The 57,671-nt window shown below is 42.2% G+C and carries 40 protein-coding genes (1 of these 40 only partly in view); 15 read left to right on the top strand and 25 right to left on the bottom strand.

From position 1 onward, the window contains the following. The 7 genes from HUZ36_RS06195 to HUZ36_RS06160 form a co-directional block, all read right to left on the bottom strand. On the bottom strand, positions 1-795 hold the 5' portion of the coding sequence (locus tag HUZ36_RS06195; protein ID WP_176032367.1) for a PhzF family phenazine biosynthesis protein. 3 nt of this gene lie to the left of the window's left edge; the window shows 795 of its 798 coding nt (coding positions 1-795); it begins with the start codon at positions 793-795; its stop codon lies off the left edge, out of view. Between the two features lie 786 nt (positions 796-1,581). Beyond that, complete coding sequence (locus tag HUZ36_RS06185) at positions 1,582-1,872, bottom strand: PilZ domain-containing protein (RefSeq protein WP_128732724.1); 291 nt, start codon at positions 1,870-1,872, stop codon at positions 1,582-1,584. An 8-nt stretch (positions 1,873-1,880) separates the two neighbouring features. Then, positions 1,881-2,264: a response regulator gene (locus tag HUZ36_RS06180; RefSeq protein ID WP_125253912.1), complete on the bottom strand. Its 384-nt coding sequence runs from the start codon at positions 2,262-2,264 to the stop codon at positions 1,881-1,883. An 81-nt stretch (positions 2,265-2,345) separates the two neighbouring features. Then, positions 2,346-6,239: an ATP-dependent RNA helicase HrpA gene (hrpA, locus tag HUZ36_RS06175; RefSeq protein ID WP_176032366.1), complete on the bottom strand. Its 3,894-nt coding sequence runs from the start codon at positions 6,237-6,239 to the stop codon at positions 2,346-2,348. A 119-nt stretch (positions 6,240-6,358) separates the two neighbouring features. Then, a complete protein-coding gene (locus HUZ36_RS06170) occupies positions 6,359-6,787 on the bottom strand; it encodes a CBS domain-containing protein (RefSeq protein ID WP_125253897.1) in 429 nt (142 codons plus the stop codon). Positions 6,788-6,865: 78 nt separating this feature from the next. Then, positions 6,866-7,894, bottom strand: a complete 1,029-nt coding sequence (locus HUZ36_RS06165; RefSeq protein ID WP_176032365.1) for an isoaspartyl peptidase/L-asparaginase family protein — start codon at positions 7,892-7,894, stop codon at positions 6,866-6,868. Between the two features lie 350 nt (positions 7,895-8,244). Next, positions 8,245-8,955, bottom strand: a complete 711-nt coding sequence (locus tag HUZ36_RS06160; protein ID WP_125253895.1) for a SapC family protein — start codon at positions 8,953-8,955, stop codon at positions 8,245-8,247. Positions 8,956-9,630: 675 nt separating this feature from the next. Here HUZ36_RS06160 and HUZ36_RS06155 point away from each other — a divergent pair. The 6 genes from HUZ36_RS06155 to HUZ36_RS06130 are packed head-to-tail and all read left to right on the top strand — an operon-like array spanning position 9,631 to position 24,909. After that, positions 9,631-10,551: a glycosyltransferase gene (locus HUZ36_RS06155; RefSeq protein WP_176032364.1), complete on the top strand. Its 921-nt coding sequence runs from the start codon at positions 9,631-9,633 to the stop codon at positions 10,549-10,551. 27 nt (positions 10,552-10,578) lie between these two features. Then, positions 10,579-16,680: a type I polyketide synthase gene (locus HUZ36_RS06150; RefSeq protein WP_176032363.1), complete on the top strand. Its 6,102-nt coding sequence runs from the start codon at positions 10,579-10,581 to the stop codon at positions 16,678-16,680. Next, entirely contained in the window at positions 16,680-21,359 is a 4,680-nt protein-coding gene (locus HUZ36_RS06145) for a non-ribosomal peptide synthetase (RefSeq protein ID WP_176032362.1), read from the top strand. Before HUZ36_RS06150 ends, HUZ36_RS06145 begins: the two co-directional genes overlap by 1 nt. A 2-nt stretch (positions 21,360-21,361) precedes the next feature. Continuing rightward, positions 21,362-22,960 (top strand): hypothetical protein, encoded by a 1,599-nt coding sequence (locus tag HUZ36_RS06140; protein ID WP_176032361.1) that lies wholly within the window; start codon positions 21,362-21,364, stop codon positions 22,958-22,960. A 1-nt stretch (position 22,961) separates the two neighbouring features. Then, positions 22,962-24,272: an MFS transporter gene (locus HUZ36_RS06135; RefSeq protein ID WP_176032360.1), complete on the top strand. Its 1,311-nt coding sequence runs from the start codon at positions 22,962-22,964 to the stop codon at positions 24,270-24,272. Next, complete coding sequence (locus HUZ36_RS06130) at positions 24,265-24,909, top strand: acyltransferase (protein ID WP_128732714.1); 645 nt, start codon at positions 24,265-24,267, stop codon at positions 24,907-24,909. The genes HUZ36_RS06135 and HUZ36_RS06130 overlap by 8 nt, the downstream gene beginning before the upstream one ends. Before the next feature lie 3 nt (positions 24,910-24,912). Here the strand turns inward: HUZ36_RS06130 and HUZ36_RS06125 are convergent, their stop codons facing one another. The 5 genes from HUZ36_RS06125 to pgi form a co-directional block, all read right to left on the bottom strand. Beyond that, positions 24,913-26,448 (bottom strand): tryptophan halogenase family protein, encoded by a 1,536-nt coding sequence (locus HUZ36_RS06125; protein ID WP_176032359.1) that lies wholly within the window; start codon positions 26,446-26,448, stop codon positions 24,913-24,915. Between the two features lie 314 nt (positions 26,449-26,762). Further along, complete coding sequence (locus tag HUZ36_RS06120; protein ID WP_176032358.1) at positions 26,763-29,363, bottom strand: TonB-dependent receptor; 2,601 nt, start codon at positions 29,361-29,363, stop codon at positions 26,763-26,765. 774 nt (positions 29,364-30,137) lie between these two features. Continuing rightward, on the bottom strand, positions 30,138-30,848 hold the full coding sequence (pgl, locus tag HUZ36_RS06115) for a 6-phosphogluconolactonase (protein WP_147389112.1): 711 nt from the start codon (positions 30,846-30,848) through the stop codon (positions 30,138-30,140). Further along, complete coding sequence (gene zwf / locus HUZ36_RS06110) at positions 30,848-32,317, bottom strand: glucose-6-phosphate dehydrogenase (RefSeq protein WP_147389111.1); 1,470 nt, start codon at positions 32,315-32,317, stop codon at positions 30,848-30,850. Before zwf ends, pgl begins: the two co-directional genes overlap by 1 nt. Positions 32,318-32,690: 373 nt before the next feature. Then, positions 32,691-34,337 carry a glucose-6-phosphate isomerase gene (pgi, locus tag HUZ36_RS06105; protein WP_176032357.1) on the bottom strand — a complete coding sequence of 549 codons (1,647 nt, stop codon included), beginning with the start codon at positions 34,335-34,337 and terminating at the stop codon, positions 32,691-32,693. A gap of 373 nt (positions 34,338-34,710) precedes the next feature. Here pgi and HUZ36_RS06100 point away from each other — a divergent pair, with 373 nt between their 5' ends. Then, a complete protein-coding gene (locus tag HUZ36_RS06100) occupies positions 34,711-35,748 on the top strand; it encodes a LacI family DNA-binding transcriptional regulator (RefSeq protein WP_128729923.1) in 1,038 nt (345 codons plus the stop codon). 172 nt (positions 35,749-35,920) lie between these two features. Here HUZ36_RS06100 and HUZ36_RS06095 read toward each other — a convergent pair whose 3' ends face one another. Beyond that, positions 35,921-36,994 carry an AI-2E family transporter gene (locus tag HUZ36_RS06095; protein ID WP_128729924.1) on the bottom strand — a complete coding sequence of 358 codons (1,074 nt, stop codon included), beginning with the start codon at positions 36,992-36,994 and terminating at the stop codon, positions 35,921-35,923. Between the two features lie 309 nt (positions 36,995-37,303). Here HUZ36_RS06095 and HUZ36_RS06090 point away from each other — a divergent pair, with 309 nt between their 5' ends. The 5 genes from HUZ36_RS06090 (at position 37,304) to HUZ36_RS06070 (ending at position 40,894) form a co-directional block, all read left to right on the top strand. Then, on the top strand, positions 37,304-37,969 hold the full coding sequence (locus HUZ36_RS06090; protein ID WP_128729926.1) for a hypothetical protein: 666 nt from the start codon (positions 37,304-37,306) through the stop codon (positions 37,967-37,969). Between the two features lies 1 nt (position 37,970). After that, positions 37,971-39,422, top strand: a complete 1,452-nt coding sequence (locus HUZ36_RS06085) for a beta-barrel assembly-enhancing protease (RefSeq protein WP_128729927.1) — start codon at positions 37,971-37,973, stop codon at positions 39,420-39,422. A gap of 136 nt (positions 39,423-39,558) precedes the next feature. Then, positions 39,559-39,906: an arsenate reductase (glutaredoxin) gene (gene arsC / locus HUZ36_RS06080; RefSeq protein WP_147389106.1), complete on the top strand. Its 348-nt coding sequence runs from the start codon at positions 39,559-39,561 to the stop codon at positions 39,904-39,906. Further along, positions 39,906-40,457, top strand: coding sequence for an NAD(P)H:quinone oxidoreductase (wrbA, locus tag HUZ36_RS06075; protein ID WP_176032356.1), 552 nt, complete (start codon positions 39,906-39,908; stop codon positions 40,455-40,457). Before arsC ends, wrbA begins: the two co-directional genes overlap by 1 nt. Next, on the top strand, positions 40,454-40,894 hold the full coding sequence (locus HUZ36_RS06070) for a DUF2069 domain-containing protein (protein WP_147389104.1): 441 nt from the start codon (positions 40,454-40,456) through the stop codon (positions 40,892-40,894). The genes wrbA and HUZ36_RS06070 overlap by 4 nt, the downstream gene beginning before the upstream one ends. Before the next feature lie 115 nt (positions 40,895-41,009). On the opposite strand, the gene HUZ36_RS06065 is transcribed toward HUZ36_RS06070, so the two are convergent. Further along, positions 41,010-42,344, bottom strand: coding sequence for an ankyrin repeat domain-containing protein (locus HUZ36_RS06065; protein ID WP_176032355.1), 1,335 nt, complete (start codon positions 42,342-42,344; stop codon positions 41,010-41,012). 144 nt (positions 42,345-42,488) lie between these two features. Here HUZ36_RS06065 and HUZ36_RS06060 point away from each other — a divergent pair, with 144 nt between their 5' ends. Next, the gene (locus tag HUZ36_RS06060; RefSeq protein WP_176032354.1) at positions 42,489-42,692 is read left to right on the top strand and encodes a DUF2897 family protein; all 204 of its coding nucleotides are present in this window, start codon (positions 42,489-42,491) and stop codon (positions 42,690-42,692) included. A gap of 108 nt (positions 42,693-42,800) precedes the next feature. Here the strand turns inward: HUZ36_RS06060 and HUZ36_RS06055 are convergent, their stop codons facing one another. Continuing rightward, a complete protein-coding gene (locus HUZ36_RS06055) occupies positions 42,801-43,958 on the bottom strand; it encodes an endonuclease/exonuclease/phosphatase family protein (RefSeq protein WP_176032353.1) in 1,158 nt (385 codons plus the stop codon). 165 nt (positions 43,959-44,123) lie between these two features. Between HUZ36_RS06055 and HUZ36_RS06050 the strand changes: the two genes are divergently transcribed. After that, positions 44,124-46,169, top strand: a complete 2,046-nt coding sequence (locus HUZ36_RS06050; RefSeq protein ID WP_176032352.1) for a response regulator — start codon at positions 44,124-44,126, stop codon at positions 46,167-46,169. A gap of 29 nt (positions 46,170-46,198) precedes the next feature. On the opposite strand, the gene HUZ36_RS06045 is transcribed toward HUZ36_RS06050, so the two are convergent. From HUZ36_RS06045 to HUZ36_RS06030, 4 genes are all read right to left on the bottom strand, one after another. Next, complete coding sequence (locus tag HUZ36_RS06045; protein ID WP_176032351.1) at positions 46,199-47,188, bottom strand: ATP-grasp domain-containing protein; 990 nt, start codon at positions 47,186-47,188, stop codon at positions 46,199-46,201. Between the two features lie 163 nt (positions 47,189-47,351). After that, positions 47,352-48,641 (bottom strand): Glu/Leu/Phe/Val family dehydrogenase, encoded by a 1,290-nt coding sequence (locus tag HUZ36_RS06040; protein WP_176032350.1) that lies wholly within the window; start codon positions 48,639-48,641, stop codon positions 47,352-47,354. A 78-nt stretch (positions 48,642-48,719) separates the two neighbouring features. After that, positions 48,720-50,693 (bottom strand): UvrD-helicase domain-containing protein, encoded by a 1,974-nt coding sequence (locus HUZ36_RS06035; RefSeq protein ID WP_176032349.1) that lies wholly within the window; start codon positions 50,691-50,693, stop codon positions 48,720-48,722. 561 nt (positions 50,694-51,254) lie between these two features. Beyond that, positions 51,255-51,710, bottom strand: coding sequence for an HPP family protein (locus HUZ36_RS06030; protein ID WP_147389096.1), 456 nt, complete (start codon positions 51,708-51,710; stop codon positions 51,255-51,257). A gap of 110 nt (positions 51,711-51,820) precedes the next feature. Here HUZ36_RS06030 and HUZ36_RS06025 point away from each other — a divergent pair, with 110 nt between their 5' ends. Continuing rightward, entirely contained in the window at positions 51,821-52,357 is a 537-nt protein-coding gene (locus HUZ36_RS06025) for a TetR/AcrR family transcriptional regulator (protein ID WP_176032348.1), read from the top strand. Between the two features lie 32 nt (positions 52,358-52,389). Here HUZ36_RS06025 and HUZ36_RS06020 read toward each other — a convergent pair whose 3' ends face one another. From HUZ36_RS06020 to cyoA, 6 genes are all read right to left on the bottom strand, one after another. Beyond that, positions 52,390-52,629, bottom strand: coding sequence for a hypothetical protein (locus tag HUZ36_RS06020; RefSeq protein ID WP_125253825.1), 240 nt, complete (start codon positions 52,627-52,629; stop codon positions 52,390-52,392). Between the two features lie 133 nt (positions 52,630-52,762). Continuing rightward, a complete protein-coding gene (gene cyoE / locus HUZ36_RS06015) occupies positions 52,763-53,641 on the bottom strand; it encodes a heme o synthase (protein WP_176032347.1) in 879 nt (292 codons plus the stop codon). 13 nt (positions 53,642-53,654) lie between these two features. Next, positions 53,655-54,014 (bottom strand): cytochrome o ubiquinol oxidase subunit IV, encoded by a 360-nt coding sequence (gene cyoD / locus HUZ36_RS06010; RefSeq protein WP_128732182.1) that lies wholly within the window; start codon positions 54,012-54,014, stop codon positions 53,655-53,657. Beyond that, complete coding sequence (cyoC, locus tag HUZ36_RS06005) at positions 54,014-54,634, bottom strand: cytochrome o ubiquinol oxidase subunit III (protein ID WP_128732181.1); 621 nt, start codon at positions 54,632-54,634, stop codon at positions 54,014-54,016. The genes cyoD and cyoC overlap by 1 nt, the downstream gene beginning before the upstream one ends. 3 nt (positions 54,635-54,637) lie before the next feature. Continuing rightward, a complete protein-coding gene (cyoB, locus tag HUZ36_RS06000) occupies positions 54,638-56,620 on the bottom strand; it encodes a cytochrome o ubiquinol oxidase subunit I (protein ID WP_176032346.1) in 1,983 nt (660 codons plus the stop codon). Between the two features lie 2 nt (positions 56,621-56,622). Beyond that, positions 56,623-57,483, bottom strand: a complete 861-nt coding sequence (gene cyoA / locus HUZ36_RS05995) for a ubiquinol oxidase subunit II (RefSeq protein WP_373865576.1) — start codon at positions 57,481-57,483, stop codon at positions 56,623-56,625. Between the last annotated feature and the right edge of the window lie 188 nt (positions 57,484-57,671).

Below are 57,671 nucleotides of genomic sequence, written 5' to 3'. Positions count from 1 at the left end.
CTCGTCATCAATGTCAAACATGCCTTTGGCATATAGTACACCAAACCCAGACACAATCACATTCGCGCCCGTTACCTCACAAAATAACTCTCCACCACGTTTAGAGAGTTGATGCGCATGAAGATTATATTTTCCGAGTACATCTGCCCAATATGGTGCAAGGCCCGCGTGAATTGAACCCGTAACGGGGTCTTCATCACCACCATTGGCGGGCCAAAAATAACGAGATACAAAGTCAACACTATCGCCTTTTGCAGTAACAACAACATCATGTGGTGCAAGCAGTTTCAACGCTTCACTGTCATATTTACAATCACGTACCTGCTGCTCGTTATCTGCAATAACGAAGTAAGCTTGGCGATTTTTGAGTACTTGAGTGGGTGTTATGCTAATTCCTTTGAGTAGCGCATCTGGTACATCCGCTACAATTGGTGCTAGATTCGGAAATTTCATCACAATTCTACCGTCAGCGGATTGTTGGATGACAAGTGTTCCAACCTCCTGAGTATGAAAGAGTATTTCACCAGAGTTTCCTCTACAGTTAAATAATACATAAGCCGCAGCTAAAGTAGCGTGTCCACAGAAATCAATTTCAGTAATGGGTGAAAACCACCTGATCTCATAATTACTTTTATCTAAAGCCTTAACAAACGCGGTTTCAGACAAGTTATTTTCAGTGGCTATTTGCTGCATCAACTTATCACTAAACCACCGCTCAACCTCTACCACTGCGGCGTTGTTACCTCCAAACCGCTTACGAGTGAAAGCGTCTACCACAAAATACTCGAACCGCATCTGTTACTCCTTTTAGAAATATCTGAAAGTAGGATATAATTTACTCCCATTGGGGACGAATACATAATTAAATGCACTGCTGTTCAGGGATCTATATCAATTAGCTTAATAGAGTTGTCTATGTTGAGGTACAAAAACCTTCGTCTAAAACATCGCTTTTGGATGCCCTCATCATCAAGATATTTATATGCTTTGAATCAAATTTACGCCCTAAGATTGATCATGTATTAAGTCGAAACGGTATAACTAGCCTATCGCAAATCAATACGTGCAGTGCCATAACCGTCTGCTAAAAAGACACTAATACCAACCTATAGTCGAGGCTTATATGTTTACAGATGCTGTTTTATCTATCTTATGTTTATACTCTCTAGCTATGTTGATCACGAGCTTATTAATGATAGCAACAACACCCAAAGACAATGAAGAAAAGCGCAAACAATCAATCACTGAATACACCATGTTCGCACTGGCATCCATCGCCACTTTCTTTGTGTCGTTTTATACCCTGTAGATATAGGTTTTATATACCAGCTCACCGTTGGCAATAAAGTTATTTAGAAAAAATGGGGTTATGCTGGTGGTACCAGTGCTGTTTTAGGTATCAGCTTCGATACCTCTACATCTTTTAAGTCAAGTACATACTCGCCAGTAGAGGCTTTATTGGCGAGTATATTGCGAATATTGACACTGTGGTGATGTGATCAGTGAGGTATAAAACCAAACGCGCTTGATTGCATAACATCAGGTTGATAACGATAAGACACTCTCAATATAGGGCTTGGACTAATTAAATTTGGTGATCTCTAAACCTGCAATCCATTGACCGTCTTGTTCTTGACTGCAACGTATCACGGTAGCATGGGCACTCAAAGGCTGGATCATATCACCACTTGAATCAATAAAAATATCAACAACAGTATTTGCTTCTACAGGGTCTGATATTGTTACAGAAAGGCCAGTAGCACTAAGATCATGACACACTCCTTCGTGTGTTTTTCCGGACTCTAGCTCTCTTAATTGTGCCACCGCATCCACAGACATACGCATAAAGCGACGTTTATCTTCATTGATCATGTGTGCTCCTACACCATTGATTTTATTTTTTCTAATAACGACTGCATCGAAAATGGCTTAACTACGTACGCATCACAGCCGGCATCAAAACCTGCTTTTTGTTCTTTTTCAGATTCTAAGCCTGACACCATCAACACTGGAATGTTCTTCGTCTCTGGCGTGTTTTTCAGCATCCGACATGTATCATAGCCATCAAGCCCAGGCATACATACATCTAATAAAATTGCATCGGGAGGATCTGCAATTGCATTAGATAAACAGCTGGTACCTGAATTGGCATAACTAAGCTCAAACACCCCAGACAATGCGACCTCGAGCATTTCATAATTAAAATACTCGTCGTCAACCACTAACAGGTGCGGCGTATTTTTCCTTTTCTCTCGTGTGGACATAACCAATGCCGCTTCCTTCTCACAATCCAAAACTTTACTTCCTCATATAATAAAGTAACTGTCGTACTCTAAAATGCAAGTTTATATTTCACACTCTTTTATTGCGTTAAGAACACGTTTAGCCGAAATAGGATAAGCGGTTCCTAATGTTTGAGCAAACAAAGACACGCGAAGTTCCTGTTGCATCCAAAAAATATCTTTAAGCGATGGTGGTATCGGGAATCCTGATGGGACTTTTGCTAACTTATCTTGATAAGCCGCCGCTACCTTTTCCAATTCTAGTACACATAACCTATCTCTATTTGGATCTACAGCAAGCTTTTCAAGTCTTTTTTCTATGGCTTTCATATAGCGTAAAATGTCTGCGATTTTTTGTGCCCCGTGTGCTGTTACAAAGCCCTTAAAAACAAGATCAGATAGCTGCGATTTAATATCACCATGCGCAGTGATCATGGTTAAATCAACACGTCCTTTCATGCGTTTATTGATACTATGAGCCACGCTGAGCAGTGATTCAACTTGTTTTGCTATCTCAACAACCGTATCACCTAATTCAGCTCGAATGTATTCTTTAGCCTGTTCAAATGCGTTGTCATCCCGCACCTCACCAAATTCGAGCAACAGCTTATCCACTCCAGCAGCAGTACAGTCGTCTATTAAGTCTTGCACTTTACCAAAAGGATTAAAATATAAGCCAAGCTTTGCCCTATTAGGTAAATGTTGCTGTAAGTACTTCACGGGTGAAGGTACATTAAGCAAGATAAGTCGCCGTACACCAGCCTGATGTGCCGCTTGTGCTTTTGTTTCATTATCAAAAAGTTCTATTGCTGCGCTTTGCTTTTTATCAACCAACGCGGGATATGCTTTAATCTCATAGTTCCCTTGTTTTTTGGTGTACTGCTCTGGCAACTCTCCAAAATTCCACTGCTGAATATCGGTTTGCTCAATCCCCTGTTCGGCGACTTGAGAGAGCGTTTGTGTCACTTGCCCCTGCAACTTGGCCTTAAGCGAACTTAAATCAAAACCGTGAGCGATTACTTTTCCGTGTTCATTCACTACTTGAAACTGCATTTTTAAATGTGGTTCAAGCGAACTTGTATCCCAGTCGGTCAGCGCAACTTTCACTCCAGTCATTTTAAGTAGACGATTTGCAACCGCTTCCAAAAATGGACCTTGCATTACCTCCACAGAGGCAAGCACGGCATCAGCATAGTTTGGCGCGGGAACAAAGTTCCGTCGTAAGGCTTTTGGTAAAGATTTAATCAATCCACATACCAGTTCATGCCTAAGTGCAGGAATATGCCAATCAAAACCCTCATCGTTAATTTGGTTTAGTAACGCCAGTGGTATATTAACCACCACGCCATCAAGCGCTTGGCCAGGATCAAAGTGATAACTTAGCGGCAATATCAAGTTATCTTGTTGCCAAGTATCGGGGTAATCTGTGGCATTAATATGATCCGCACCATGCTTCATTAGCAGTTCTCGGGTCATGTGTAAAAAGCGCTTGTCTTTTTGCTTTTTAACTCGCCACCATTTGTTAAATGCAGCGCGGTTATTCACATCCTGTGGAATTCGGTCATGGTAGAATGCCACTACATCTTCTTCGTCAACCAAAATATCGCGACGCCTAGCTTTGTCTTCAAGTGCTTGCACTTCATCAACTAACTTTTGGTTTGCAGTTAAAAAGCCTTCACTTTGCCCAAGTTGCCCATTGGCTAGGGCTTCTCGAATGAAAATTTCACGGCTAACTACAGGGTCTATCTCGCTATATACTGTGCGCTTACGACCTACGATAATCAAACCGTAGAGAGTTTGTTGTTCAAATGCGATTACTGCACCGGCCTTTTTTTCCCAATGCGGTTCACTATAACTGCGATTAACCAAATGCTTGGCTAAAGGCGCTATCCAGTTCACATCGATTTTTGCATTGACCCGTGCATACAGTTTACTGGTCTCTACCAGCTCTGCCGACATCAACCATTTTGGACTTTTTTTGAATAAACTTGAGCCCGGGAAAATATGAAACTGACTATTGCGCGCCCCTTTAAAGACCTGCTTTTGTTTTTCGTCTTTTACCCCTATATGGCTCAACATACCACTGAGTAAGGCTTGGTGAATAGCTTCATCTGCTGCGGGTGTATTATTGACTTTAAAACTCAGCTCTTCACACACCGTTGTGAGCTGATACACAATGTCTTGCCATTCGCGCACTCGCATATAGGCTAAAAAATCTTTTTGACATTGCTTTCTAAACTGATTTCGGGTTAGCGCTTGTTGCTGGGCTTCAATATAGTTCCAAAGATTAAGATAGGCGACAAAATCAGAGTGCTCGCTCTCAAAACGACTATGCTTTTCGTCTGCTACTGCACGCTTATCCTGCGGCCGCTCACGGGGGTCTTGAATGGACAAAGCCGCAGTGATTACAATAGCCTCCCAAAGTGCGCCATTTTGCGCACCAGACATGACCATTTTGGCAAGTCTGGGGTCTATTGGAAGGCGACTTAGCTTACGCCCAGAATCAGTGAGTTGAGCTTTTTCTCTACGTTTTGCAGGTACAATCGCTTCAAGTTCCTCGAGTAGCGACATACCATCTTTTATATTTCGGCTGTCAGGCGCTTGAACAAATGGAAATTGACTAATATCACCAAGTCCAAGTGCAAGCATTTGCAGGATAACTGACGCAAGATTTGTTCTTAAGATTTCAGGGTCAGTAAACTCTGGGCGGCCAAGAAAATCTTGTTCACTATACAAACGAATACAAATACCTGATGCCACCCGCCCACAGCGACCTTTTCGCTGATTGGCACTGGCTTGAGATACAGCCTCAATCGGTAGGCGCTGAACTTTGGTGCGATAACTATAGCGGCTGATCCGCGCAGTACCAGGATCGATAACATAACGTATACCAGGTACAGTCAAAGACGTTTCTGCCACATTTGTCGATAATACGATACGGCGCTGGCTGTGCGGTGCAAAAATACGATTTTGTTCAGCGTTTGAAAGGCGCGCATAGAGGGGTAATACTTCGACTCCTTTTAAATTACGCTTTGCCAAGGCATCAGCGGTATCACGTATTTCACGTTCCCCGTTCATAAATACCAGAATATCACCTGGCCCTTCTGCACACAGCTCATCAACTGCGTCAAAGATCCCTTGTAGCTGATCGTTCTCTGCTTCGCTATTTTGTGGGTCAATATCTTCGACTGGGCGATATCTTACTTCCACCGGATAGGTTCGACCTGAGACTTCAATAATCGGCGCGTCATTAAAATGTTTGGAGAAACGCTCAGGGTCAATCGTTGCAGAAGTAATAATTACTTTTAAATCTGGGCGTTTAGGCAGGAGCTGTTTTAGATAACCTAAAATAAAGTCAATATTAAGGCTACGCTCGTGCGCTTCATCTATGATGATGGTGTCGTATTGATTTAGGAATCTATCTTGCTGAATTTCAGACAGTAAAATACCATCAGTCATTAATTTTACGTAGGTGTTATCGGAAACTTGATCTGAAAACCGAATTTTAAACCCTACTTCTTGCCCCATTTCACAACCAATCTCCTCTGCAATACGAGTCGATACACTTCTAGCGGCAAGCCTTCTAGGCTGAGTGTGGCCAATGTAACCATCCACACCGCGCCCAAGTTCCAAACAAATTTTTGGTAACTGAGTGGTTTTACCAGATCCGGTTTCACCAGCGACAATCACCACTTGGTGACTAGCAATCGCTGCTTTTATATCTTCTTTCTTTTGACTTACTGGTAACTGTTCAGGGTACTCTACTGCCGGGATATTTGCGCTTCTCGTTACCTTTAGTTGCTGGCTTTTTGCAATTGCTGCTGCGATTTTTGCAATAACCTGCTTTTGTTTTTCTTGATCGGTAATTTTTTTTGCACCATGAAGGCGCTTTTTGAGGACGAAGTGATCCTTTTTAAGACATGAATTTAGCTCTTTAAACAGCGAGTCAACCTGCACTACACGACACCTTGTGATTACATAAAACGCCGTGTAGTTTAGCAAATCAAGTAGGACGAACCCAACTAAATTTCATCAGTACGTCTTATTTTGCGCTAATAAATGTATTACTAAAGACGTTATACGTATCGTTGCCCAGACATATAGGTATCATGTAAGTGTTTATCTATTGCGAGTAATACATTCGCCCGGCTGATCACGCCCAGTAAGCGCTTATCTTCGTCAACAACAGGGTAGATTTTGGGCTTATTACAACTCATCATATCTGCGATTTGCACGATACTATCTTCACAATTTACACATAACGGGTCTTTTGTCATCACATCAGACACAACACTATGAGACTCATTTTGATACGTTGCCTCTAACATTTTTTTAAGGCAATCCTGTTCAGACAAAAAGCCGATGACTCGTCGACTTTCATCGATGACAGGGCCACCAGATTGTCCACTTTGAAGCAGTTTTTCAACTGCAGCCTCTATGCGCATATCTTGATTAAATGTTACAGGTCGATGATTTAAGTAGTCTGCGACTTTTATTGATTGCATTGCCCATCTCCATTAAAACGCCAGCTATCATAGTAATAGTAGTTGGCGTTTTAAGAAGTTGCTTAATCTAATATTGTTTTAGTCGCGATAAATACCTACGTACGTTTCGGTGCTTGAGGATTTACTTGCTCGATACATTCCTACTGTATTAAACGGCATGCTGATATTGCCATTGGGATCTACAATTATCACACCGCCGGTGCCACCAACAGGGTAAAGCGTGTCAAAAATAACCTCTTTGCCTGCTTTTTCTATCGACTTACCCTGATAAGCAACGCGAGCGCAAATATCGGCCGCAACATTATACCGAATAAAATACTCGCCATGGCCCGTTGCAGACACTGCACAGGAGCGGTTATCTGCAAATGTGCCTGCACCAATCACGGGTGAGTCACCTATTCGTCCAAAGCGTTTCGCCGTCATCCCACCTGTCGACGTTCCTGCAGCTAAATTCCCATGCTTATCAAGCGCCACTGCACCGACAGTCCCCATCTTGTATTCGCTCTCTAATTGCTGATGTGCTGCTTGATAGTCTTTCGTGGCGGCTTCTTTCATCTGTAATCGCTTTTTCGCCTTTAAGAGCGACTGGTAACGAGCATCAGTGTCAAAGTAACTATTTTCCACTAACTCAAAATCGCGTCTCTTAGCAAAATCTTCTGCACCATCACCACTTAGCATGACATGTACAGAGTGCTGCATGACTTCTTTTGCCAGATTGATGGGGTTTTTAATGTGCTTTACGCCAGCCACTGCGCCTGCTTGACGGTTACGACCATCCATAATTGATGCGTCTAATTCATGACCTTCATCGTAGGTGTATACGGCACCTTTCCCCGCATTAAAAAATGCAGAGTCTTCAAGAATATTAATGGCTGCCGTTACTGCATCAAGACTTTCTCCACCTTGTGCCAGTACCTTATAGCCAGCCTCAACGGCTTCTTTTAATTTAGCTTTGTATTGTTTTTCTTTTTCCGGCGTGAAGTTACTACGCTCAATTGTGCCCGCCCCGCCATGAATAGCGATTGCAAATGGCTTTGATTGCGCCTCAGCCATCACACCTGTTGTCGTCAACGCTAGCATGAATGCAAACAAAGAAGTTTTATTCATTTTTTTACCTTGGTTCTTTATTGTGCCAACAGCATGTGATGAACTATAGAAGGATGCAAGTATTCACGTTGAAATGTTTGTGCATTATTAAGTTAAAGGTGATTTTTTATAACAATTATCTTAATTAAGTGGTCTATTTTGAGGCGAGAAAATTTTGTCGATAACCCCGCTTTTGCGTCCTGCTCCTGCCGAGGTGCCTATGCCCTGTAAGCAAGGAAAAAGATCAATTCGATTAGTTTTATCGCTTGGAGCATCAAGACTTACAAAGAGCAAAGGTGTGACTGTTAGAGCATAAAAAAAGCGCTTCCTCTGGAAGCGCTTCTATCGAATCATTCTATATCTAAAAGCGTTTAGCTAGCTTCGCGCTGTGCTTTAATACGAGCTAGACGCGCCACTTGATGCGTAGAAGTCAAAAATGCGAAGATCGGAGCTAAATAGCCACGTTTACGTAGCTCTAGGAAATCTTCGTCACCTAACTCATTTAACTTGCGCTCATCTACAAGATAGATACCGTTGATGTCTTTCTTCTCACCACGGATCTCTACAGTTAACGTTTGTTGAACTAAAAGCTCTTTGTCAGCAAGATACTGAGTGAATGCTTCAGTTACACGAGCAAACTCAACGTAGCTTACTAACGCTTCTTTACGACGTGCTAAATACTCAGTCTCTTTACCGTCTTCAAAAAGCGCATTGCCTTCTTCTTCACCAACTAACGGGCTTGCTTCATCAATCACAATACCAAACTGATCTTGCTCTGGGTGCTTAACTAAACCAAACGGGTAACGAGCTGCTGCCATTGGTACAAAGCTACCAGTCCACTTGTCGCCTTCAACAAATAGATTTTCGTTTGGCTGAAGACCAAACATAGCAACCGCTTGAAATTGACCAGTTTCTGAATTTTTAACAAAAGCCATTGGGAATTCAGTCGCTACACGTGCAAATTCGTGTGCAACCACTGGCATTAAGTGCTGAGTTTTAAGGAATTCAACATTCACGCCGTTTTTAACTTTAATGTTAGCGTGCTTCTCGTTGTGTAAAGGCTGCACTTGTTGCTCTGCCATAATACTGCTCCATTATTTTACGTATTTGTTACTTTATTTATTGCCCCTAAGGCTAGCGGTTTTCGGGGCAAATTGGAAGTTAAATATTTATTTAACCTGAGCCTTGAATAAGGAGTGAGCTAACGTTGGGATTGTTAAGACTCGCTATATTTAGCTCTCTACCTAATTAAAAAGTTGTATTGTTGCGACCGTCATCTTCTTTTTCTACTAAATATGCAACTTGTTTATTAAGACCATAAAAGGTATCGACTCGAAGTTAAGAATTGGTTGTAAACTCATATTGGTAAGCATCAATACAGGCAATAAAAGAACTCGCTATTAAACGCAAATACGATGTTAATACACGCATACAGGTGCTACCCATAAAGCTCTTCACATTACAGTGTCCCTGCTGGTGTTGAAAATGATTAACAACATAACACGAATAAATCACCTTCCCAATTTAAAAAACATTAACCACATACATATCGAACCTCATTGATGAACAATATTCAACCAAAAAAGACGAACAAAAAAACAACAACCTTAATAATCATTAGGTTACTAAATACACATAAAATAACAACTTGAAAAAACCGAATAACATATTGACACCAATAATTCACATATTAAAAATAACGTATCCAATTTCGGTGCTAACTTTTGCGACGATTGCAAATTCAAAGGAATATAAAAATGAAAGATTGGAGACCAGGGATCAGCGTTATTATTCCCACTTATAACCGCAGCCAATTATTACAACTCACATTACAGAGTTTAGAAAGACAAACTCTTAGTAACGTTTTCTTTGAAGTTATCGTGGTAGATGACGGCTCGAACGATAATACAAAAGACATTGTTGACTCATACACAGATAAGCTACCGATACATTACTACTTTCAAAGTGATCAAGGATTTAGGGTTGCTCGAGCACGAAATATCGGCATATTAGCGGCGCAATTTGAGCATGTATTATTTTTGGACTCAGGTGTCATTGCAGAAGCATCATGTTTAGCCCAACATTTGAAGCAATACCAGTCGAGTAACATTGATGTATTAATTGGACTGTGCTTTGGGTTTGAAGAACTCGAAGAGTCCAGTATACGGGCTTTTAAGCATCGCTTATCCAATAATAATATTTTTGCTGATCACACTTTTTTAGACCAATTTCAAGATTGTCGCGCCCCTTACTTACACACTCATGGGTTGTCACTACAGTATATCGCTGAACCTTGGCTTATCTTTTGGACTTGTCACGCGTCGTGCAAAACACAAGCGCTTTTTGACATCGAAGGCTTTGATGAATATTTCACAAGCTGGGGGGGTGAAGATGTTGAATTAGCACTTAGGCTCCACGGTATAGGTGCTAAATTTGAGCTCATCACTGATGCAAAAGCAATTCATTACCCACACCCTAAAGTAAAAGCTGATACCTATAAAAGTGCAAAAAAAAATATCAACTATATTCACGACAAACACTGTTCGGTTGCAACGTACCTACTACAACAAGGAATGAGTTGGCAAGACATACTAACCGCCCACACTCGCCCCAATGATGCGCTGAAGGGTATTTTATTCAGCCAAGCCCATGCCACATCATTTAGCCAAGCCATGTAAACACCACCGTATTTTGGAGTAATAACAATGAACAACAATCAAGCTGCAACTATGCCAAGCAATGACATCGCTGTCATCGGTGTTTCATGCCGGCTCCCCGGAGACAACAATGCACCTTCTGACTTTCATCAGTTTTTATTGGCTGGCGGTAATGGCATCACCGAAATACCAAAAGAGCGCTGGGATATTAGTGCCTATTATGACAGCGATCGTGAAAAGTCAGGGAAAATGTATGTAAAAAATGGTGGATTCTTATCTGGTTTATCATTATTCGACGCCCCATTTTTTGGCATTTCACCAAAAGAAGCCCCATATATTGACCCTCAACAACGCTGGGTACTTGAAGCAACTTACGAAGCGCTAGAAAACGCAGGGCTAGACATCGAACAATTAAAAGGCAGTGACACCAGCGTATTCATGGGGCAATTTATGCACGACTTTGAGCAACTGCAAACTGCAAGCTGCGCACATGATTACGTTTCAAGTCACTCAGCAACGGGCTCATCGATGACGCTGACGGCAAACCGAGTGTCTTATTGTTTTGATTTCCATGGTACTAGCTTAACTCTCGATACCGCCTGCTCCTCATCACTCGTAGCGCTTGATTTAGCATGTAAGGCAATCCTAAACGGAGATAGCCGTATAGCACTTGCCGGTGGCGTCAATCTGCTGCTTAGACCTGAAATGACAATGTCCATTTGCAAAGCTTCTATGCTTTCACCTGATGGCTTATGTAAAAGTTTTTCGAGTGACGCGAATGGCTATGTTCGAAGTGAAGGCGTTGCAGTCGTGGTATTAAAAAAACTCGCGGATGCAATCAATGATCATGATCCAATCCTAGCTGTTATTAAGGCAAGTGGCACGAATCAAGACGGGCAAACAAATGGGATCACAGTACCAAATGGTCTAGCGCAGCAGCGTTTGTTATCAAAAACATTAGAATTTGCAGGTTTGAGTGGCCAGGATATTGATTATGCCGAAGCACATGGCACTGGCACAGCTGTGGGTGATCCTATCGAGGTCAATGCTTTGGGTAGTGTTTTGGGCATTCGAGATAACAAGTTAATGCCATGCCTAATAGGTTCAGTTAAAAGTAATATCGGCCATACAGAGCCCACCGCAGGATTAGCTGGCTTAATTAAAACAATTAATGCAATGAATAGCGGTGTAATCCCAAAAACACTGCACTGTCACACCATAAATCCAGACATCAATGAGGCACAGTTAAATATAAAAGTAGTCACGGAAAATACGCCTTGGCCTGATAGAGCCGACGATACACCTCGGCGTGCAATTGTGAATTCATTTGGATTTGGTGGAACAAATGCAAATGTAGTGGTAGAGCAAGCAACTCTAACCCATACCTCAAACCCCGATCATGCAGGTGTGCTACAACTTTTTGTTAGTGCAAAGTCGGCAGCGGCATTGACAGCGCAAGTCTCAGCGTATTTAGACTATTTAGCGCCTTTAGCAACCCATGAGCTCCCCGACTTCTGCCGTAACTCGGTACTATTGCGCACCGCTTTTAAAAACAGAGTGGTATTCACAGCCAAAGATAAGCAGACTTTGATGGCACAACTTGAAGACTTCATTTTCGAGCGCCCCAATAAAGTCTTTCAAAGTGCAACTTCTCAGCAGAGCGCATCATCTCCTACTGCTTTGGTTTTTTCCGGTATGGGAACTACTTGGCAAACGATGGGCAAAGCCCTGTATTGCAGCAGCAAAATATTTAAACAAGAGATAGATAAAGTTGATAGCGCATTGCAGCACTATGTGTCGTGGTCATTGATCGATAAAATGCACAATGGCGGTGACGAGATCCATGAAACCCAGTATGCACAACCTGCAATATTTGCCTGTCAAATCGCTTTGTTTCAATTGTTAACTTCATACGGTATCAAAGCCGATGCCATCGTTGGCCATAGCGCCGGTGAAGTTGCCGCAAGCTATTGCGCTGGAGTGTACAGCTTCGAAGACGCTATTCGCATCATCTACCATCGTAGTCGGCTACAGCAAACGACCACAGGTGAGGGAAAGATGCTGGCAGTTGGGATTTCGCAAGCACAAGCACAAACGCTTTGTAACGAATATCCAAACAAAGTCTCTATCGCAGCTATCAATAGTAGCACCGCCGTCACACTTGCTGGTGATACCGACACACTTAGTGAAATTGCAGCACAGTTAGATGCCGAGGGCGAGTTTGCAAAGTTTCTCAATGTTGACGTGCCCTATCATAGCCCTGTTATGGATAAGCTAGAGCAACCGTTGTTAGATGCTTTAGCCCTTCTGTCTCCATCTGAGCCGAGCATTGCACTGTATTCCACAGTGACAGGCTCACTTACCCAACAGCAAGATTGGCACGCTGAGTACTGGCCGAAGAACGTCCGCGAACCTGTTTATTTTGAAAAAGCGATAAATACACTGCTTGATAACGGAGTAAGAAACTTTATTGAAATAAGCCCTCACGCCGTGCTCTGTAACGTGATCAAGCAAGTTGCTTCAGACCTTTCTGTGTTCACCACACCGCTTATCCTTCGAAATGAAGACGATGAAGTCCAGTTTGCAGCCGCATTAGGCGCATTAGCGGTATCTGGTTTGTTAGCTCCTAAGCTGGCACTCAACGCAATAAACTGCTTTCCAAATCACACTATCAAGCTTCCTAATTATCAATGGCAGCACCAATCATACTGGCTTGAACATCCTGATGTTCAACTCGCACGGGTTGAAAACAAACAAAAACGCGATGCTTTTTCTGACTTCTGTTTACCCACACTGGGTCAACAGTTACTCAGTCATCAACCCATTTTCCAAATCAAAGTTAACGTGAAAAAACAGCCATATTGGTCAGGTCACCAAGTTGGTACTGAGGTGATTTATCCTGGTGCAGCCTATGTTGAAGCGGCACTACAATTTGCCCGCACGCAACAGCCAGAGCCACATGCTCAGTTCACGCTCTGCGACATTGAATTTAATCGGCCTCTGTATCTTGGCGATGAAGATATTACCATAGAGACTCGCTACCATACTCAAAACGGGACAATTTCATTGTCTAGTTTAGAGGCTGATACTTGGCATCAACAATCCCGCTTTACCTTAGATACGCATGAAAGAGGCTGCCATCAAGGTGACACTTTAAGCGACACTATACAACAATTTCCACAAGCTATAAGTAAGGCCGACTTCTACGCCCATTGCCACCAGCTTGATATGAATTACCAAGCGCAATTTCAAAGTGTACTACAGTGCTGGAAGTCATCATCACAAGTCATCGTCGAAATACACTGTGAGTCTCAAGATGACTCACAAGTTATGCTAAGCCCAATGTTACTTGATGGCGCTTTTCAGAGCTTTTTTCAACTTGTTAATAAGTCCTACTTACCGGTTAAAATCAGCGAGTTTACCTTTTACAAAAAGCCCACAAATCGTTGCTTTTCAGTGCTTGACATTACCCTTCTCAGCGATCCAATTTGCATTGGCGATCTCCATATTTATACTTTGGACGGCCAGCTCTGTGTTGCCATTAAAGGGATTGAGTTAAAACCTAATACTCAACATCAATTAGACTCATTAAAGGAGCTCAAATATCATTACAATTGGCAACACGCTCCAGTAACGCAGGATGCAGGAGATACTCAGCCAAATACCGTGAGTATTTTAGCTGAAAATACTGATTTCTCGGCTCTTCACGTTCTTAAAAATAACTCAGTGGTGCATATCACGTCAGATGATGACTCAGCGTCACTCATTGAAAAACTACAACCCTATCTCAGTCACACTGAGCGCTTGATTGTTGATGTTCGTCATTTAGCAAATATAGAAATGCGCCATGGTAGCCTCTCACAAACGGTTATTGAACGTGCTTTAGTTGCGCCACTTCATTATTTTCAAGCTATCCAAGCTGTCAATTGGGGTAAGTCATTAGAAATCGTGATTATCACCAAACATTCACAAGGTGCTGGAGACACAGAAATTAACCCGCTGCAAAGCGCAATATGGGGTATGCTGAGAGTATTTTCTACAGAAAACCAACAATTTAAAGTAACCTTACTCGATATTGACGCTAAGCCTTCTAGTGCTGAAACACTTAAGCAACTGCTCCTCGCACAACAACTGAACGATACGGAAATGGCTATCCGTCATGGCGATGTTTTCGTACAAAAACTTGCCCACTTAAGCTCCGAGGCCTGCACTGAGTCAAAAGATTTCACCATTTCCACAACGCCCACCGGCCATTACCAGTGGCTCATGGATGACAACTGTTGGGTGGCTTATGCACAAAAGAATGATGACAAAGCCATCACCCCCGTCCGTGCGGTATCAATTAGTCGAGCAGCATTAAGCAATAGACCAAGCTGCTTTATTTATCAGCTTGCGGATCACACAAAACCTAAGCTTGTATTCGCCAATGCTGGTGTAACCAATTATATCGATGACGCTTTGCCGTTTGTGTCACTGCCTGACATAAGTGCGACATGGTTAACTGAGCACTTAGCTGTATTACACCGAGCTTTGGCGTTAGTGCAAACACTGCTTACACAAACCACTGCTGTCAGCTTTTTTAATCCGTCCACCATTGAAAGCTTTGTCGCGATATCTTGTTTAAAGATCGCAGGGCGCGTTGTGCATGTTATTGACTCCACAGACAAGAGTGAGACAACTGAATCAATTGCAACTTTAGTGCTAGATCCGGCCACGAGCATACCAAATTCGATACAGGCGAGACTATGTTATGGTGCCCATATCATCTGTATCACTCCTCCACCAACAACACAGTTAAGTCATGATGACTATACTTTTATCAAGCCAACCATACAGTTAGATAACAGCCAATCTATCCACGCACTACATGGACTGACAGTACAAATCGTTGAATTGCTCAACAATGATGACCGAGTACTGAAACAACCCTCAGACTGCATTTCTGTTAATGCCCTGCCGACTGAGCTAGCAGCGGAATATTTGTCAGTTAAGTTCGACACATTACCGACTTTTGCACGTAAGCGGCATACACCGTCAGAGCAATTTGATAAGAGCAGTTATCTAGTTACTGGAGGGCAAGGAGGGATTGGTCTTGAGATTGTGAACTGGTTATACGAAAAAGGGGCAAAGCATATTTTTGTTTCAGGTAGAAGCGCCCTTAGCGATAGCCTAAACGACACAATCCAAAAAGCTGCACTGTCGGGGTGTATTATTCAATACATTCAAGCTGATATTAGCCAGTACGACGATGTCGTAAAAGTCATCGAGCATATTGCGCATTCAGGTGCGCCACTAAAAGGAGTTTTCCATGCCGCTGGTGTCTTAAAAGATGCAACATTTTCATCCCAAAGTGCAGAACACATGTATTCAGTGCTGGCACCAAAAGTTAATGGTGCATGGTATTTACACCTTGCCACTCACGCCCTGTCATTAGACTACTTTGTTTGTTTTTCTTCTATCGCTGCTATTGTTGGCTGGGCGGGACAAGCAAACTATGCGGCTGCGAATGCCTTTATGGATGGCTTGTGTATCGCAAGAAGACAGCAAGGAAAGTCTGCGCTTAGCTTAAACTGGGGTCCTTGGTTAGAGGCGGGAATGGCGGCACAACTTTCTGAATTAGAACAGCAAGCAATGCAACAAGCTGGCATGTATCCACTCACCTCAAAAGAAGGGATCGAAGAGCTAGAACGCACAATATCCAGTGCGATGTCGCAAATTGGTATTTTTAAAGTTGATTGGCAAGATGCCAAACTGGCGACTGGCAGCACAGTGTTTTCACACTTTCAGACATCAACACCAGAGCAAAACGAAGATCCCATCAAAACCCAATTACACGCTGCAAATTCAGCGGCTCGACAAACATTAATTGAAAGTCGGATAAAGTGTGATTTAGCTACTGTACTTGGGCTACAAGACGCAAATAACATTGAGAGTAGTGCTAGCGTGTTCGACTACGGTCTTAACTCGTTAATGGCAATCGAACTTAAGCAAAGATTACAAGCACTTTGTGATGATCCGTTACCCGCTTCTTTAGTTATGAAGCATGACTCGGTGGCAAAACTGACCAACTTTATTACCACGCTTTACAATGAGCAGCTGTCAGCTATCGATACCGTTACCGATGAGCAAGTTGTAAAGGTCATGTTGTAATGGAACAGTTAATTGAAAAATGCCGTACACTTGGGATTTCATTTTCGCTAAGTGCTGATGAGCAACTTGAGTTACACGCCAAAACTCAACCAAGCGCCGCACTCATTGACGAAATAAAGGCTGAGAAGCAAAACCTTATCTCACTAATTAAGCGTAATAAGCTAAAACAACTGATACAACAGCTGGCGCAGCCTATCTCGTCAAACCATGCTGTTAAACAAGCTGAGGTGTCGTTTCAGCAACAGCGTATGTGGCTGGCAGACTCCCTGCGCGAAGGCGCTACTGAGTATCATCTTACTAAAATATTTGCGCTCAAAGGCGCGCTGAACCAAGTAGCTTTTGAACAGGCGCTGAGGCAAGTTATTGATTGTAATAGTGCGCTCACGACACAATATGAAAAAACAGAGAATACCATAGTGCAACGTCAAGCACCTGCCAGTGCTGACGTCTATCGCCTGCACTTGTGTACAAAATTAAGTGAAGAGGCAATATTTAGCGCAATTCAACAGCGTGTAGAGACCCCCTTTGATTTGCGCCACCAAAGCCCTATTCGTGTCGAAGTTTTTCAAAAAGCTCCTCACGCCTATTACTTTGTGTTTGTGATCCACCATATTGCTGCTGATGGTTGGTCTATTGCACTATTTTGTCAGCAAGTAGCAAAACGATACGAACAATTAATTGATGGGACAGCTTACAAGCCACAGCCGGAGTCAATCAGCTACATTGACTATGCAAGGTGGCAGCGAGCGATATTAACACCAAAGCAGTTAGACTTACTTAGCCAGTGGTGGCAAAAAAAGCTTGAAGGCTGTGCCACGAATGTCACTTTTCCTTGCGATAACAGTCGGCCACTTCACTCTGATCTTCGCGCACATTTTTATACCAGCTCAATAAAGAGAAGTCAGCTTTCAAGTATAAAAGCATTTGCCAAAGCACATGCTTGTACGCCATTTACCGTGGTTTATAGCGTATTTAATGTGCTACTGGCGTTTTACAGTAACGAGTCCGATATTGTCATCGGTACACCCGTTGCCAATCGCGATCATGCTCAATTACAAACACTCATTGGGTTTATCGCCAATACAGTTGTCATGAGACAGCATATTGACTTTAATAAATGTTTTGCTGAGTTGCTGGAGGAAGCAAAACTTCAGACCACAGATGCTTTTGAACACGCCCACCTGCCATTTGAAGTGTTATTGGAGAAGCTACCCATTACTAGGCATCACAATCAGCCTCCTCTATTTAATGTTTTCCTTGCTATGCACAATATGAAGCCGATTGTGCCCACGCTAAAAAATATAGAAATCACCCCAACAAAGACACAATTTCGCAAAGCAAAATTTGACTTAACATTGGATATTTTTGAGCAGCCAGATTCTTTGCTGTTGGAATGGGAATATGCGTGTGATTTATATCATCATCAAACCATCAAACGGCTCGCCGAGAATTTTTCTAATGTTTTAGATACTTTACTTCAAAACGCGACGCAACCTATGTCTGCTATCACACTTATCGCGCCGCAGCAGCAAGCAACTCTGCAACAGGCTTGGCAAGGTGTACAGCGAGATTATAGCCACCGCGATATTTTACCTTTTGCGCTACAGCAATCCTTTGCTCGCCACAAAGATAAAATAGCCATAGTCGACCAATCTGGAGCATACAGTTATCAAATGCTGCAAGCGCTTGTTAAGCAATATTCAGCACTTATCCAAACCCAGTCGCTCGAGGCAAACTGCTTTATTGGTGTATATTGTCATCGTTCAGTACACATGGTTGCTGCCATGTTGGCCATTTTACATAGCGGTCATGCGTATCTACCATTAGACCCTAACTACCCCACCGCCAGAATTGCCCATATGGTAGACGATTCGGATACGCAACTCATCTTGTGCGATCCCGTATTGTTAGAACATTGCCAATCATTCGATGTCACCGTGCAATGCTTGCAGGCAAATTTTGATGTCAATACTGAAAAAAACCTGCCTGCAGTAGGTATTACGGCCAACTCTCTCGCATATATCATCTATACCTCAGGCTCTACTGGCAAACCAAAAGGCGTAACAATATCTCATTTTGCATTACGAAATTTTTTATACGCAATGCAAGAAACATTTGCGCTTGATGAACACACATCAGCCCTAGCAATCACTTCAATTTCCTTTGATATTCATGTGTTGGAACTATATTTACCACTGCTCGTAGGTGGTACCGTGCACTTGGCCACCAACGCTCAAAGCAAAGATCCGCAGCAGCTACAGTCATTAATCAATCGTGCAGGGGTTAACTTTATTCAAGCGACTCCTTCTTCACTAAATATGCTTAAAAGTTTTAATGTGCAATTGCATGAAAACACGACAGTATTAAGTGGTGGAGAAGCACTTCCCTTGGAGTTAAAACAGTACCTGAACATACAGGCTGTTGCTTTGTGGAATATGTACGGGCCGACAGAAACTACGGTGTGGTCTTCAGTTGCATCATTAGGTCATGATGACGACATCCACCTAGGCAAACCGATAGCCAATACACAATTCTATGTTGTTAATCAGCAGCTACAGCTTGTACCACGAGGTGTTACCGGAGAATTATTGATTGCTGGTGATGGTCTCGCTAATGGCTATTTGAACCAAGCTCAGCAAACCTCTGATAAGTTTATCTCATTTGCTCACGATCAGGGTCACATTAGTGCCTACAAAACAGGAGATTTAGTCAAGATAGATAGCTGCGACAGATTAATATATCAAGGACGTATCGACCAACAAATTAAGCTAAATGGTTTTAGAATAGAGATCTCAGAGATTGAGAATACGATTTCTCAATACCCTGATATTGATGCGGCTGCTATCGTGTTAAGCCAAACAGAAAAACTCTCTGCTTTTATCGTTTTGAAGCCAAACACAGAGATAAACCTCGTCGCGTTACGCCAATATATCGCAGAGCGACTACCCTACTTTATGCAACCTGCTGAAATCACAACACTACCTCAGTTGCCACTGACCCCGAACGGCAAAACGGATAAACTTGCTCTGACCAAGCAAAGTAAATACGAGAATCACGAGCAAACTACACAAGGTACGATTCAACACTATCCAAAAGTGCTCGTACAGCTTTGGCAACGTAAGCTAAACGTTGATGTTTTTGATCCGTTTAAGTCATTTTTTGAGCTTGGGGGTAACTCAATTCAAGTGATTGACTTAATTGCAAGCATCAATCATACGTTAGGGATCTCTATTACAATAAAAGCGTTTATCCAAAACCCTTGCTTAGATCACATGGCCGACCTTGTCGAGCAAACCCAGTCTGAGCATTTAGTGACTCTAGATTTGCGCCTTGATGAGCACCATTATCAAGATGAGGAAATTATCCCACTCCCCAGTTTACCAAATCGTCAATATTTACTCGCGATGGGGGGAGAGCATCACCTATGGGTTGTCAATCACTCTATGGCACTTGTGGATGAAGATAACAGACTAACCTTTGATTTGCTCAATCGCGCAATTACTCTACTTATCTCCCACCACCCTGCATTTAGAACAAGGTTTGATGTCAAAAAAAGTAACGAATATATTGAAAGTGTAAAGGTCACCCTATCTCAAAAAATTTGCTTTGATCTATCCCATTTAGCGCTTGATCAAGTCGCGGCCTTTATCACAAAAGAAGTACAAACAATCCGTTTAACATCAAGCTTATTAAGATTATTTTATGTTAAGAAAGGTAACAGTGTATTTGTTACACTGTCACTACATCATTTGATTTTTGATGGCTTTAGTATGGAGGTTTTAGCACGACACTTAGAACGTATTATCACCGCCTTAAAAGCTGGAGCCACAACATGCCAGCTCCAAAAAGATCGTTATATCGACTTTGCTAATGCGTATTATGACTATTTTAGTCAACCCTTTAGTTCGGGTAAGTGGCAAGCCGATATTGCCTTTTGGCAGCAGGCCGCAAAGCAGCAAAGCGACAGGCTATTCCCTGTAGAGCAAGTGATGAAAGCCAATCAAGGAGATGCTCAGCGCCATACTGTCTCTACGCTCCCTAAAGGGCTCAGTGCACAAATTAGTGCTAGCGCGAAACAACTTGGAATTTCACAATCCACTATACACACAGCCGCTCTGGCAAACGCGCTGAAAACAACTTTCGAGCTTAACGAAGTTGCCATTGAGCTTTCTCAATTCAATCGCTTCAACCAGTACCTTGGTGTTTCTGCCGAAGCTATCGTGGGCTACTTAATTTCACCGGTGAATTTGCTTCTTGAATCATGCGCATTCGAGTCAATACACAGTACCGCTGTGCATATCGATACCTTTTTGGCATCTGCCCCTCACAACGCGACTGGATACTACGCATTGTCGCACTTAAATCCAGATGACAAAGTCAAATCAGCACTACCAGTATTACAACCTGCTGATTTTAGTTTCAATTACCAAGGTGAACTAAACACCTCAAGTAACCCCCATACTGTCACCAAGCTAGAAGATTGGCACACCAAGCTCAAGCACACAATTCCATTTGTTGTATCTGACGAAACAATGTCAAGCCCTTACAGTTTGTACATATCAACTTATTTCGAGCAAGGCCAGCAACATGTATTTGTCGGTTACAGCGCACTGCTATTTAACGAACAACAAATAACAACACTTATAGAAAAATATATAAACAATCTAAAAGGAATGTAGCAATGAGATATATTTATTTAATGGTATTTGCATTTTGCAATTTCGCACTTGCAAGTAGCAACAATACAGAGTTCAAACTTGAAGCATTTTACGACACTGACTTGTATCATCAGCAATTAGGGCTAACCAAAACGCAGTTTGATGCGGTAAATAGACAACTGAGTACTGTTGTAACACAGCAAAGTAGTCATACCATTGATGATGCAATTCAAATTACCTATTTAGAAAACCCACATGCTGAGCACGTCATCGCACTGGCTGCGATAAGATATTTGTCCAGCTCTCTTATCGCCAGCAAATCCCCTACACCAACATCGCTAGAACATAGCATAGTTGCACTCTATTACCTTGAACGCCTAGAAAAAGTGGCTACCCTTCATACTTGGGCACATCAGGTACGTGAAACGCTTGGCAGGCAAGTAAATCAAGTACTTGCTTACGATAGCCTTAATGTAAATGAGCAGCTTGCATCGCATACTCAGTTCCACCATGCGTTTAATGTCCAACCAGAGCAAGGCGTTGACGCCGGCAACGCACTCGTTGAAAGTTTAATTACAGATCCGGGCAATGTAATGACACTGACCCTTGTCGCTAGTTCAAGGCTTTGGCTAGGTAGTGAGGTATCATACTCTGATCCAAATACACTGTATTATTTCATCCTTACTGGCTTCTACAGTACTAGAGCTATTTTGCTATCTCATGAAATAGAGTTACAAGCCAAGCAACCAACCAGTACCAAAAAAACAATGCGACTTTCTTCAATTCTTGGCGGCTGGACTACCTTAGCTAGGCGCTGGTTAGCTGGAGTACATCAAGATACGCTAAGCCGCTCATTGATAGATCAAGAGCATGAACAGTGGTTTTCAGTAAGCCCCGGATTCCATTCGATAACGCTTGCCTCCAGTTACTTTAATGAGCCTCCTCGATTTTTCAAAGGCTACGGCTATTTAATGCAAGGGTTAGGTATTTGTAACCAAGATCTGCTGTTTAGAAGCTGTGGAGATGATCCTAGATTTTCATTCAATCGCTTAGTTTTTTTAACGACTGTTATGGACTATTCGATAAAAGCTGGTGATTTTGATACTGCAAGAAACTTGCTAGGGGCAAAATTCTGGCCTGATTTTCATTGGCATGAGTGGACTCAAGGTCAAGCACAGTGGCTACTTAGAGAGCAAAACATGGAGCAGTTGTATACGCAGTGGAACAATGACGACCCGTCTGACGATACACCTTTGATCATCAGAACGAATAGGCAATGGAGCGATAATACGATGACTTGCCAGACATGCCATCAAGAACAAAATCGCAGTTGGACAGCTGAAGAAAAAGAGCGGGCACGAACTCCTGCACCAAGTATTGAGTTCTTACAATTTTGGCCTGAAATCTCAACCAGCTGGACTGGGGATCAGAGCACTACACTAAAATGTGACAATATTAACTCGTGGCAAAGCAACAACGTTTACCGAGCGAAACAAAAAGCGGTTTATCAGCATGCGTTATTTGAAGCAAAATGGTGGACTCGTAATGAAGTGCCCGCGAAATCAAAACAATATGATGTGTGGCGCTTTGTTGGTTTTTGCCAATCAGGAAGCATAAAGTAGTATGCCTTCACTATCAAAAAATAGTGAATTTCACCTTCATTGGGTTGGCGTTATGCTAACCCAGATAGGTGCATATTTTACGCTTATCGCCCTGCCATGGTTAACGCTGTCTGTTGCCAATAACAATCCAACAACCCTTGCTGTGATCATGGCGTGCTTTGGTATACCGCATAGTTTGTTTATATTGTTGGGAGGATCAATCGCAGATAAATACTCTCCTCTGCTCGTAATCAAGATATCACGCTTTGGCTTTGCGTTAAGTACACTACTGTTTGCACTAAGCTTATACCTATATGAACCATCGCTCGTGTTACTCATCTCTTTCGCACTTTTTGCGGGAGGCTTTTCCGCCCTTGGTTTTCCTGCAAATCAGTCGTTTATTCCTCGTATCGTATTACCTGAACATATTCTAAAAGCCAACGTACTGACAATGGGTAGCAGTTTTGTGATCCAAGCCTGTGCACCTGTATTAGTGGGGTTTTCCCTGCTAGGCATAAAATCTTATTTAGAAGTTAATGGGCTATTTCGTACAAATATTGAACATCTTATTGTGGCATTCTTTCTAGATGCCATACTGGTGACACTAGCAGCATGCTGTACATTAAAAATCCGTCATCAAGATAAAGAGCAGTCTATGACATCCTCATCTGTCTTTCGATCGATGCTCAAAAGCTTTCAATATAGTTTCACACATCCAAATCTTAAAATTATTCTGTTGTATTTAATGTTGATTTCCATCCTTATTCATGGGCCGCTTTTTATCATGCTTCCTTACCTTGTTAAGGTAACTTTAAATATGGATGAATCGGCATTAAGCTATTTATTGGCAAGCCAAGGGATCGGCACCTTCATCGGTGCCACTTTAGTTGCGATATGTAAGCCAAATATGCAGAATTTAGGAAAATATATCTTAGTACTAGATTTGCTTACTGCGATTGTATTTATCCAGCTTGGTTTTCAGTCTTCACTCCTACTACTTTGCATCAGCTTAGTTGCCATTGGCTGTGCCGCAGGTTTTACTGTTGTTGCTGGTACCACTTGGTATCAGCTAAATGTCCCAATTGAGAAACTATCAGGTGCGATTGCTCTGGTATTATTTGCTATCCATGGCTTGATCCCACTTTCTTCAATGTTGCTTGGTACTTTGTTAGATAGATTTGAAGTGTCACAGATCACAACCTTATTGGGAGTAACCACAACGCTCATCTGTATTATTGGCTTAGCTTCAGTAAAAATTAGAAATATGGGCAAGGTTTCATCAGCGATAGCTAATCAGGCTACAAAATTAAAGGAAGTACCACATAATGCCTAAATTTTTGAACCATACCTTTCCACAGAGCACGGAGTCACACTTGTGGCTCAACCTTATACATGATAGCAATCAAATATTTGCTTCGAAGCCCAACATTTTGGGCAAACCAAAGTTTAGCTATGTCGAAATATATGAGAATACGGCTACTCTTCCTTCAAAGATCAGTGTAGAAGCGTTCACCGACTCGATTAAAATAGGCAAAGACGCACTACTAGATTCCAGTAGTGCAGCCGCATTTCCCAATGATATTGTAAAACTTACCGCGGTAAAACGCCCCGATTACGCCTGCGGCAAAATACGTATTGGTGATAATGCCTGCCTACAAGGAACGGCTATAGTGAGTTATCAAAGTGTTGAAATTGGCGACAATGCTTTATTTGGTCCAAACGTTGTCATCATGGACTGTGATGGACACACCCTAACAAACAGAAACGCCCCAGACGAAGTCTCTAAACTCATCGTTAAACCTGTAAAAGTCGGTCACAATGTTTGGGTAGGCTATGGAGCTATCATCAATAAAGGCGTAACAATTGGAGACAATGCGGTAATCGGAGCTGGAAGTGTTGTAACAAAGGACGTGCCTGCCAACACGATGTTTGCAGGCAACCCGGCTCAGTTTATTCGACAATTAGACTAGCGACTAATTACGCTGTATACCATATAGCTTTAACTTCTCTAGCAGTTCTCTATGTGGTCTCAAATTACTGTTGACCTCTTTTAGCACACTGGTTTGATATTCCTGATAGCCTTTATAAATCTGCATAGAAGCTTCTGATGTCACAACCTGAGTAGGTAAAAACTCCATACCGTATAACACATACAAGTAATTCGAGATATCAAATACCCCGAGCTTATCTGTAAAGTCAAATTTGTGTGGTGCACGTACTTTCCACATTTCAAGCTTTTGTTGAAGTGAATCAGGTATCGTATCGGTACTGCAGTTATCCAACCAAAAAGATGAATCGGTGCGCTTTGACAAGCAATAATGTAACTTAATAAAGTCACTGATGTTCAACCACATTCTCTCAACATCTCTATTAAACTTTTGAGATTCCAACGCAAAGCTAAGCTCCCCACTTGACAGTGCGTGAGCAAGCATTGAAGCTGTTAAGTCGAACACTAACAGCCCTGTCGCTTCTAATGGCTCAACAAAACCTTGCGCAAGCCCCAACGCAACCACATTTTTTACCCAAAACTGCTCTCGATAGCCACAACGCATATCAATTTTTCTAACATTGAGCTCCTGAGGTTCAACATCTAGATATAGTGCTAAGCACCTTTGTGCATCATCGTCCGATGTATGATTACTAGAATAAACATAGCCAACCCCCTTTCTTGATTGCAATTGAATATCCCAGATCCACCCATGTTCTTTAGCTGTTGCAGTAGTATACGGGTTGATTGGTGTACTATTATCCTGGTAGGGTGATTGGACCGCTAACGCCGTGTCGGCAAGCAGAGTGTTAGATAAGCTTTTAAAGCCAACATTCATGGCTCTACCAAGCAAAAGGCTTTCAAACCCAGAGCAATCAACAAAGAAATCTGCATCAAATCGCTCACCATTTGCTATTAAACCCTTGATACTGCCATCTTGGCTAATTTCCACATCATCAATAGTTTTATAGCTCACGTGTACACCAAGCTCATTAACAGCATTGTCTTTCAATAGCTTAGTAAATAAAGCAGCATCAAAGTGATAAGCATAATCAAATACACCATCATATTCTTTTTGAGTGATTGCTTTGGGACTTAAGCCCAACTCCGCAACCGTGGCCTGTGTCGACATAAAGTGTTCGAACTTACAACGGTTTGGGTTACTTAACCAAGCCCGTATTAATTGCTCGTGGCCGCTGGGATATGGCTGAAACGGATGATAGTAATAATGACCATTGTTACTTTCAGGGTTATATAACCAATCAGAAAATTTAATACCATGTTTAAAAGACCCCTCCGCATTTTTAAATATCAATTCTTCGTCAATACCAAAATGCTTAAGTGTTTCCTTCATGAAAGGGACAGTACCTTCGCCAACTCCTACTGCTGGTATACTCTCTGACTCAATCAGCTCAATATGAATATCTAGACTTAGCTCTGCATTCAACCTTTTTGCTAAATGATTGGCGGCCAACCAACCAGCTGTCCCACCACCTAAAATAATGACTTTCTGTAGTTTCATACCATAACTCAAAATATTTCTAGCTATCTAGGATTAACTTATACCAATACACTTAATTAAGCTTGCTATTTTGAGGCAAAAAAAGTTTGTCGATAACACCACTACGCATCCTACTATCGCAAAGATACCTAGCTGTATACAGGTAAGGCGAACATTTTGCTATTTAGTTGTTCTAAATGAGAAATTTTTAATGCAGTAGGCTTCAAATTGGGCAAGTATTAAGACTAATTGGTATTAAATCTTCCGAAATAATAAGAATCTATTTAAAAATAAAAAGGCTCGGTTACCCGAGCCTTTTTACAATTTCAATTAAATTAGAAGCGGAACTGAAGGCCTAAAGAGTATCTCGCCTCACCCTCATAACTATAAGATGGGTAGCCGTAAGATGTTCTTTGTTCAACAGGCAGCTCTCCAATGTCACGACCTACTTGGATACTATCTTCTTCTAGTAAGTTTGTTACGTCAGCAACAACCGTAAAGTTCTCGTTGATTTTATAACTAAAACTCAAGTCTAGCGTACCAAAGTCTTGGTGTTCACGGTTACCATAGAAACCAACTTCACGGATCATGTAATCAGAGCGCCATGAATATGCAGCACGCGCTGAGAAATCATCATTCTCATAAAACGCAACTGCATTGACCGTGTGCTTTGATGAATCAGAGAAGATATCGTTTTTATCTGAGTAGTTCTTTGCATCTGCTTTTGCATCTGCGTAGGTATAGTTAAATACCCCACCAAACCCATTTTCAAACGTATGCTGCCATTGGAATTCTACGCCGCTAATGTCGCCACCTTGGCCATCCTTAAATGACTGAACAGTCCAGCTATCTTCACCTGAGTCAGGGTCAACGATACCAATTTGTTGTCCAGGAATACTTGCAAAAGTTGTGAACGTATCAACTTGCTTGGTGAAATATGAAACTGCAACCAAACTACTTGCGTTGTAGTACCATTCTACACCTAAGTCAGCTTGATTCGCTTTAAACGGGCTTAGTGCTACAGAGCCTTTTTCTACCGATTGGTTTGTTGGAATATTATCACCATAACCTTTCAACGATGAGCTTGTAAACAAGTCATTATAATTAGGTCTAGCGATTACAGTTGCGGCCGAGAAGCGTACGATAATATCTTCACTTACGTCAACAGCGACGTTAAAGCTTGGTAGTAACTCATTATAACTAGACTCTTCAGTTACAATTTCGTTTGAATAACCATTATTTCTATCAATAATCGGGTCAACAAAACCCGGAGATAATGCATATGCGTCTGAAGAAATATCAGTGCTAATATATCTTAAGCCAATATTACCTCTCACGTTTTCGTGCGAGAAGTTAGCCATAACATATGCGGCTAAGTTATCTTCAACAATTGACGAGTATGCTGCGCGCTCTTCTACCCAATCAGATATCAAGCTCTTAGTATGAGCGATCATCGCGCCAGCATCAGGCTCAGGAATTAGGAATCCAGCTTCGCCAGCATCAATGAACTTACCCGTAACCAGCCCAGAAACAGGATCAGCACTAGATAGAAGCGGTCGGTTACCAGACTTTTCTACTTCATGGTGTACCCATCGCACGCCGGTCTTTAATGATGTGAAGAAATCTCCCTCTAGAGGGAAAGTAAAATCGACTTGTGTATAGTCTTCTTCGTCTATATTCGGCGCATTAAGAATTGAGTTCGCACCTACACCCAATTCACTTACCGCATAATTTGGGTTAGCAATATCATACTTGATTCTATCGCCTGTAGCATCAATCGTTCCTATAGTGCCGCTAACATCCGTTAAGGCAGCATAGTTAGTTTCGAAGTTGGTACCACCAGTAGCTTCAGTTGTACCGATTTGGAATTCAATCTTTACATGCTCACCTTGATAAGTCATATCAAAAGCAAATAATTCGGTTTCCATCGTTGCTTGACGTGGTCTAACATCGTAGTATGGCTGTGCCCCACCGGTCTCATCTACCCAAGCTTGAGTAGACGTACATTTGACTGGAACACCTTGTGCGTTTGTAGAGCAATTTTCGAGGTTTTGAGGAATCCAGATTTGAGTGTTTAGATTATTCGCTTTTAGCTCTAAATTCATGTAATGAAAGCCAAAATCTAAGCTATCGGTTGGAGCATATTGAAGCTGAATATCGGTTGCTGTTCTTTCACGTTCTTGCTTAAAGTTAGTTGGTGCAATACGACCGGCCCAAACTGGTAGTCCTTCATCGCCCAAACGCTCTAACGAATACTCAGATCTTGCAATTGCACCTAACACACCAAATGTTTCAGCTTCATTTTTCCAGCTGTATAACGCTGACGCATTAGGGTCTGTCTCATCTGAGATAGAAGACCTTGTAGCTTTCAACGAACCGAATACCGTATTAGCATCCAAATCTAAAGGACGGCGAGTATTCACAATTACTGTACCACCTACGCCACCTTCAACGATGTCAGCTTGCGAAGACTTGTATACTTCCATTGATGCAATCATTTCAGGTGCAAGCATTGAATAGTTGAATGAGCGATCAATTGCTTGCTCAGTATACCAACCCGTAGAAGCGACATTTTGACCATTCAATGAAGTTTTGGTTAGCTGATTTGATGCACCACGGATAGATACAGCCGAGCCTTCACCAAACTGTCTAGAAACGGTAACACCAGGAATACGGCCTAAAGACTCTGCAAGGTTATTATCAGGGAAGTCACCAATGTCTTCTGCTGATACAGCATCAACAACGGAGTTGGCAAATCTTTTTGTGTTCATTGACGCTTCTAAAGAGCGGCGAATACCGCGAACTTCAATGACTTCTACGTTTTCTTGTACTTGATTTTGACTTTCTTCTGCAGCTACAGCACCTGAAAAGCCCGCACCTAGTGCGATGCTGACGTTAACTGCAAGTAAGCTTTTTTTGAAATTATTAGCTAACACAGGATTCCCCTTGAATCATTTTGTTGGTTTTTTAAATCACTTCTGCCCAGTGATGATGACAACGCTGTCATCTAATAACAAACCATACACCGTAAATTACATATTCGCTACAATTTTTTTGGTCTGCTATTCAAAAAATATTCATATAAGAATTTATCTTGTTGATAAATATAGATTTAAATACGGCCAATATATGGTTTGTTACAAAAACAAGCTGAGAATAACATAAAAAAATTTTTTGCTGTAGGTTTTTAGGATGGAATGACGTCAAAATAGGTACGTCAAAATATGGTGAATACACACAAGGGGATGTGTATTCATTTTCCCATTCAGCTTGGGCAGAAGCTACAGATGAGAATAAATATCAATGACAACGCTGTCATTATAGTGTTATGGGTTACTCCTGTCTAGTAATTTTAAGAGAATTTTTTATGACAAATGCCCATAAACTCTGCGATTGACACGTAAGTCATTGCTCTCTTTTGCACAAATTAGAATACCCCATTATGGGACTTGCTGATAAGCTCAATGCTTAATTTTAAATAAGTAAAAACTATTGCTGTTATTCGTAAGAAGTAAGAAGTAAGAAGTAAGAAGTAAGAAGTAAGAAGTAAGAAGTAAGAAGTAAGAAGTAAGAAGTAAGAAGTATTGTTTTCGTTTATCTGCTAAATATCCAATGATACTAAATTTTTAGATTCAAGCCACAAATCAAACTATAAAATCGGCTCTCGAGCCGACCTTATAGTCTAGCTATGTATTTGTGTATGCTTGAAGTTAAGGGCACCAAAATACAGTCAAATCAATATCAGGATGAGTTAATACAGCACGCAGTGGAACCGAATACTCTGAGCCTGGTTGCTTTGCAGCTTCATACACTGCCTTTTTCTCCTCACCAGAGATCAATAATACAACGGTTTTAGAATGAGCTATTCCTGCTAATGATAGACTCATACGCTCTGTTATCTCACCTGTGACTTCACTTTGATGCGCATTGATTGCACACACCGTATCGGTAGTTGTTAGTGCATGTTCTAGCCCATCGGCATTAGGAAATAAGCTCGCAGTATGACCATCAGGTCCCATCCCAAGAATCGTTACATCAAAAGGCCGTTTCAATGCAGCATAGTCAGACTCACACACTTGCACGCCCTCTTCTGCCGATGCAGCTCGATTCTTCATTGTTACAAATCGAGCGCCCGCCGCCTTGTCTTGTAACAATGTCGATTTGATAAATGCTTCGTTAGACTTTTCATGCTCAGCGTCTACCCAACGTTCATCAACCATAGCAACCGTGATTTTGTCCCAGCCTAGCTCGACACCACTCAGGTGACGATACGCTGGTGCAGGTGAAGAGCCACCCGAAACCAATAACACCGCTTTACCATCTGTTGCGATCCCCTCCGAGAGAGCTGTTTGCAGCAATTCAGTAAGCGCTGCTGTCATTTCGTCTTTAGAAGCAAATTCTCTTTCTGTGATACTAGCCATTACGCATGCTCTCCTGCATTAAACCAGACATGTTTATTTTCTTCTAGTAATTCGTCTGCATCCTCAGGTCCCCATGAACCAGCGCGATAAAGAGATGGTGCACCTTTACCTTGCCAACGTTCAACAATCGGATCTATCCATTGCCATGCTTGGCGCACCTCATCACGATGGATAAACAGTGCTGGATTATTCGCTGCTGCGTCTAACATTAGACGCTTGTATGCGTCTGAGTGGTAACCATTGTTATACTTTTCACTTAAGGAAATATTGAGCGTTACAGGCTCAAGTTGCATCTCAAGATTATCAAGACGTTTTGACATCAACGTTAGCTGAATACTTTCTTCTGGCTGCAATCGAATAACCAAACGGTTTGGCTGAATAGGGCCTGCCGCGTCACCATACACATTGTGAGAAACCGGCTTATACTCAACCACGATTTCAGCGCAGCGTTTTTTCATGCGTTTACCGGTTCTTAGATAAAAAGGCACGCCTGACCAACGCCAGTTATCTATATGTGCGCGGATAGCTACAAAGGTCTCAGTTTCACTTGAACCTTCACCTAACTCTTCAAGATAACCAGGAACTAACTTACCTTCCAAATCGCCTGGCACATATTGACCTCGTACCACATTATCATCGACCTGCTCACCTACCAGTGGTCGTAGTGCTTCTAACACTTTCAACTTTTCAGCACGGATACTATTGGCATTGAGTTTATGAGGAGACTCCATCGCAACCAAACATAGTAATTGCAGTAAATGGTTTTGTACCATGTCGCGAAGCGCACCTGCTTTGTCATAAAAGCCAGCTCGACTCTCCAAGCCCACAGTTTCTGAAATACTGATCTGAATATTATCAATCGTTTTAGCATCCCACAGGTTTTCAAATAATGCATTTGAAAACCTCAACGCCATCAAGTTTTGTACTGTCTCTTTACCTAAATAGTGGTCGATACGAAACACTTGCTCTTCGGCAAAAAACTCACCAATTTTAGCGTTAATCTCTTCAGCAGATTTGCCGCAATAGCCAATTGGTTTTTCCACCACAACACGAGAGTGTTCAGTGATTAATCCTTTAACTGACAACAGTTCACAACAACGGCCATATACCGCAGGTGGCAGCGATAAATAGAATACACGAGACTTTTCTTCACCATCTGCCAAGATATTTTTTAGTGTATCCCAATATTCATCTTCTTCTGTCACATTCACAACAACAGGAACTAAAAATTGCGAAAATGCAGACCAATCTTTTTTGTTGTATTCACCTTTGCCGAGATGGGTTTGTAACGCACTATGAGTCGTTTCGATAAATTCTTGTTGTTTATTTTGCTCACGAACGGTCGGTAAAATGCGAGTGCCCTCAGGTAGGTTACCTTCTTGATATGCACGATACAAAGCTGGTAGGAGTTTACGAAGTGCTAAATCACCCCCCCCACCAAAAATTACGATGTCAAAAGGATTAAGCATAATTCACTCTCATAGGTTAGGCGCGTGCTTTTTACACGCATTGTTTATTCGATTTGGCGCTACTCCAAAGCCTACCAAATTACTTAGCTAACGGGTGATGTTTCGATTGCAACGCACTGTAATACCAATGTTACTTAATATCTACTCAATTTGAGGCTGAGGCCCGACGCTTATTGCATTAGAGGTTCCCAGTTTAAAATAACTAAGCTGTATAGCATTCGCCTAGCTCCGCGTCTCAAAATAGATATTTAATGCGCTTTGGTATAAATGAGCCTTAGAAGCCTGTATTTCCTCTCACAAAAATACAGGCTCTAAGCACTCCAGCGCTACCCGTTCAAAGGTATTCTGTTTACTTTAAGTTCCACTTAAAGTGTTAATTTTTTCTTTTTTGCTTATAGTAAGCCATTAATCCAGCTGTAGAGCTATCGTGAGGGTGAGTGATGCCTTCTTGCGTTAACTCGGCTTCTATATTTGAAGCTAACCCTTTACCCAGCTCAACACCCCACTGGTCAAATGAACACACATTCAAAATAATGCCCTGACAGAAAATTTTGTGCTCATATAGTGCTATTAGACGACCGACCGCTTTGGCATCAATTTTATCAAGGATAAACGAAGAGGTTGGACGGTTGCCTTTATGAATTTTGTGCGGGATCAAATCATCAATTTCAGACTCTGATTTACCTTTAGCAGCTAAATCTGTTCGCACTTGCTCTGCATTTACACCTGCCATCATAGCTTCAGTTTGCGCAAAGAAGTTTGACAGCAAAATTTCATGATGTTTTCCGACTTGCTGTTGAGGCTCAATTGATGCGATGAAGTCAGCTGGCACTATCACATTACCTTGATGCAGGCACTGATAAAACGCATGTTGGCCATTAATCCCTGTCATTCCCCATATAATAGGCACTGTGGTGTAATCAACCTGCTCACCTGCAAAAGTAACATGTTTACCATTACTTTCCATCTCACCTTGCTGCAAATATGCTGGCAGCATATGAAGTGCCTGATCGTATGGTAAAATAGCTTGGGCTTGATAGCCTAAGAAGCTGGTATTCCAAACACTTAACAATGCCATCAGCAACGGAATGTTGTCCTGATTACTGGCACTTTTAAAATGCTCATCCACTTCAAATGCACCTTCAAGCACTTCAACAAACACATCAAAACCTAAATATAACGCAATCGGTAAGCCTATTGCACTCCAAAGCGAAAAGCGTCCACCAACCCAATCCCACATGGTAAATACATTTTCATCGCTGATACCAAATGCACGTGTTTTATCGAGGTTCGTGCTTACGGCAACAAAATGCTTTGCTATGGCTGATTTATCATTCGCTGACTCTAAAAACCATTCGACAGCGGTCTTTGCATTAGTCATGGTCTCAGAAGTCGTAAAGGTTTTTGAAGACACCACAAATAGCGTTGTTTCAGCATCTAGTCCTTTGAGTACCGACGCTATCTGCACACCATCAACATTAGAGACATAATGCACATTGAGAGTATCGTCAGCATAAGCTGCCAGTGCATCCGTTACCATTTGCGGGCCAAGGTTTGAGCCGCCAACCCCAATCGCAACCACATTTTTTACCGCTTTACCGGTGTAACCTACCCATTCACCAGATCGAACTCGTTGACTAAACGCTTTTAGTTTTTCTAATTCCGTATTTACTTGTTCTGTGACGTTTACGCCATCAACATAAACAGGTGTATTGGCTCTATTTCTCAGGGCGGTATGTAATACGGCTCGATTTTCAGTGATGTTGATCTTTTGGCCAGAAAACATTTTTTCTCGCCAACCGGCAACATCACATTCGTCTGCTAGCTGCATCAGTTCAGAAAATGTTTGGTCATCAACACGTTGCTTGGAGAAGTCGAACAATACACCGGCAATTTGACGAGAAAACTTATCAAATCGTTGGGTATCATTGTCAAACATCGTTTTTAAATGCTGCTGTTCAACTCGCAGCACCGACTGACGAAGCTTTTGCCAACTATCCAATTCTACACGACCACTCATTACACACTCCCCTAAGATGCGTGTTACTTCCTTATATTTCAGGAAGTAACAACAAAGAAACACTTTTAATTAAGCACATTATGCCAAAATGACAACGCTGTCAAACTGCTTCTTTTCAATTTTACATTGCGAATAATAACCTAAAATTAAATTTTTGACACCGGTATCATTCATTTATTTCTGCGAAATGTAGTGCTAAATTCTGTATATAATAAATAGCCTAAGAAAAATAGATGATCCTTTTATTAAGACGTAATGGCGAATAAGTAATTACAATGGAATACTGTGCGCTAGCTTAAACTTGCATAAAACGCTACTATTCCTCTGCGCTTAATAATGATCTACACACTCCTGTAAATAGAAGAACAACTACATGAAAGTCACTATTAACGATGTCGCCAAATTAGCTGGCGTATCAATGAAAACAGTATCGCGGGTAATCAATAAAGAACCTTCAGTTAGACAAAAGACTTATGACCAAGTGATGCTGGCTGTAAAAGAGTTAAACTATCAGCCAAACATTGCTGCAAGAAACTTAGCCGGTACTTCTTCATTTGCTATCGGGTTAGTGTACGACAATCCCAACGCATATTATGTAATCGATATGCAGAATGGGGTGTTATCTCGTTGTAAAGACGAAGGCTACGAGCTGGTAATACATCCTTGCAGTTTTAGCTCGGAAGATATGGCTGATGAACTAGTAACAATGATCAAGCGCTCGCGCTTGGCAGGGCTTGTTTTAACGCCTCCTTTATCAGAGCAACAAGCTATCATCGACTTGCTAGATGAACTTGGCATTCATTACGTACGACTGCTTTCTGGTCGAGCAAAAGAAGCACAAAGCAGTGCCAAGAATTGTATTTTTGTGGACGATTATGCGGCCGCTTATGAAATTACAGAGCATTTGATTAGCTTAGGGCACAAAAAAATAGCTTTTGTTTTGGGCGATCAGGAGCACAAATCAACCGCCGAGCGTTTAGCTGGCTACAGAGACGCCCTAGCGGCTCATAAGATACAACCAGATGACTCCCTCCTCTACCATGGTACTTACTCGTTTGAGTCTGGTGTTCAAGGTGCAAAATCTTTACTTGCTGATGGTAATCCAAACAGCATCACCGCAATTTTAGGAGGTAATGATGAGGTTGCTGCTGGCGCACTTTTTGCCGCACGCCTGATGAATATAGAGATCCCAAGTCAACTTTCGATCAGTGGCTTCGAGGACTCTCCATTCTCGCGCCAAACTTGGCCCAAGCTCACTACAGCTCACCAAGCAAATAATGTCATTTCAGAGCACGCTGCACGACTGCTGTTTTCAAAAACAAGAGGCCACCGCAATAGTGACAAAGATATTTGTCACGTGTTTACACCAAATATGGTAGTCAGAGAAAGTACTGGCAGAGTAGTTCAGTAACAGCTTGGTATAGCTAAAATGCGATATGATTTGTCTTGCGCCTACTTTTAGGCGCAAGACAAATCCCATGATAAGGCGCTTTTGACTCATTCAGTGTCAACGTACGCCCAGATGTTGAACGGTATTAAACTTTCGCTTGGTGACGAAGATCCCGCTCCGCCACTTGGCACCATTAATCTTGCTTTGCTATCAGCCCCTGGTTATTGCTTGACCAAGCATTGATGAGTGCTTTTACAAGCGACGCTAAAGGAATGGCGAAAAACACCCCCCAAAAACCCCAAAGGCCACCAAAAAACAGCACAGCAACAATGATGTACACTGGGTTTAAATCTACCGCCTCAGAGAATAACAGTGGTACTAAAACATTGCCATCCAATGCCTGAATAACACCATAAGCTATCACAATAGTCCAAAATTCAGGAGCAAGACCAAATTGGAATAATGCCACTGCAGCAACTGGCAGCGTCACTAACGCGGCCCCGATAAATGGAATTAGAACAGAGAGCCCAACTAACGCCCCCAAGAGCGCTGCATAACGCAAGTCTAAAAACGAAAAGGTGGCATAACTAACTAATCCTACGATGATAATTTCAAACACTTTCCCGCGAATGTAATTCATTATTTGCTGATCCATCTCATGCCAAACTTGTGAGATAAGTTTGCGATCTTTGGGAATAACTTGTGAAATACCAGACGTCAGCTCTTTTTTGTCTTTAAGCATAAAGAAGGCAAGCAAAGGCACAAGCACTAGGTATATCATCCAAGCCACAACATCCTTTAATGAAGTAAGCGAGGCTGAAACAAGGATCTCCCCTAATTCCAGTATTTTATTCTCGACTGATGTCACAATGGCTTGTACTTGAGTCGTAGAAATCAACGTCGGGTAATATTCCGGTAAGTGTAAAAGGAAGTCTTTCCCCTCTTCAATCATTGTTGGACTTTCTTGCAACAAATTACTCAGTTGTTGCCAAAGCACAGGTACGATACCAAATACTAGCCCCAAAGCGATGCTGGCAAATGCTGCCATCACTAAGATAACAGATATCAACCGGCTGCCAGTGATCCGCGCAAGTTTATTAACCGGCCATTCTAATAAGTATGCGATCACAATGGCGACCAATACTGGCATCACATAGCTACCAAAAAAGTACAGTAGCGCCACAGTTGCAACCAAAAGCAGCAACAGTGTCACCGAGTGCGGATCAGAAAACTTTTTGATATACCATGCTTTTACTAACTCAAACATCCGCGATCTCCAAATACATCTCGCCGTTTTCCAATTCAATTATTTGGTACTTCACAGCAACTCCGTCTAAATAATGGGTAATATCTGTTAATTCTTGTGCTTGGTTTAACAATAATTTAAGTCTGCCCAGTGTATAATTGTGGTGCTTCAGGTGCCACTTAAATTGTACAAACAGGGCTGGACAAGTTAACCCTCTAAGATCATGAACAGATTTTGGCTCTGAACTACTACACAATTCAGTCAATACGGTAGCCCTCAAGGCGTTGATGGTTTATTCTTAGTAACATATTCTACTTTTTGGGAATCTTAATGCCAGGCGTTAATAATAAGGCCCAATTGCCAGCCAATCCAACATTAAAAGAAATAAATTGGTACAAAAAACAAATAAATTGGGGTGAGCTTCCACCATTTTATCATCTTGTAGCCTCTGCGGTCAGCGAATGTGAGGGACTGCTCCATCATGGCTTTGATAATGCAGTGAAGCGATTATTAGACAAACGAAATTGGAATCTTGAGCTACTAGGTGGATACGAAGATGATAGTGGGATTATTCAATGTGAAAACAAACCAAAAATAGCTTTACATCAAGTGTTTACTGACCGTGGTTTTGAACTTTGGGCATATCCAATTGCAAAAGGTACTAAAATTGACGCTTATGTGAAAGATAATCGATTTTTAGAGTTCCGTGTATGGGATCCTCATACCATGAAAAACTTGCTTCGTATCAATCAATTACATAAGTTCATCGCATTTTATTTTGAACGCGGTGACATTGCCGACAAAGCCCTTATCTTGCATGCTCACAAAGTATTGCATATGACCATTAGCTTTTTGCAAAAAGAATTGAACATCACAGGAGTTGACGGGGTCTCAATAAAAGACTTTTACCAACTTTGCGAAAAAGATGCTCGAGCATGCCATGACGAAGTTGACCTCGCTAGAATAATGCTCGGAGAGGACCTTAAAAGGGATTAGAATGCAGTTTAGACCCCTGTTAAACTCAATATTATTAGCATGTGCACTCGTAACGACACATTCAAGTATTGCACAAACCGAATTAAAATTACCCGATCTTGGCACTTCCGCGTTGCAAGTGTTGCCAATTGAAAAAGAACAAGCAATAGGCGAAGTGATGATGATGCAGCTTCGCTCTCGCTCTCCTGTGGTTGGCGATCCGGTGCTGGAAGAGTATTTGACCAGCTTGGGCAACCGCCTTGTTGCCAATGCTAACGATGTCCGCTTCCCGTTTACCTTTTTTTGGATAAACAACAAAGACATCAACGCATTTGCATTTTATGGTGGTCACGTAGGAGTACACACAGGGCTGATTGCACAGTCTGATAACGAGAGTCAGCTGGCCTCCGTCATTGGGCACGAAATTGCACACGTCACTCAACGCCACTTAGCTCGACGAGTACAAAATGCTCAAGACAATAGCGCATTAACAATCGCCGGACTCATTACCGGTATCTTGGCAACCGTAGTAGCTCCCGATGCGGGGATTGCAATTTTATCGGCAAGTCAGACACAGTCGTCGTTAAACCAGCTAACTCATAGCCGCAAAGCTGAGCAAGAAGCTGATCGCTTTGGTATGAACACACTCTACAAAGCGGGTTTTGACCCTAACGCAGCCAGCGAGTTTTTAACCAAACTATCTGACCAAATACGCTTTAAAAATAAGCCTCCAGCTTTTTTACTCACCCACCCACTGCCTGACAGCCGAGTGTCGGATGTGCGCTTGAGGGCTCAGCAGTTTGAAAAGAAACATTATTCTTCAAGTCTTTCCTATGCCCTTGCAAAGAGTCGAGTACTGGCTCGCTATTATTATGATGACGACACAGCCGTTGCATTTTTTCAAAATCAGCTTCAGCAGTCCCAAAAGTTAGATAAACGTGCTATCAAATATGGTCTTGCCATCGCGCTGTTAGACACAAAGCAATATCAAGAGTCAGGTAAGCTGCTAGATGAGTTGTTGGCAAAAGAGCCGAACAACCTGTTTTATTTAGATGTGTATACCGATTACCTTATCGCTACCGATGCCCCGCAAAAAGCAGTTGAAATGCTCAGTGCTCAACATCAACTACGACCTAACAACCAGGTGATCACGCTAAACTATGCAAACGCAGCAATTAAAGCAAAACAATATGAACTGGCAGAGCAGCTGCTTAAAATTTTCCTGTTAGAGAAACCGGAGCATATTTTAGCAAGGGATCTTCTCACACAAGCCTACGAGTTTTTGGATAACAAAGCGGCATATCATGAGTCAAAAGCCAGTGTATACTCACAGTATGGCGCATTTAGTAAGGCAGCAGATGAAGTACAACGTGCGCTTAACCACGTTCAAGATAATGAGGACATTAAACGGACGCGACTCAAGGCATTACTGAGCCAATATAGAAATATGCAAAAAGAAATTGCCAAGTTGTAATCTTGTCAGCCTTTCATACCATCTCGGCTTTAAAACTGTAGAATTAAAGCCGATTTCCTTTTACTTAGCTTTTCGTCAACTAGACATTACGTTATGATCAGGCAGAGTCCAACATTACTAAAATAGAGCTTAAATAATGTCTATCGAAATATATCATAATCCACGTTGTTCAAAATCACGTGAAACTCTGGCGCTACTAGAGTCTAATGGCATTAGCCCCACAGTAATTGAATACTTAAAAACGCCTATAGATGAAGAAACACTCTCGGCGCTACTTACAAAGCTTGGTTTTAGCTCTGCTCATCAATTGGTGCGTAGCAAAGAGACGTTATTCAAAGAGCTAGGGTTGTCTAAAGAAACAGGTGAAGCACAACTTCGTAAAGCGATGCTTGAAAACCCAAAACTCATTGAGCGCCCAATTGTTGTTAATGACAATAAAGCGGCGATTGGTAGACCACCCGAGTCGGTACTTGAAATTCTCTAATGGCTACCATTCTCGTTTTATATCACTCCAGCCATGGCTCTGTGGCAAACATGGCTCATGAGTTTGCAGACACTATTGTCGCCCAAGGTGGCAACGCTGTGGTGCGGGTATTTGAAAAACGTCAAGAGCATGATGTCGTAGTTTCCAAGCAAGATTTAGTCAGCTGTGATGCGTTAGCCTTTGGTACCCCCACTCGATTTGGAATGATGGCATCTCAAGCAAAAGCATTTTGGGAAACGACCAGTGATTTGTGGCTGAAAGGCGCGTTAATCGATAAACCCGCATGCGTCTTTTCGTCATCAAGCAGCATGCACGGCGGCAACGAAGCTACTTTACTCAACCTATCACTTCCTTTACTGCATCATGGCATGATGTTACTTGGAGTACCCTATGATGTACCCGAGTTATTAGCAACAGAAAGTGGCGGTACTCCCTATGGTGCAACACATATTTCTGGGAGCCAGAATAGTACCGTGCTTACTCAAACAGAAATTAAAATTTGTCGCGCAGCTGCCTGTCGGTTACTGCGTGTAGCGGAAAAGTTGAAATGAACACTATTGCAAAAAAGCCTATCACAAAACGCTTTCAGCTCTTGGCGCTAATAGGTTACTTTGGGCTATTAATTTTGATGCCATTGTGGCTTTTTGTACTCGCACCAAGAGAAGGTTATAGCATAGCTTTTGTCTTCGCGGTTTACGTTTTACCGCTGTTACTTCCGCTCAAGGGGATACTCCAAGACAAACCATACACATACGCATGGGCTAATTTTATCGTTATGTTTTACTTCATCCACGGATTCACACTCTTGTGGATCTCTCCCGATGAGTTGCTTTTAGTATTACTAGAAATAGCGCTAGCAACATCGATGTTTATCGGTTGTACTTACTATGCAAGGCACAGAGGTCAAGAGTTAGGCTTAAAAATCAGGAAGTTAAAAGAAGATCTAGCGGATGAGAAAGCAGCGCACGAACATAGCCAAGATCAGTGATATATTTTTTGAGGCTGAACTCATCACTTAAGCCCAGCCCCCTGACTGACTTAATACTTGCTCAATGCTGACAAGTATTAAGTCGGTATAAGAAGGTAAAATTGTGACTATGCCATTATCGCAAAGAGAGCACTGCGATTAATACCAAAACAGAGAATAAAACTTGTATTCCAATACTCACCCAAGCCAGTGCGTTTACGCCAAGTAACGACCAAGGCGTCGAGTTATTTGGATATAAAGGATTGCTGCGCTTTCGTCTTGCTATTGCAAATATCCCAATCGATGCTGCCGTAGTTACCAAAGTCGCAATGGTTTTTTCATCGACCTCATCGGTAAAAAAGAGAAATAATTGCAACGGTAACAAAATTGCAGCAAAGGCATAGAGCATGTGAACCGTTTTGATTTTTTGATACTTTGCATCATTGGATAGTTCGATGATCCCACGTTGCTCAAACGTTTGCTTTGACGTTAGCGCCTGTTGTTTCATTGCAACTCGATATGGGGTATCGCCGTAAATATCGGCTAATGTAGGATCGTCTCCATGATCAAAAATCATCTCTATCATAGCCGCTGAGTTAGATGCTGCGGCATAGTGCATAAAGTTTCGTCCACACTCGTCAAGTTCGTTGACATTATGGTATGTCAGCATCGGCTCAACAGCACTTACAAAACCATTTTCAATAGCCAGCATAATTGCTGAGCGCCCTTTGCTATCTTTTGCTACCCCTTTTGCTCCTTGATTAACCAGCGTGAGAATAGCGGATTGTTTAACTTGCTGCTGTGTGAGCTGAAATAACAGTGCTTGCTCCAATTGCTTTGCCACTTCATCTTGGTCGCACATAGCGCATAGTAACTCGAATGTTTGACGGCCATCTAATAAACCATCTGTCGCAAGCTTCGCTGTCTCATCACGGTCACATACACAGGTTTGTAAATTATCAAGCAAAGTAGCATGAATTGCTTCTTCACTGTTACACCAAAGAGATACAACTTCTTCTGGTGCAAACTGAATACCCACTTCTATCAACCATATCAGTGTTTTTTCAAATTGCTTTTCGCACAGCAATTCAATAAAAGACAAGCTCTGGTTTTGGAGCTGCATTTGGATATTTGAATACTGTCCTAAGCGCTGGATAAGTGTCTTGATTAATTCATCTTGTTCAACACCGTTTTCTTCGATATGTCGCGTTACACTATTAACATATTGGCGTTGCTTGTCGTCATAATCGTCAATATGTTGAAAGTAGCAAGCTTCAAAAGGTTCCAACGGCCTGAGCCAGGCAAGATAAAACAGCGGAGGAAGTATCGTAGTGGATACCCCCTGCTCGTCTTTTATTTGTTGGCAATTCGGCCATGCCTCTATGGCATCTAGAATGTAAGCACCGTTTTGTTCGATTAACCCTTTCAGTAACATAGGGTATTGGGCAGGCCAAATTAACACTTGTTCCATGAATGCGCTATTATCCTCAGAATGTAAATATATGCAGCATAATTATCGCGAAATGACTAGGTGGTGAATAATATCAACAGTCGAGGTAAAATGCCCACCTATTTCAAAACAAATTTGAAAATTTACTATTTTTAAGGATTTACCATGGGTGAACAGCTCGAGACTTGGCAAGTTGTGTTAATTATCGTCGGTGTGCTGGGCGTCATTTGGAGCAATATCGCTTTACTCAAATACTCGGCAAAGTTTGAAATGAAAAAAAAGATCGATGATCAGCTAAAACCATTTGAGCCAACGTCGCCTGAAAAGGGCAGTCAATCTTCACATAACAAGGACACAAGAAAGCCGTAAAGCGAGTATCCAGATCATAACGATACCAATACTCGCCCAGCAACCGCTCAGTAAGAACGTGTTTGCTTTCTATTTAGTTTGATAAACACCTGGTTGTAAAAGTGATTGTTACTTTAATTCAAGGTCAAGCCACACCAAGCGATGATCTGAGCTAGCATGGCGGCTTTCAACTAATCGATATAGTGGATCCGTGCTACTAGGCCAAAACACGCCGCTGTCTAAAACACGAACGCCATATTTTGAAGGTAAAACATAGTCGACCCGAGCTCCCCAATGAGCAGTGTAACTGCGACTATATTGCGCTTCACTATGCTGCTTGCCCCCTTTACTCACCGGCTCAAAAGCAGAGAACACATAGTGACTTTCTAATAGCTGTTCGATTACACCAGGACGATGTTTATCGCCTTGATCTGCAGCATTTAAGTCGCCCGCAATCACAAATCGTGTTTTCGCTTTTAGGCCACCATTTACACCACTATCATCATAAATATATTCACTCCGTTTTGGGTCTATATAGTCCGCCATCAGTCTAATTTCATCGTGATTTCTGTTGCCATTACGGTCTTCTTCACCATCAAATACTGGAGGGGTTGGGTGCATAGCAAGGAAATGAAATACCTTTCCATTTACATCAATTGGCAGATCCCAATGTGACTTCGAGCTTAATCGTAAGACTTGCCACTCGTCAGCATGATAAAAAGGTGAGTTGCTTTTTGGAGCTATGGTTTTTTTATAATTGGGCATATCCTTCCAAAGGAAATTTTGCAGTGTCCGCACTTGGCTATTTTTTATAGGATACTTAGACAACACAACCATACCGTATTGCCCTTCATAAAGACCAAAGCCCTGCGCATCTCCAGCATAACGCGACTTTTTACCATCGTTGTCTAAATCAAATCGTGTTGGTAAGCCTGTGTTAACCGGTGCGATATAAAAGTATGGATATGATATCGGCTGCTGACCATGCTGACTTTTGTCCAAGTAGTTGTTCATAAATGCCAGCACGCCCTTCTCTGGTTCAGCAATGTAGTCAAACTCATTAAGCAGAATGACATCTGGACGAACACGTTGAATGATCTCTGCGATGTTCTTTATTTGCTGATGTTGACCATCTTGAAGTAACTTGCTTAGTTTCTCTGGATCAAGGGGTTCACCTTGCTGTTGATAGTTCGTCGCTTCCATGCTGACATTGAAAGTTGCCACCCGAAGCGTTTGAGCACTCGCAAACGACGCCATAAATAAAAAAGCTATATTGATAAATTTCATCTATTCACCTAAATAGTAGTGATAATCCCGCATCGCTTATTTTATTCATAATCTATTGAAAAACGGAAGTTATCTCGACAAAGTAGCAAGATTTATTGTTGGCAAGTTAGCAAAGAGCAGTTAAAGTTAAAAGATTACCTTAATTACACCAACGATGTGAAATTTGTGAGTATTTTAAAAAGGCTACATCTGATCACAACAAGCCAAGAAACCACATTCGATGAAAAAGTTACCGCACTGCTCAGTCTTGGGCTTGATGTATTCCAGCTCGACATTGCTATCGTAAGTGAAATAAACGCCAATATTTACACAGTAAAACATGTTATTACGCCGGATAATAGTCTGCCTGTTGGTACCACATTTGATTTTTCAGATACCTATTGTTGGCACACTTTTAAAGCAGATAGTGCGCTGGCTTTCTCTCATGCAGGAAACAGCCAGATCGCAACACACCCCTGCTATATACACTTTGGCCTAGAAAGTTACATTGGCGCTCCCATCATTGTTGATGGAAATCGATATGGTACAGTGAACTTTTCTTCCCCTGATGCTAAACCCGATAGTTTCACTCAGGAGCATTTAGATTACGTCAGCTTGTTAGGACAGTGGATTGGCGTTGAGATTTCACGTCAAAAAACATTAAGACAACTACAGCATCGCTCTGAAGCACTTGCAGCAATGAGTCGATTAGCAGATATTGGCTCTTGGGAAGTAGATTTTAAAAAAAATAAAGTCTACTGGAGCCAACAAACCCGAGCCATTCACGGCGTATCAGAAGAGTTTGTACCGACGCTGGATAATGCCATTGCTTTTTATAAACCGGGCTCCCATCAAAACGATATAAAGCAAGCGATTAATGACGCAATTTCCTCTCGAACAAAGTGGGATATTGAGTCAATTATCATAGACGCACACGGTAATGAAAAGTGGGTTGCCTCTCATGGGCAGGGGGAATATGAAAATGGTGAATGCGTTAGAGTTTTTGGTGCAATTCAAGACATTGATGAGCAAGTTAAACTACGTTTAGCCTTGGATCAACAAAGAAAAGAAGCTGAGCAGCTACTTAAAACTCGTAGTGACTTTATTGCTAAGATAAGCCATGAATTGCGTACTCCGTTGAATGGACTTGTAGGCATGCTTCAAGCATGCCACAACGAAAATGATATTGATGCGATACAAAGTAACTTAACAATTGCCCGAAATAGCGCGGATATGTTGATCACCCTGATCAATGATGTATTGGACTTTAGTAAGCTTAATAGCAATAACTTAACGCTGGACAATACGCCGTTTGACTTAACGCAACTGGTTACCCAAGTTGTTGGCTTATATCATCCAGCTAGCCAAGAAAAAGGGCTGGGCATCAATGTACACATGAACAAGCTAGCTAACCTTTGGCTGTACTCTGATCCTACCAGAATAAAACAAATTCTCGCGAATTTGGTCAGTAACGCAATAAAATTCACCCAAGTCGGATGTGTTGATATCTATGCCGACGTCTTAACAGAAAACGAACAACCCGTGCTTCAATTACGTGTCTGCGATACTGGTATTGGGATTTCCGATGAGAACCAAAGTTTGCTTTTCCAGCCTTTTAGCCAAGGTGACCCCAGTATTAGTCGCCGCTTTGGTGGTACAGGGCTTGGTTTATCCATTGTATTTGAGCTTTGCAGTCTATTTGACGGCGATATACAAGTCTCAAGTGAAGTCGACAAAGGCAGTACGTTCACCGTTACTTTTCCCGTCGATTTTGCAAAGCAGCGCGAGAACGATGATACCGAGCCTTGTCCTGTATCGACAGCGAATATTTCCTTAGCCGGATGTAAGATCTTACTGGTTGATGACAATCAGATTAATGTATTAGTGATGGAAAAGTTATTACAACAATTTGGTGCGGCTCAAATTGACATGGCATATGATGGTGTGAAAGCTGTAGAGGCGTGCCGTAAAAATCACTTTGATATTGTTTTTATGGATTGCATTATGCCCAATATGGATGGCTTTGACGCAACTAGAGCCATACGTAAACTCAATAGTAACACACAATCAATACCGCACATTATCGCTTTGACAGCCAATACATCAGAGTCGGATAAGCGAGCATGTCTAGATGCGGGCATGGACAGTTTTTTATCCAAACCAATCCAAATTGACGCGCTAAAAACGGCATTAACCGCGGTTAGAGCTGTGAGCACAGAAGAAACACGGTGATTGATTTCATCGTGTTTCTCGAAAAACATCTAAACAGTTAATTGTTCACTTTTTGCGTGAGTTGCAGAGGCTTTTTTCACGCCATTGTTATTTTTCGATACTTGGCCTGAGCGGTTGAAGATGCCAAGTCGAATACGAATAAAGTGCAAAATCTCTCTTGCAACATCTATGTCAACAGCCTGCTCAAGCCCTTCAAAACCTGGACTTGAGTTTGCCTCGCATATTTTGAAGTGCTCTTCATCAAACAATAAGTCAATACCCGCTACGTCTAAGTTTAGGATATTAGCCGTCTGCGTCGCTAGCCACTCTATTTCTGGAGTAATAGGATGAGGGCTTCCAGTGGCGCCGAGGCTCACATTGGCTTTGAAATTTTTACCACCTGAATTTCTCTCCATACATGCCACAGCGCGGCCACCAATAGTTAATACTCGTAAGTCTCTACCATGGCTCGATTTGATGAAGCGTTGTAAAATGATATTCGCCTTAGGGTTAGTCGCCTCAATCAGCTGCATCAAATCGTCAAATTCACCTCTTGATTTGGACAAAACCCCCCCACTGCCCTGAGAGCCAGATAATGTTTTGATCACCACCGGGAAACCGATTTGCTTCTCGACTAGCTCTATATTAACTGGAAACTTAACCAACATGGTTTTTGGCGTAGGTAGATTCTGTTCAGCTAATATCTGTTGGGCATATAATTTATCTTTAACGGTTTCAATTGATTGTGACGAATTAAAGCAGTGCACACCCAAACGCTCAAGATGACGAATAATAGCAAGGGTAAAGTATGTGGTGCCAGCACCCATTCTGGGTAGCACAAAGTCAGGCAATGCAACAGGTTGCCCATCGATAAGAATGCTTTCTTCGTCTTCCCTAGTAACCAGAAGATCAAACTGATCCGGTGAATACACTTGAAGATCGATACCTTCTTCTTTTGCTACCGCCATCAACCTATCTATCTCGTAGATTTCAGGTTTCACTAAATTGGCAGAGTCTTTATAGATGATCCAACCGCGCATACAAATTACCCCTTGAAAAACAGATAACCAGAGCGACATCTACAATATAATGTAAAAACACCGCTTGGCAGTAAGTGCTATCGCCCTATAAACAAAAGCGCGATTATGTGGATTCACCTAAAAACAGTACAGCAAAAAAAATTTATCGACACAATCTAAAAAACTACTCTCGATTTTCGAAGTAAGACTGTGTCCCATGTGCCTGTAATGCGCTTTGTATTCGCTGTAATGCAAGCTTATACACAGCGTCTCTAATGTCGAGCCCTTCCTCTCGGCTTAGCTCCCATGCTTTATCAAAAGCATCCTGCATGTAATTGGCCAGTTTATCGTTCACAACTTGTTCATCCCATGCTTCTCCTTGGCGATTTTGGCACCACTCAAAGTAGCTCACAATTACCCCTCCAGCATTCGCCAAAATGTCAGGGATCACCATAATGCCGCGATCATTTAAAATGGGATCAGCATCTGCTTCTACCGGACCATTTGCAATTTCAACAATATAATTTGCAGCAATGGAGTCAGCATTTTCTTTTGTTATGGCGCCTGCTAATGCTGCTGGAACAAGTATGTCAACATTCAAGCTCAGCAACTCATCGTTACTAATGACATCATGTTCAACACTTTCACACACAGAGTCTTTACAATAAACCGCTTTGAGCGATTTACTGCGCTGCTTTTCTTGATAAACACTTTCGATATCCAAGCCTTCCTTACAGTAAATTCCTCCCTTAGAGTCACTCACTGCAACCACTTTGTATCCAGATTGCTGTAACAGTCGCGCACAATGATAGCCACCATTACCAAATCCTTGAATTGCAACTGTTTTGTCCGAGTTATCCCAGTTATTTTTATTACTTAACTGTTCAATGGTTAAAAATGCGCCACGACCTGTTGCTGATTCTCGTCCCGCGCTTCCACCAAAAATTAGCGGCTTTCCGGTGATCACCGCTGGACTTTTCTGCCTTGCAATTTTCTCATATTCATCCATCATCCAGCCCATAATTCTTGCATTGGTATAAACATCAGGTGCTGGAATATCTTGCTCCGGGCCAATGAAATCGGCATTAGCCCTAATATAGGCACGTGCTAGGCGCTCTAACTCCATTGGACTTAAGGTTTTAGGATCAACGGTTACAGCACCTTTTGCACCTCCAAACGGAACACCGACCGCCGCGCACTTGAGTGTCATCCACAGTGCTAATGCTTGGACTTCGCTGACGTTGGTGTCTTGGTGAAAGCGGATCCCACCTTTGGTTGGCCCAAGGAGGTCATTATATTGACATCGATGTGCCTCAAAGTAGTCCAACTTACCGTTATCTCTGCGGATAGAGATATTACTAGACAAGGTTCTTTGGGGTTGAGCAAGCGCTTGATACGTTGACTGCTCTATCCCTGTTTTCTCTACGATTGTGTTTACTCTTTTTAACGCGTCTTTTAATAGATCTGTGCTCATCCTTACCTCAACATTGTTAGTGTGATAATAATGGTATGCGTGTAATGTCATAAAAGATCAAGAGTGGATAAACCTTAATCACGCAATTTCTTGTAGAAAATAAGACGGTGACTCATCAGGCTCCAAAAGAAAACACTGCTTTCTTGCTCGAGTTAACGCGACATAAAATAACCGCCTCTCTTCTGCATCTGCATAACTTCCTTTTGCTGGAAGTAACGCCTCTATTATCTCTGGTACTTTTATTTTTGATGGGAATAGACGTGCTTTAAGGCCAAACACTATCGTGAAGTCGGCTTCTGTCCCTTTAGCGCCATGAAATGTATTGGTACTGATCGCCAGCTGCGGAAATAGTCGACGCCAGTTATCCACCTGCGCTTTATCAGGTAAACCCTTATGGTTTCGAGCAAGTAACAAAACTGATACCGCACCTTCGTTACGTTGCTCAATCAAATTAAGGAGTTGTTGAGCATCCATTATTTCGTCACCACTGGGGACTTTTATAACTCCTTGCCCTTTGATACCTAGTTGGTTTGAACTGATATCTTTGGCTATTTGCTCAGGATTTCGACATATAAACTCGCAAGCTGTATCCAGAATACTTTGTGGATAGCGAAAAGTTTTATCTAAATAGGTAGTTGTAGACTTTCCAAAATGTTTGGCAAATTCTGTAGTCAGCCGTATATCACCACCACTAAAGCGGTATATTGCTTGCCAATCATCACCTACCGCAAATAATTGGCTGCCAGTTTTTTTATCCAATAACGCTTGAACTAGCTTTGCTCTGACACGAGAAATATCTTGAAACTCATCAACCAAAATATAACGCCAAGGCACTCTAAATTTGTCATTTTCAACATAATGGATAGCACGTTCTAGCATATCATCAAAATCGATACAGGCCTCATTGGTTAGATACAATTGATATTCAGCAAGTATTGCCAGCGGGACCGTCATTTGATGATTAAATCGCATAATTAATGACTCTACTTCTCCCATTATTTGCGCCTGCTTTATCAACGGCAACATTTGGCTGAGTAGTTCAATGACATGTTGGGCTTGCTTTATACCTTGACCATCCAAAAATTGATGAAAGGCTTGTTCAAAGTGTGTTTCTTGTCGCAAAGACTGGATAGCATCAGAGATAAATAGCTTAAACTGCGCCTTATCTGTTGCTAGCGTTGATAACACGGGTTTTGTTCCTGTTACTGCTTCTATGATCTGCATACTCAATGAGTGAAACGTTGAACAATTCAGAGTATTCGCTATGTCATTACAACGTTCTCGCATTTCAGTTGCAGCATCATTGCCATAAGCAAGTAGTAACACTTGATCTGCATTGGCTAGCTTTCGATGCAGTAAATATCCCAACTTTGCCTTGATAACACTGGTTTTTCCAGTGCCTGCAGCAGCCAATAATAGTTGCCTGTCATCTTGAATAATGCAGGCTTTACGCTGTGCGAGAGTCAAAGGGTTGGATTCAACTTGGTCAAAATAGAGCACATCTTGCCCCAAGTAGTACGTGACAAATGCACACTGAAACTCAGCAATATCATTCTCAGTCCACGATGCAATTTCACGTATCGTCGCCACCATGGGTTCAAGCGCTTTGGGTAATATTTCCTTATCAACCTCTTTCCAACTGCACCATAATGATCCAGCCACATCAAACACTACTTTTTGTATGCTTTGGCTAAGATAGCGACTACTGAGTAGCGTTTCTATTTTTTTCACTTTGGCATGTAAGTGGTGACCATGATGCCTAATCCAGTGTTGCTGTAATATCTGTATCAACTCATTCGCACCATGATGTTTTATCAATATCAAATACGTCGCTGTTTCAGTCTGTATTTTGAGTTCTTGATATAACCAACGGCGACTAAGAGTTGGAGGCTGACACATATCACGAAATAACACCGATGTATGTGCAGATTTTGCGCTGAGGAACACCCCCTCTTTTGAATATTTAGCGCCACGGATCCCGTGGAACAACCGGCTAAAAATATGTAGTGCAATCAATTGATAAATCAGACAAGTTAACTCCCTTACCCACATGCTAGCACGAAACTCAAATTCTCTTTCAATGAAATTTCATCACTTTCGTTACTGTTGCCACATATATAGCGTGAAAAATATTAATCTACTGTTTTATATACTTTTATTTTAATTTTCACGATTCGCTTTTATTACCATTCAAACGCTCAAAAAATACACCTTCTGCGATTTACTAGAACATGATGCAACGGGGCTGTAAGAAAAGAAAATCAAGACAAGTTACTTAAATTATAAAGACGTTTTCTGAGGGGCAATTTATAGCAATTTTCTTAATTAAGTTGTCTATTTTGAAGCGAGAAAATTTTGTCGATAACCCCGCTACCGCGTTCTGCTATCGCCAAGGTATCTACATATATGTAGGCAAGGCAAAAATTTTGCTATTTAGTTGTTCTAAAAAAGAAACTTTTAACGCTGTTAGCGTCAAATTTACGCCTTCAAATTAAGCAGGTATTAAGTCAAATTGGTATTATAGCGGTTGTATGCAGTAAACGAACTATTATAAAAACTGCAGGCTATCATAAGCCCGCACGTCGATTAAAGTGCTACTGAGTTTAATTCGCGTCAAGTTGCTACGTTAAGCTTATTTGTGAATAGTAAAGTCGCTTTGCCTACCAGCACTAAGATCACAGCACCAGTGATGACTGGCGTAAATAAAAAACTCCACCCTTCCATTGCTAGCATTATCAATATGGGATTTGCCCCAGCTGGCGGATGCGTCGTTTTTGTTGCCAACATACCAAATACTCCAACGCCTGTTGCAGCTGCCAAGGTGAGTTCATTTACACCAATATATTGCGCAAAAATAATTCCAATTGTTGCAGTAATAATATGTCCAAAAATAACGTTTTTAGGCTGCGCTAGTGGGCTTTTTGGCACACCGAACACCAGCACTGCAGTAGCGCCTAAAGGTGCCATTAAAAAAATATACTCAGCACTTATCGTTTGACTAAACGCCAATATTGCAATGGCGATAAACGCGCCCGCTCCAGCAATTAAAGCAAGTTGTATTTCTCTCATTGTATACGTTCCCTTTCAAAGAAGTAGACAAATCTGTCTACCTCTCAAATGATAGACAAGTTGGTCTACTTCTGTCAACCTATAATCACGGTAATAAACATGGCTGACTGATGAGTACAAAAAGACAACAACTGATCGATTGCGCAATGGAACTGTTCTATCAACATGGCATTCATGCCATTGGCATTAACGAAGTATTAAAGTCATCTGGTATCGCTAAAAAGACTCTGTATAACCATTTTGAGAGTAAAGATGCGTTGGTGCTTGCAACACTTGAGCAGCGACATCACCAATTTATATCTTGGTTATCTGGTTGCCTTGAAGATGTCCAGACCAGTGAAATGCTCGAAAAGCAACTGTTCTTGGCGCTAGATCAGTGGATTAATAATAAGGTGGAGGTACTGGGCGAATTCCGTGGTTGTTACTTTATTAACACAGCGGCAGAATTTGGTGAGCTTACCAGTCCAATTAATCAACTATGCCAGCGGCACAAACTTGCGGTAAAAGCGTTACTCAAACAATCGCTCAACGACGCTGATGATGCCGCTGTCGAGCGCCTGTTTCTATTGGGCGAAGGGATTATTTCAACGGCGTATACCTGTCACGATGCTAGCGTGGCCATGCGGGCAGCAGAATTCACGAGCTAAACAGCGTGCTATTTGAAGGTTCCACTTTATGCTTATTGCTCAGGTTTATCGCCTGATTTGGGGGCTTTTTTACGTTGTTCTTGTTTGGCTTTCGCGACATTTTTAAAAACAGGTGGTGGAATAGGAAAAAGAGAAATCAGCGGCATCAATGCCAAAAATAAATAGGCGCCTTTTGGCATTTTTTTGGCCCATAGCACGACCTTAAAAAGTAAAAAGGACGCGATAAAAATCGCCATAAATAACAACAATACCTCAGCTATCCCTAAATCCATTATTATCTTCTCATCTATTCAATAAGCTTGATATGGAGATAAAATGGGTAAAAAGCAAGCGACGTAAAACAAATAAGAACGAAAAAAGGCCCTGCGGGCCTTTGGGTTTTAGTTACTTTGGGATAATCTGCGATCAGTACAGCATCGCAGAAACTGTGCTGTGATTATCAATCGCCATCGCGATACTTAGGACTGTGATATTGACTATTGAGAATGCAAATACTTGCCTCGCCCAACCATGTAAATCTGAGTCTCTTTGGTACCCTTTTAGCGCCATCAATAACCACCAAAAACTGGCTGTACAGGCCACCGCCATAAATGCTACACCGGTGTAGCCGCTAAGCGGTAGTAACATCACCACCAGTGCATAAATGGCGATATACAAAACAATATGATGCTTGGCCTTTTCAACACCTTGCGCGACTGGCAGCACCGGAATATTCGCGGCTCGGTAATCGTCAAAACGGAAAATCGCAATGGCGTAAGAGTGCGGCATTTGCCAAAGACAAAACATCAATAATAAAATGGCAGCGCCAGAGTCAAATACCCCGCTTACTGCGCAGTAACCAACCACAGGAGGCACTGCCCCTGACAGGCTACCAACCACAGTGCCATACACTGAGTTTCGCTTCATGTATAAGCTGTAAACACCGACATAAATAAAAAACCCAAATGCGGCAAAACCCAGCGCAATCCAATTGGTGAAATAGGCTAAGAGCCCAAAGCCAGATAATCCGAGTACCAGACTATGTGACAGTGCAGCAACTGAGGAAATTTCCCCAGTTACTGTCACGCGAGTTTTAGTGCGAGCCATTGCCGCATCGATATCCCTGTCGATGACATTGTTAACTACACAACCTGACGCAACGACTAAAGATAGCCCTAGCAGAGTCAATGTAAATAGCAGCCAATCAACTTCACCTCGAGAGGCCAATAAAAAGCCTCCTGCGACTGAAATCAAGTTTCCCATAATGATCCCAGGTTTTGTCACCTGAAAATAACGACGCAGCATGACTACTCTCCTGTTAATACATCATCATGGCGTTCGATTCGTAGATGATCCAGACCGACAGCCCCACTACCATCACAATAATCAACGCACTAAAGATAAAGGAAAGCGTGCTTGCCTTGCCTTCTTCGGTAACAAAATTCAGGTGTAAAAAGTACTTTAGATGCACCCAAATTTGCACTAACGCCGCTGTCACTAACGTCCAAAATGTCGTGCTAGATGACAAGCTGCCACTCATCACGGCAGCAAAAGGAATGGCTGTCAACATAACGGATAGCACAAAACCAATTAGATACGACTTCACACTACCGTGGCTGTCGTGTTCATGCTTATGAACATCAGTCTGTGCTAACGCTTGAGATCCACTATGGCTCATTACATTGCCCCCATTAAATAAACAACAGTAAATACACAGATCCAAACAATGTCTAAAAAGTGCCAGAACAAGCTTAAGCAGCTCAAACGTGTTACCGTTTGTGGCTTAAGACCACGACGTGTCACTTCAATCATCATCACACTCATCCAAATCAAGCCTGCCGTCACGTGCATGCCGTGCAGACCCACTAATGAGAAGAAAGAAGTCAGAAAAGCACTATTTTGCGGTCCATGACCGTGTACTATTAAGTGATGAAATTCATATACTTCCATGCCAATGAACACCGCACCAAAGGCAAATGTCACCGCAAGCCAAGATAAGGTTTGCGACTTTTTCTGTTTGTTTGCCGCTATCATGGCAAAACCAAAAGTAATACTACTTAACAGTAAGGCTGCGGTTTCAACCGCAACAAAACCCAGCTCAAAGATATCTTTGCCAGATACGCCACCTGCGGTGTTCATGTACAACACAGCGTAAGTGGCAAAGAAGGAAGCAAACAACAAACAATCCGTCATCAGATATAGCCAAAAACCAAATACGGTATTTGAACCTGTGTCATGGTCTGCATGCTCGTGAGCATCTTCTAACGCATGCAGCGTAGCGGGAGTAATAGCACTCATGAATTAACCCTCCTGTAATGCACGAGAAAGGTGGGCAGACTCGATCTGCTCAATCTCGTCAACCTGAACATAATAATCAACGTCGCGGCTGTAACAACGCTTAATAAATACCGCGATAGCACTGACTAATCCCACCGCCGCTAACCACCAAATATGCCAAATCATGGCAAAGCAAAACGCGGTCAATGACGCACTAATAAGCACTCCTGCGGGGGTATTTTTTGGCATGTGAATAGGCTGATAGTGTGCAGGTTTTTGGTATGCCTGTCCCTGCTCTTTCATTTCTGTCCAAGCGTCAATATCGTCAACCACAGGAGTTGTCGCGAAGTTGTAGTACTGTGGGGGAGAGTCCGTAGACCACTCAAGCGTATGCCCATTCCACGGATCGCCTGTGGTGTCTTGCAATTGCTCGCGGTTTTTGTAGCTCACCACTAGCTGTACCACTTGGAAAACTATCCCAAACATAATGATAAAGGCACCAATGCACGCGATGTATAGCCAAATGTTCCACTCTGGCGTGTTGGTATGATTAAGGCGACGTGTCATGCCTAAGAAGCCAAGCACATAAAGCGGCATAAAGGCCACAAAAAAGCCAACTAGCCAGCACCAAAATGAGGCTTTACCCCAACGCTCATCAAGCTTGTAACCCATTACTTTAGGGAACCAGTAAGCAAATCCCGCCAGATAACCAAACACTGCCCCACCGATAATGGTGTTATGGAAATGTGCAATTAGGAAAAGACTGTTGTGCAGCACATAGTCCGCGCCAGGAATTGCAAGCAGTACGCCAGTCATCCCACCTACGGTAAAAGTCACCATAAACCCTAACGTCCAAAGGACAGGCACTGTGATCCGTAACCGACCGCGATACATGGTAAATAGCCAGTTAAAGAGTTTTACTCCCGTTGGCACCGCAATGACCATCGTCATGACCCCAAAGAAAGCATTAACATTGGCGCTTGAACCCATAGTAAAGAAGTGATGTAGCCAAACAATAAAGCCCAAAATAGAAATCGCACCGCTGGCATACACCATCGACTTATAGCCAAACAAGCGTTTACCTGTAAAAGTCGAAATAACCTCTGAGAAAATCCCAAACGCAGGCAAGATCAAGATATACACTTCAGGGTGACCCCATGCCCAGAACAGGTTGATATACATCATGGCATTACCACCGGCTTCATTGGTGAAGAAATGGAAGTCCATATAACGGTCAAGCGTTAGCATCGCAAGTAATGCAGTAAGGATTGGGAAAGACGCCGCAACTAGAATATTTGCCCAAGTACAAGTCCAAGTAAAAATAGGCATTTTCATTAGCGTCATGCCAGGTGCACGCATCTTAAATACGGTTACCAAGAAGTTCACGGCGGTGAGCAATGTCCCAAGCCCGGATATTTGCAGTGCCCAAATATAGTAATCAACCCCAACACCCGGACTAAACGACAACTCCGACAAGGGCGGATATGCCACCCAACCGGTTTTTGCAAACTCACCAAATGCCAATGATAAATTGATCAAAATAGCCCCACCCGCTGTCAACCAAAAGCTAAGGTTATTCAAAAACGGAAAGGCAACATCTCTAGCACCAATTTGCAGTGGCAAGATGATATTCATTAAACCAATCATAAATGGCATCGCCATAAAGATGATCATGATCACCCCATGTGCGGTAAAGATCTGGTCATAATGCTCTGGAGGCAGATAACCGGCTGCGCCGCTTGTGGCCATGGCCAGCTGTGTACGCATCATGATGGCGTCGGCAAAACCACGCATTAACATAATTAATGCCAAGATAATGTACATCACGCCTAGGCGTTTATGATCGATTGAAGTGATCCAATCGTGCCACAGCACGCCCCATTTTTTGTATTTTGTGACCATTGCCGCCACGATTAGACCAACAATCGCCACCACGGCTAACGTCACCATAATGATGGGTTCGTGATAGGGGATTGCCTCGATGGATAATTTACCAAACAACGACATAATTACTCCTCAGCCTTGCCGTGATGTGAATGCGCAGCATGCTCTGGTTTGGCGTAATAGTTCATTTCGCCATGACCCTGCATGTACTTCATAACTATGGTGTGAAATAAGCCCTGCTCTACCGAGCCAAAATACTCAACGGGGTGATATTCTGAAGGCTCTGCCAACTGCGCGTAACGATCTGCGGTTAAGGCGTCGCCGTTTGCTTTAACATCGGCAACCCAGTTATCAAAATCTGCTTTGTCTTTGGTGGCAATGGCTTTGAACTTCATTCCAGAAAAACCCGCCCCACTGTAGTTGGCAGAAAAACCGTTGAACGTTCCCGGCTCGTTAGCAATCAGGTGAAGCTGCGTTTCCATCCCTGCCATCGAGTAGATTTGACTACCAAGCTGCGGAATAAAGAAAGAGTTCATGGTGCTTTCGGAAGTGATTTTGTACTCCACCGGGACATTCGCTGGAAACACCAGTTCATTCACGCTGGCAATGCCTTGCTCTGGATAGATAAATAACCACTTCCAGTTTAGCGATACCACTTGAACGGTGAGATGTTCTCCTTTGCCCTCCAACGGCTTGTATGGATCAAGCGATTGTGTAGAGCGCCAGGTGATCACCCCAAGTACAATAATAATCACAATCGGAATGGTCCAAACCACGGCTTCTATTTTGTTAGAGTGGGCCCATTTAGGTGCATAGATTTCGTGGTCACGACCATCTCGGTACTTCCACGCAAAATATAAGGTAAGAATAATAACTGGTACTACAACGAGTAACATCAGTACAGTGGCAATGATGATCAAGGACTTCTCATCCATGCCAATTTGCCCCTTGGGATCCAAAATGCCACCATTACAACCGGTGAGCATTAGCCCCAATGAAGCGAGCGCATAATTCACGACACTACGTTTATTCAATTGATTACCCTTCAACGATAAGCTGCGGCTTATTTATAAAGCACGCTGAGTATCTATTTGTGCGAGCTACGCTGCACAAGTTCGAATTGCACTGTATCTATTAGGAAATATATTAGTGAAGGGAAACGCTTCGTTGATAC

This window comes from Pseudoalteromonas sp. McH1-7 (assembly GCF_013366255.1).
In the GTDB taxonomy this organism is placed as follows: Bacteria; Pseudomonadota; Gammaproteobacteria; order Enterobacterales; family Alteromonadaceae; genus Pseudoalteromonas; species Pseudoalteromonas peptidolytica.
The sequence above is the reverse complement of the archived record's forward strand: the minus strand, read 5'-3'. Positions and strand labels throughout refer to the sequence as shown.

What these genes read in the sequence shown, in the direction of transcription:
- HUZ36_RS06185 (WP_128732724.1), bottom strand. Translation starts at nt 1,872, where the DNA reads ATGATCAATGAAGATAAACGTCGCTTTATGCGTATGTCTGTGGATGCG.
- HUZ36_RS06180 (WP_125253912.1), bottom strand. Translation starts at nt 2,264, where the DNA reads ATGTCCACACGAGAGAAAAGGAAAAATACGCCGCACCTGTTAGTGGTT.
- HUZ36_RS06170 (WP_125253897.1), bottom strand. Translation starts at nt 6,787, where the DNA reads ATGCAATCAATAAAAGTCGCAGACTACTTAAATCATCGACCTGTAACA.
- HUZ36_RS06165 (WP_176032365.1), bottom strand. Translation starts at nt 7,894, where the DNA reads ATGAATAAAACTTCTTTGTTTGCATTCATGCTAGCGTTGACGACAACA.
- HUZ36_RS06160 (WP_125253895.1), bottom strand. Translation starts at nt 8,955, where the DNA reads ATGGCAGAGCAACAAGTGCAGCCTTTACACAACGAGAAGCACGCTAAC.
- HUZ36_RS06155 (WP_176032364.1), top strand. Translation starts at nt 9,631, where the DNA reads ATGAAAGATTGGAGACCAGGGATCAGCGTTATTATTCCCACTTATAAC.
- HUZ36_RS06150 (WP_176032363.1), top strand. Translation starts at nt 10,579, where the DNA reads ATGAACAACAATCAAGCTGCAACTATGCCAAGCAATGACATCGCTGTC.
- HUZ36_RS06145 (WP_176032362.1), top strand. Translation starts at nt 16,680, where the DNA reads ATGGAACAGTTAATTGAAAAATGCCGTACACTTGGGATTTCATTTTCG.
- HUZ36_RS06140 (WP_176032361.1), top strand. Translation starts at nt 21,362, where the DNA reads ATGAGATATATTTATTTAATGGTATTTGCATTTTGCAATTTCGCACTT.
- HUZ36_RS06135 (WP_176032360.1), top strand. Translation starts at nt 22,962, where the DNA reads ATGCCTTCACTATCAAAAAATAGTGAATTTCACCTTCATTGGGTTGGC.
- HUZ36_RS06130 (WP_128732714.1), top strand. Translation starts at nt 24,265, where the DNA reads ATGCCTAAATTTTTGAACCATACCTTTCCACAGAGCACGGAGTCACAC.
- HUZ36_RS06125 (WP_176032359.1), bottom strand. Translation starts at nt 26,448, where the DNA reads ATGAAACTACAGAAAGTCATTATTTTAGGTGGTGGGACAGCTGGTTGG.
- pgl (WP_147389112.1), bottom strand. Translation starts at nt 30,848, where the DNA reads ATGGCTAGTATCACAGAAAGAGAATTTGCTTCTAAAGACGAAATGACA.
- zwf (WP_147389111.1), bottom strand. Translation starts at nt 32,317, where the DNA reads ATGCTTAATCCTTTTGACATCGTAATTTTTGGTGGGGGGGGTGATTTA.
- pgi (WP_176032357.1), bottom strand. Translation starts at nt 34,337, where the DNA reads ATGAGTGGTCGTGTAGAATTGGATAGTTGGCAAAAGCTTCGTCAGTCG.
- HUZ36_RS06100 (WP_128729923.1), top strand. Translation starts at nt 34,711, where the DNA reads ATGAAAGTCACTATTAACGATGTCGCCAAATTAGCTGGCGTATCAATG.
- HUZ36_RS06095 (WP_128729924.1), bottom strand. Translation starts at nt 36,994, where the DNA reads ATGTTTGAGTTAGTAAAAGCATGGTATATCAAAAAGTTTTCTGATCCG.
- HUZ36_RS06090 (WP_128729926.1), top strand. Translation starts at nt 37,304, where the DNA reads ATGCCAGGCGTTAATAATAAGGCCCAATTGCCAGCCAATCCAACATTA.
- HUZ36_RS06085 (WP_128729927.1), top strand. Translation starts at nt 37,971, where the DNA reads ATGCAGTTTAGACCCCTGTTAAACTCAATATTATTAGCATGTGCACTC.
- arsC (WP_147389106.1), top strand. Translation starts at nt 39,559, where the DNA reads ATGTCTATCGAAATATATCATAATCCACGTTGTTCAAAATCACGTGAA.
- wrbA (WP_176032356.1), top strand. Translation starts at nt 39,906, where the DNA reads ATGGCTACCATTCTCGTTTTATATCACTCCAGCCATGGCTCTGTGGCA.
- HUZ36_RS06070 (WP_147389104.1), top strand. Translation starts at nt 40,454, where the DNA reads ATGAACACTATTGCAAAAAAGCCTATCACAAAACGCTTTCAGCTCTTG.
- HUZ36_RS06065 (WP_176032355.1), bottom strand. Translation starts at nt 42,344, where the DNA reads ATGGAACAAGTGTTAATTTGGCCTGCCCAATACCCTATGTTACTGAAA.
- HUZ36_RS06060 (WP_176032354.1), top strand. Translation starts at nt 42,489, where the DNA reads ATGGGTGAACAGCTCGAGACTTGGCAAGTTGTGTTAATTATCGTCGGT.
- HUZ36_RS06055 (WP_176032353.1), bottom strand. Translation starts at nt 43,958, where the DNA reads ATGAAATTTATCAATATAGCTTTTTTATTTATGGCGTCGTTTGCGAGT.
- HUZ36_RS06045 (WP_176032351.1), bottom strand. Translation starts at nt 47,188, where the DNA reads ATGCGCGGTTGGATCATCTATAAAGACTCTGCCAATTTAGTGAAACCT.
- HUZ36_RS06040 (WP_176032350.1), bottom strand. Translation starts at nt 48,641, where the DNA reads ATGAGCACAGATCTATTAAAAGACGCGTTAAAAAGAGTAAACACAATC.
- HUZ36_RS06035 (WP_176032349.1), bottom strand. Translation starts at nt 50,693, where the DNA reads ATGTGGGTAAGGGAGTTAACTTGTCTGATTTATCAATTGATTGCACTA.
- HUZ36_RS06030 (WP_147389096.1), bottom strand. Translation starts at nt 51,710, where the DNA reads ATGAGAGAAATACAACTTGCTTTAATTGCTGGAGCGGGCGCGTTTATC.
- HUZ36_RS06025 (WP_176032348.1), top strand. Translation starts at nt 51,821, where the DNA reads ATGAGTACAAAAAGACAACAACTGATCGATTGCGCAATGGAACTGTTC.
- HUZ36_RS06020 (WP_125253825.1), bottom strand. Translation starts at nt 52,629, where the DNA reads ATGGATTTAGGGATAGCTGAGGTATTGTTGTTATTTATGGCGATTTTT.
- cyoE (WP_176032347.1), bottom strand. Translation starts at nt 53,641, where the DNA reads ATGCTGCGTCGTTATTTTCAGGTGACAAAACCTGGGATCATTATGGGA.
- cyoD (WP_128732182.1), bottom strand. Translation starts at nt 54,014, where the DNA reads ATGAGCCATAGTGGATCTCAAGCGTTAGCACAGACTGATGTTCATAAG.
- cyoC (WP_128732181.1), bottom strand. Translation starts at nt 54,634, where the DNA reads ATGAGTGCTATTACTCCCGCTACGCTGCATGCGTTAGAAGATGCTCAC.
- cyoB (WP_176032346.1), bottom strand. Translation starts at nt 56,620, where the DNA reads ATGTCGTTGTTTGGTAAATTATCCATCGAGGCAATCCCCTATCACGAA.
- cyoA (WP_373865576.1), bottom strand. Translation starts at nt 57,483, where the DNA reads ATGCTCACCGGTTGTAATGGTGGCATTTTGGATCCCAAGGGGCAAATT.